The 57,671-nt window shown below is 38.9% G+C and carries 54 protein-coding genes, 2 pseudogenes and 1 riboswitch (1 of these 57 only partly in view); of the genes and pseudogenes, 42 read left to right on the top strand and 14 right to left on the bottom strand.

Going from position 1 to position 57,671, the window contains the following annotated elements; all coding sequences use genetic code 11:
* Positions 1-1,875: the 3' portion of an ATP-binding cassette domain-containing protein gene (locus AC0VX1_RS20860; RefSeq protein ID WP_475468724.1), read on the top strand. It extends 1,296 nt beyond the left edge of the window; only the last 1,875 of its 3,171 coding nucleotides appear in the window; its start codon lies off the left edge, out of view; it ends in the stop codon at positions 1,873-1,875.
* 560 nt (positions 1,876-2,435) lie between these two features.
* Here the strand turns inward: AC0VX1_RS20860 and AC0VX1_RS20855 are convergent.
* A complete protein-coding gene (locus AC0VX1_RS20855; protein WP_475468722.1) occupies positions 2,436-3,704 on the bottom strand; it encodes an ATP-binding protein in 1,269 nt (422 codons plus the stop codon).
* A 214-nt stretch (positions 3,705-3,918) separates the two neighbouring features.
* Between AC0VX1_RS20855 and AC0VX1_RS20850 the strand changes: the two genes are divergently transcribed.
* Complete coding sequence (locus AC0VX1_RS20850; RefSeq protein WP_475468720.1) at positions 3,919-4,380, top strand: SRPBCC family protein; 462 nt, start codon at positions 3,919-3,921, stop codon at positions 4,378-4,380.
* 463 nt (positions 4,381-4,843) lie between these two features.
* On the opposite strand, the gene AC0VX1_RS20845 is transcribed toward AC0VX1_RS20850, so the two are convergent.
* Together AC0VX1_RS20845 and AC0VX1_RS20840 are read right to left on the bottom strand one after the other, a co-directional pair.
* Entirely contained in the window at positions 4,844-5,827 is a 984-nt protein-coding gene (locus AC0VX1_RS20845) for an ornithine cyclodeaminase family protein (RefSeq protein ID WP_475468718.1), read from the bottom strand.
* Positions 5,828-5,861: 34 nt separating this feature from the next.
* A complete protein-coding gene (locus tag AC0VX1_RS20840) occupies positions 5,862-7,160 on the bottom strand; it encodes an MFS transporter (RefSeq protein ID WP_475468716.1) in 1,299 nt (432 codons plus the stop codon).
* Between the two features lie 164 nt (positions 7,161-7,324).
* Between AC0VX1_RS20840 and AC0VX1_RS20835 the strand changes: the two genes are divergently transcribed.
* The 17 genes and pseudogenes from AC0VX1_RS20835 (at position 7,325) to AC0VX1_RS20755 (ending at position 28,399) form a co-directional block, all read left to right on the top strand.
* Entirely contained in the window at positions 7,325-7,837 is a 513-nt protein-coding gene (locus tag AC0VX1_RS20835; RefSeq protein ID WP_475468714.1) for a helix-turn-helix domain-containing protein, read from the top strand.
* Between the two features lie 231 nt (positions 7,838-8,068).
* Positions 8,069-8,818: a methionine ABC transporter ATP-binding protein gene (locus AC0VX1_RS20830; RefSeq protein WP_475468712.1), complete on the top strand. Its 750-nt coding sequence runs from the start codon at positions 8,069-8,071 to the stop codon at positions 8,816-8,818.
* The gene (locus AC0VX1_RS20825) at positions 8,811-9,473 is read left to right on the top strand and encodes a methionine ABC transporter permease (RefSeq protein ID WP_475468710.1); all 663 of its coding nucleotides are present in this window, start codon (positions 8,811-8,813) and stop codon (positions 9,471-9,473) included. Before AC0VX1_RS20830 ends, AC0VX1_RS20825 begins: the two co-directional genes overlap by 8 nt.
* 18 nt (positions 9,474-9,491) lie before the next feature.
* A complete protein-coding gene (locus tag AC0VX1_RS20820; RefSeq protein ID WP_430036852.1) occupies positions 9,492-10,319 on the top strand; it encodes a MetQ/NlpA family ABC transporter substrate-binding protein in 828 nt (275 codons plus the stop codon).
* A 279-nt stretch (positions 10,320-10,598) separates the two neighbouring features.
* Entirely contained in the window at positions 10,599-12,338 is a 1,740-nt protein-coding gene (locus tag AC0VX1_RS20815; protein WP_475468708.1) for a T7SS effector LXG polymorphic toxin, read from the top strand.
* Positions 12,335-12,679: a tRNA-Val4 gene (locus AC0VX1_RS20810; RefSeq protein WP_475468706.1), complete on the top strand. Its 345-nt coding sequence runs from the start codon at positions 12,335-12,337 to the stop codon at positions 12,677-12,679. The genes AC0VX1_RS20815 and AC0VX1_RS20810 overlap by 4 nt, the downstream gene beginning before the upstream one ends.
* A gap of 84 nt (positions 12,680-12,763) precedes the next feature.
* Positions 12,764-13,219, top strand: a complete 456-nt coding sequence (locus tag AC0VX1_RS20805; protein WP_475468705.1) for an SMI1/KNR4 family protein — start codon at positions 12,764-12,766, stop codon at positions 13,217-13,219.
* Positions 13,220-14,010: 791 nt separating this feature from the next.
* Positions 14,011-15,627 carry a restriction endonuclease subunit S gene (locus AC0VX1_RS20800; RefSeq protein WP_475468703.1) on the top strand — a complete coding sequence of 539 codons (1,617 nt, stop codon included), beginning with the start codon at positions 14,011-14,013 and terminating at the stop codon, positions 15,625-15,627.
* A gap of 14 nt (positions 15,628-15,641) precedes the next feature.
* On the top strand, positions 15,642-18,062 hold the full coding sequence (locus AC0VX1_RS20795; RefSeq protein WP_475468701.1) for an N-6 DNA methylase: 2,421 nt from the start codon (positions 15,642-15,644) through the stop codon (positions 18,060-18,062).
* Positions 18,052-19,551, top strand: coding sequence for a type I restriction-modification system subunit M (locus AC0VX1_RS20790; protein WP_475468699.1), 1,500 nt, complete (start codon positions 18,052-18,054; stop codon positions 19,549-19,551). The genes AC0VX1_RS20795 and AC0VX1_RS20790 overlap by 11 nt, the downstream gene beginning before the upstream one ends.
* Complete coding sequence (locus tag AC0VX1_RS20785) at positions 19,538-20,653, top strand: restriction endonuclease subunit S (RefSeq protein WP_475468697.1); 1,116 nt, start codon at positions 19,538-19,540, stop codon at positions 20,651-20,653. Before AC0VX1_RS20790 ends, AC0VX1_RS20785 begins: the two co-directional genes overlap by 14 nt.
* A gap of 18 nt (positions 20,654-20,671) precedes the next feature.
* Complete coding sequence (locus AC0VX1_RS20780) at positions 20,672-23,587, top strand: type I restriction endonuclease subunit R (RefSeq protein ID WP_475468695.1); 2,916 nt, start codon at positions 20,672-20,674, stop codon at positions 23,585-23,587.
* A 209-nt stretch (positions 23,588-23,796) separates the two neighbouring features.
* A pseudogene (locus AC0VX1_RS20775) lies at positions 23,797-23,982 on the top strand (DNA repair protein RadC); the annotation flags it as partial.
* A 133-nt stretch (positions 23,983-24,115) separates the two neighbouring features.
* Complete coding sequence (locus AC0VX1_RS20770) at positions 24,116-24,682, top strand: hypothetical protein (RefSeq protein ID WP_475468693.1); 567 nt, start codon at positions 24,116-24,118, stop codon at positions 24,680-24,682.
* Positions 24,683-25,559: 877 nt separating this feature from the next.
* On the top strand, positions 25,560-25,844 hold the full coding sequence (locus AC0VX1_RS20765; protein ID WP_475468691.1) for a hypothetical protein: 285 nt from the start codon (positions 25,560-25,562) through the stop codon (positions 25,842-25,844).
* A 233-nt stretch (positions 25,845-26,077) separates the two neighbouring features.
* Positions 26,078-27,055, top strand: a complete 978-nt coding sequence (locus AC0VX1_RS20760) for a hypothetical protein (protein ID WP_475468689.1) — start codon at positions 26,078-26,080, stop codon at positions 27,053-27,055.
* A 15-nt stretch (positions 27,056-27,070) separates the two neighbouring features.
* The gene (locus tag AC0VX1_RS20755; RefSeq protein WP_475468687.1) at positions 27,071-28,399 is read left to right on the top strand and encodes a hypothetical protein; all 1,329 of its coding nucleotides are present in this window, start codon (positions 27,071-27,073) and stop codon (positions 28,397-28,399) included.
* Positions 28,400-28,790: 391 nt separating this feature from the next.
* Here AC0VX1_RS20755 and mcrC read toward each other — a convergent pair whose 3' ends face one another.
* Together mcrC and AC0VX1_RS20745 are read right to left on the bottom strand one after the other, a co-directional pair.
* Positions 28,791-29,834 (bottom strand): 5-methylcytosine-specific restriction endonuclease system specificity protein McrC, encoded by a 1,044-nt coding sequence (gene mcrC / locus AC0VX1_RS20750; RefSeq protein ID WP_475468685.1) that lies wholly within the window; start codon positions 29,832-29,834, stop codon positions 28,791-28,793.
* Entirely contained in the window at positions 29,812-32,265 is a 2,454-nt protein-coding gene (locus AC0VX1_RS20745; RefSeq protein WP_475468684.1) for an AAA family ATPase, read from the bottom strand. The genes mcrC and AC0VX1_RS20745 overlap by 23 nt, the downstream gene beginning before the upstream one ends.
* Before the next feature lie 198 nt (positions 32,266-32,463).
* On the opposite strand from AC0VX1_RS20745, the gene AC0VX1_RS20740 reads away from it, so the two are divergent.
* Positions 32,464-33,219: a sodium:solute symporter family transporter gene (locus AC0VX1_RS20740; RefSeq protein WP_475468682.1), complete on the top strand. Its 756-nt coding sequence runs from the start codon at positions 32,464-32,466 to the stop codon at positions 33,217-33,219.
* A gap of 81 nt (positions 33,220-33,300) precedes the next feature.
* On the opposite strand, the gene AC0VX1_RS20735 is transcribed toward AC0VX1_RS20740, so the two are convergent.
* On the bottom strand, positions 33,301-33,795 hold the full coding sequence (locus AC0VX1_RS20735) for a L,D-transpeptidase family protein (protein WP_475471846.1): 495 nt from the start codon (positions 33,793-33,795) through the stop codon (positions 33,301-33,303).
* 198 nt (positions 33,796-33,993) lie between these two features.
* On the opposite strand from AC0VX1_RS20735, the gene AC0VX1_RS20730 reads away from it, so the two are divergent.
* From AC0VX1_RS20730 to AC0VX1_RS20720, 3 genes are all read left to right on the top strand, one after another.
* The gene (locus AC0VX1_RS20730; RefSeq protein ID WP_057276953.1) at positions 33,994-34,332 is read left to right on the top strand and encodes a hypothetical protein; all 339 of its coding nucleotides are present in this window, start codon (positions 33,994-33,996) and stop codon (positions 34,330-34,332) included.
* A 164-nt stretch (positions 34,333-34,496) separates the two neighbouring features.
* Positions 34,497-35,222 (top strand): ZIP family metal transporter, encoded by a 726-nt coding sequence (locus AC0VX1_RS20725; protein ID WP_034309799.1) that lies wholly within the window; start codon positions 34,497-34,499, stop codon positions 35,220-35,222.
* Between the two features lie 161 nt (positions 35,223-35,383).
* Positions 35,384-35,755 carry a hypothetical protein gene (locus AC0VX1_RS20720; protein WP_063575287.1) on the top strand — a complete coding sequence of 124 codons (372 nt, stop codon included), beginning with the start codon at positions 35,384-35,386 and terminating at the stop codon, positions 35,753-35,755.
* A gap of 109 nt (positions 35,756-35,864) precedes the next feature.
* Here the strand turns inward: AC0VX1_RS20720 and AC0VX1_RS20715 are convergent, their stop codons facing one another.
* Positions 35,865-36,734, bottom strand: a complete 870-nt coding sequence (locus AC0VX1_RS20715; RefSeq protein ID WP_475468679.1) for a 5'-methylthioadenosine/S-adenosylhomocysteine nucleosidase — start codon at positions 36,732-36,734, stop codon at positions 35,865-35,867.
* Positions 36,735-36,911: 177 nt separating this feature from the next.
* Positions 36,912-37,015, bottom strand: a riboswitch (purine riboswitch).
* 930 nt (positions 37,016-37,945) lie between these two features.
* Positions 37,946-38,872 (bottom strand): NAD(P)-dependent alcohol dehydrogenase, encoded by a 927-nt coding sequence (locus tag AC0VX1_RS20710; RefSeq protein ID WP_475468677.1) that lies wholly within the window; start codon positions 38,870-38,872, stop codon positions 37,946-37,948.
* Between the two features lie 207 nt (positions 38,873-39,079).
* Here AC0VX1_RS20710 and AC0VX1_RS20705 point away from each other — a divergent pair, with 207 nt between their 5' ends.
* The 4 genes from AC0VX1_RS20705 to AC0VX1_RS20690 all read left to right on the top strand — a co-directional run bounded on the left by AC0VX1_RS20705 (position 39,080) and on the right by AC0VX1_RS20690 (position 41,016).
* Positions 39,080-39,649 (top strand): dihydrofolate reductase family protein, encoded by a 570-nt coding sequence (locus tag AC0VX1_RS20705; RefSeq protein ID WP_475468676.1) that lies wholly within the window; start codon positions 39,080-39,082, stop codon positions 39,647-39,649.
* A 286-nt stretch (positions 39,650-39,935) separates the two neighbouring features.
* A complete protein-coding gene (locus AC0VX1_RS20700) occupies positions 39,936-40,427 on the top strand; it encodes a DUF6773 family protein (protein WP_413009229.1) in 492 nt (163 codons plus the stop codon).
* 28 nt (positions 40,428-40,455) lie between these two features.
* Positions 40,456-40,653 (top strand): helix-turn-helix transcriptional regulator, encoded by a 198-nt coding sequence (locus tag AC0VX1_RS20695; protein WP_034309784.1) that lies wholly within the window; start codon positions 40,456-40,458, stop codon positions 40,651-40,653.
* A gap of 108 nt (positions 40,654-40,761) precedes the next feature.
* Positions 40,762-41,016, top strand: a complete 255-nt coding sequence (locus tag AC0VX1_RS20690) for a sigma-G-dependent sporulation-specific acid-soluble spore protein CsgA (RefSeq protein ID WP_034309781.1) — start codon at positions 40,762-40,764, stop codon at positions 41,014-41,016.
* Between the two features lie 43 nt (positions 41,017-41,059).
* Here the strand turns inward: AC0VX1_RS20690 and AC0VX1_RS20685 are convergent, their stop codons facing one another.
* Together AC0VX1_RS20685 and AC0VX1_RS20680 are read right to left on the bottom strand one after the other, a co-directional pair.
* Complete coding sequence (locus tag AC0VX1_RS20685; RefSeq protein ID WP_475468672.1) at positions 41,060-41,713, bottom strand: hypothetical protein; 654 nt, start codon at positions 41,711-41,713, stop codon at positions 41,060-41,062.
* Between the two features lie 146 nt (positions 41,714-41,859).
* Entirely contained in the window at positions 41,860-42,723 is an 864-nt protein-coding gene (locus AC0VX1_RS20680; RefSeq protein ID WP_475468670.1) for a LysR family transcriptional regulator, read from the bottom strand.
* Between the two features lie 129 nt (positions 42,724-42,852).
* Here AC0VX1_RS20680 and AC0VX1_RS20675 point away from each other — a divergent pair, with 129 nt between their 5' ends.
* The 7 genes and pseudogenes from AC0VX1_RS20675 (at position 42,853) to AC0VX1_RS20645 (ending at position 46,415) form a co-directional block, all read left to right on the top strand.
* A complete protein-coding gene (locus AC0VX1_RS20675; RefSeq protein WP_347343043.1) occupies positions 42,853-43,143 on the top strand; it encodes a DUF2798 domain-containing protein in 291 nt (96 codons plus the stop codon).
* Positions 43,144-43,278: 135 nt separating this feature from the next.
* Positions 43,279-43,497 (top strand): DUF1659 domain-containing protein, encoded by a 219-nt coding sequence (locus tag AC0VX1_RS20670; RefSeq protein WP_413022701.1) that lies wholly within the window; start codon positions 43,279-43,281, stop codon positions 43,495-43,497.
* 43 nt (positions 43,498-43,540) lie between these two features.
* On the top strand, positions 43,541-43,759 hold the full coding sequence (locus tag AC0VX1_RS20665; protein WP_053536155.1) for a DUF2922 domain-containing protein: 219 nt from the start codon (positions 43,541-43,543) through the stop codon (positions 43,757-43,759).
* A 41-nt stretch (positions 43,760-43,800) separates the two neighbouring features.
* Entirely contained in the window at positions 43,801-43,956 is a 156-nt protein-coding gene (locus AC0VX1_RS20660; protein WP_034309764.1) for a YvrJ family protein, read from the top strand.
* A gap of 156 nt (positions 43,957-44,112) precedes the next feature.
* Positions 44,113-44,316: pseudogene (locus tag AC0VX1_RS20655) on the top strand (KGG domain-containing protein); the annotation flags it as partial.
* A gap of 170 nt (positions 44,317-44,486) precedes the next feature.
* Complete coding sequence (gsiB, locus tag AC0VX1_RS20650) at positions 44,487-44,933, top strand: glucose starvation-inducible protein GsiB (RefSeq protein WP_063575296.1); 447 nt, start codon at positions 44,487-44,489, stop codon at positions 44,931-44,933.
* Positions 44,934-45,068: 135 nt separating this feature from the next.
* A complete protein-coding gene (locus AC0VX1_RS20645) occupies positions 45,069-46,415 on the top strand; it encodes a DUF3238 domain-containing protein (RefSeq protein ID WP_475468665.1) in 1,347 nt (448 codons plus the stop codon).
* Between the two features lie 76 nt (positions 46,416-46,491).
* On the opposite strand, the gene AC0VX1_RS20640 is transcribed toward AC0VX1_RS20645, so the two are convergent.
* Positions 46,492-46,884, bottom strand: a complete 393-nt coding sequence (locus AC0VX1_RS20640; RefSeq protein ID WP_106026156.1) for a thiol-disulfide oxidoreductase DCC family protein — start codon at positions 46,882-46,884, stop codon at positions 46,492-46,494.
* Between the two features lie 366 nt (positions 46,885-47,250).
* On the opposite strand from AC0VX1_RS20640, the gene AC0VX1_RS20635 reads away from it, so the two are divergent.
* From AC0VX1_RS20635 to AC0VX1_RS20625, 3 genes are all read left to right on the top strand, one after another.
* A complete protein-coding gene (locus AC0VX1_RS20635; RefSeq protein WP_098187352.1) occupies positions 47,251-48,222 on the top strand; it encodes an acyltransferase family protein in 972 nt (323 codons plus the stop codon).
* A 979-nt stretch (positions 48,223-49,201) separates the two neighbouring features.
* A complete protein-coding gene (locus AC0VX1_RS20630) occupies positions 49,202-50,311 on the top strand; it encodes a D-alanyl-D-alanine carboxypeptidase family protein (RefSeq protein ID WP_475468662.1) in 1,110 nt (369 codons plus the stop codon).
* Positions 50,312-50,506: 195 nt separating this feature from the next.
* Complete coding sequence (locus tag AC0VX1_RS20625) at positions 50,507-51,019, top strand: DUF3189 family protein (protein WP_475468660.1); 513 nt, start codon at positions 50,507-50,509, stop codon at positions 51,017-51,019.
* 205 nt (positions 51,020-51,224) lie between these two features.
* Here the strand turns inward: AC0VX1_RS20625 and AC0VX1_RS20620 are convergent, their stop codons facing one another.
* The gene (locus tag AC0VX1_RS20620; RefSeq protein WP_054399815.1) at positions 51,225-51,404 is read right to left on the bottom strand and encodes a small acid-soluble spore protein H; all 180 of its coding nucleotides are present in this window, start codon (positions 51,402-51,404) and stop codon (positions 51,225-51,227) included.
* 221 nt (positions 51,405-51,625) lie between these two features.
* On the opposite strand from AC0VX1_RS20620, the gene AC0VX1_RS20615 reads away from it, so the two are divergent.
* From AC0VX1_RS20615 to AC0VX1_RS20605, 3 genes are all read left to right on the top strand, one after another.
* Positions 51,626-52,078: a GNAT family N-acetyltransferase gene (locus AC0VX1_RS20615; RefSeq protein ID WP_057276934.1), complete on the top strand. Its 453-nt coding sequence runs from the start codon at positions 51,626-51,628 to the stop codon at positions 52,076-52,078.
* A 103-nt stretch (positions 52,079-52,181) separates the two neighbouring features.
* Complete coding sequence (locus tag AC0VX1_RS20610) at positions 52,182-53,054, top strand: AraC family transcriptional regulator (protein ID WP_063575304.1); 873 nt, start codon at positions 52,182-52,184, stop codon at positions 53,052-53,054.
* 154 nt (positions 53,055-53,208) lie between these two features.
* Complete coding sequence (locus tag AC0VX1_RS20605) at positions 53,209-53,664, top strand: SRPBCC family protein (RefSeq protein ID WP_413022711.1); 456 nt, start codon at positions 53,209-53,211, stop codon at positions 53,662-53,664.
* Between the two features lie 591 nt (positions 53,665-54,255).
* Here AC0VX1_RS20605 and AC0VX1_RS20600 read toward each other — a convergent pair.
* Together AC0VX1_RS20600 and AC0VX1_RS20595 are read right to left on the bottom strand one after the other, a co-directional pair.
* Complete coding sequence (locus AC0VX1_RS20600; RefSeq protein ID WP_475468657.1) at positions 54,256-55,017, bottom strand: hypothetical protein; 762 nt, start codon at positions 55,015-55,017, stop codon at positions 54,256-54,258.
* A gap of 149 nt (positions 55,018-55,166) precedes the next feature.
* A complete protein-coding gene (locus AC0VX1_RS20595; protein ID WP_475468655.1) occupies positions 55,167-55,949 on the bottom strand; it encodes a hypothetical protein in 783 nt (260 codons plus the stop codon).
* A gap of 763 nt (positions 55,950-56,712) precedes the next feature.
* Between AC0VX1_RS20595 and AC0VX1_RS20590 the strand changes: the two genes are divergently transcribed.
* Together AC0VX1_RS20590 and AC0VX1_RS20585 are read left to right on the top strand one after the other, a co-directional pair.
* Complete coding sequence (locus AC0VX1_RS20590) at positions 56,713-56,892, top strand: DUF4083 domain-containing protein (RefSeq protein WP_268564361.1); 180 nt, start codon at positions 56,713-56,715, stop codon at positions 56,890-56,892.
* Positions 56,893-57,463: 571 nt separating this feature from the next.
* Positions 57,464-57,640, top strand: a complete 177-nt coding sequence (locus AC0VX1_RS20585) for a YjcZ family sporulation protein (protein WP_244645179.1) — start codon at positions 57,464-57,466, stop codon at positions 57,638-57,640.
* The last annotated feature ends 31 nt before the right edge of the window (positions 57,641-57,671 follow it).

Genomic DNA, 57,671 nt, shown 5'->3' with positions numbered 1-57,671 from the left:
GCTCATAAACGTTTGAGCTTATTGATCAAACTTGGGCTTGGTTATTTAACGTTAGAAAGAAAAACACAAACACTATCGACTGGTGAATTTCAATGTGTCCACTTAGTTTCCGAGCTGTTTGCGAAGACAAGGAACCCGCACACGCTGTTCATTTTTGACGAGCCTTCAAAAGGGTTATCGCAAAATATTTTAAACCAATTCATTGACAGTGTCAGGGTCATTCTGGAGGATGATTCCGTCTCCATCATCATGATTGAACATAATGCCTATATGCTGGAAAGCTCGGATTATATCGTGGATTTTGGCAAAAGACAGCTAACACCTGTCAATCATCTTGACGTTGTCAGTCATGATGATTATTACAGTCACAAAGACAGTGACGATCGAGTGGAGCCTTTGCATATCTCTTCGACGCTCCGGTCAAAAACTGGTATCGATTATTTACAGGAAAATCATCTGGACTATTTCAAAAACGCAGAGAACGTCTATAAGGGCGGCATTTTAAAAAGCTTATCACCAATCGCTCGCGTGATTTATGGGGAGTACGAGTCCGATACGATTGCACCTGTGATCGCCATTGATCTTGAACGGCACTTGTACAGTCAATATACGTTTCTTTATGAATTGGGCGGAATGATCAACCATATAGTGGCTGCACATCCGACCAATAAGGATACAAGAAGCTTCGATTTCTATTCTGCAGAAAATCATTGTCCAAGCTGTTCGGGACGCCGGTTCATTGAAAAATTCGATTTCGATGTAGTCATACAAGACAAAAACGTGCCATTCTGGGATGGTTTATTACATCCGGACGTGATGGAAGTATTAAAATATTATCAGCATTCAAAACTGCAATTCCTGTTTGATGAGATCAAGAATGAACTAGGTCACGACATTAGTAAAAGCTATAATGAGATGACAGATGCCGAAAAGCATACCTTCTTATATGGGTATTGGGAAAAGTCCTTTTACGATAAAGCAGGCAAGGCATCGCGAATTTGGGAAGGGTTCAATTTCATCATTGGGCGTTATATCTTCGTATCGAAATCAATCATTAAAGAGCAGATGAAAGAAACAAAAGAGATGATCGACTGTCCAGTCTGTCAAGGAACGGTTCTCAAACATCATAAAAAGCTGATGTTTGGTGATACGGACATTCGCGAGATCATCCAACAGCCAATTGATCAAGTCATCAAAATTGTAGGGAAGCTGCCGGAACTGGAAAAACTAAAAGCGATTGTGGGCGGCGATATCGCACTTACTGATGATGTCTCATTCCTTCCACGTGAAACAAAAGCGGCGTTGAAAATGCTCGAACTCGAACTAGCAAGCTTTGTCGGCTATGAAGTGGTTTTACAAAATACCCAACCATTCTGGGACAGCATCAAAGGCAATATTGAAGCAATCAGCAGCAAAAATCAGATTACCATCTGTGACTTTGCCAATATTAATGAAACAAGAGAAACCATTATTGATAAATATTTCACCAATGGCAAATACAAAAAACTAACCTATGTCTATGAAGCATTCGGCTACAAAAAAATCGTTACCCAAATCAATAAAATTAAAGCAAGTCATAAATGCCCATTCTGTAATGGCAAGAAAGTCATTTCAGAAGACAACATCCATGACGGTGTGTATAAATTAACGATCCCCTGTGTGAGCTGTCATGCCAGTGGCATCGATGATGAAGGGCGTAAAGAAATCGTCGAAAGCATCGACGTCCAGACCTGGCTGACAGGGAAAGTGAAGGATGTCGTGGCTGAAAGCGGACATACCGAGGCCGTTGCCGATATCCCCATTTTCGCCCGGATACGTGAATTGAACAAACGAGACATGATGGCGGTTTATCAATGCCTAGACGAGAAAAAATAAAGTAAAAAGTCCGCCGAAAATGGCGGACTTTTATTTTGGGGACATAAGGGGTTAAGAGTCCGAATAGTGAGGTGAAGGTCGAAAAAAATTCGTGAGCGGTCGAATACTATGTAGTTCAGGACGATAAACTGCGTCAATGACCAAGACAGTGCAGACAGTCGGCGAAAAGTGATTTAAAACAAAGTTGATAGGAGTGGGTGTGCGAGACTCCTGCGGGAAAAGCGTGTCCAAGGGAGACCCCGCAGGCGAAAGCCGAGGAGGCTCCCCGACCGCCCGCGGAAAGCGAGTGCCTGGAGGGAGATCGGCGTTCCATGTTTTATAAACCCTCATAAAAACTGTAGACAGAAGGGGTTTTATCTAAATTTCAAAACGGAGTTGATTGGAACGGAAGGAACGAGACTCCTGCGGGAAAAGCGCGTCTAGGGGAGACCCCGCAGGCGAAAGCCGAGGAGGCTCCCCGACCGCCCGCGGAAAGCGAGTGCCCTACGTTCCAATCAACGGTCAAATTTTAAAAACCTTCTACAAACTAAAAGTCCGCCGTAAATGGCGGACTTTGTTTATTATTTTGCAGAATGATCTTCTTGATAAACGGGAAGTGTTATTGAAATCGTTGTTCCCTTATTCAAAGCGCTAGTTAAATGAAGTGTACCATTCATCGTTTGGATGGTCTTGACAGCCACCATAGATCCCAACCCAGTCCCTTTTTCTTTGGAACTGTAATAAGGCTCACCAAAACGATTTATTTGTTCCTTGTTCATTCCCACTCCATTGTCACTTATTTCGATAATGATATCGAAATTATTTACATAAGAAACAATATTAAGTTCCCCGCCGTTTGGCATTGCCTCTATACCATTCTTGATGAGGTTTAGGAAGCATTGCTTGAAATGTTGAATATTCCCCCGGGTGATGCCTGGAGCCAACTGATTAGATATAGTAACTAAATTCATGTTAGCCAATGGTTTGATCATTTCAATTACATATCCTATTTCACGGTTAATTAAAATATTTTCCACTTTCTCAAGTGCAGGTTTTGCAAATGCTAAGTATTCACTGATAATGGATTCTGCACTATTAAGCTCTCTAACTACATGTTGTATATATTGTTCTCTTACTTCCTGAGTCAGATCAGGAGCCTTTAGCAGTTGAACAAATCCTTTCACAACCGTTAGAGGATTTCTAACCTCATGTGAAATGCTGGCTGCAAGCTGACTGACTACCTCCATTTTTTCAAGCCTTACCATTTGTGTCCGGATTATAATGGCATCTTTTAAAATTTCTATGATATATAAAGCCAAAACGATAATGAAAGGAGGGAGGATGATAAAGTAAAATACATACGCCTCCGTTATTCGAAAATAATCAGACATAACGATTGAAATTAAGCTCGTTAGGATTCCAAGAAACAAAATTAATAGTATCGAGCTATTAAGCTTATTTTTTCGATTGAAATTTTTGAATTTGGAAGAAAATAGAGCCGTTATAATAAAGATTACGATATATACAATTAACGTAAGTAAATTGAAACCATAAAAAGCAAACCTAAAAGTTAATATGATGACTAACAGTGCAGCCCCTACAGGCCAACCACCATAAAGGGTCCCTATTATAAAAGGGATTTGCCTAAGATCATGGACACAATATTCATCGATATAAATAGGAAACTTCATACATAAAATAATAGGAATGCTCATGCATGCAGTAATAAGGGTCTTGCCATACTGACTTAACCTTTTGCCATGATCTAATAAAATGTAATAAATCAAAATGCTTACTAAGATATAAAAAAGATTATCTAATATGTTTTGATTAATATAAATAAAATTCATAGGATTCTCCTGAAAAAGTAACCGTTTGGTTTATTATACAAGAATAACACCAAAAAAGAGAATCTTAATAAGTAATTTATTTACAGAACGACTTTAAATTTAAAAATAGAGTTGGTTAATGTATCTATTTAATTAGAATTATTTAACGATTCATCCGTTCGAATTTGGTTATTACATAATAAAGGAAATATAATAGAGGCAGAGGTGATTTTCATTGAAAAAATGGACAAAAGAAATAGAAATAAATGCTCCAATTGAACAGGTATGGAAGTTTCTTGATGGTTCAGTAGAAAATATGCAAAAAATCATGCCTCAAGTAGTTGAACAAAAGCCGGTTAAAATAACGGAAGAAGTGGTTGGAAGCGTATATCGCCAAAAATATCGAGAAGGAAAACGAACAGAAGAGTATGATATAGAAACATTGGAATATTTGAATGAGACAAATGAGAAAAAGCTTAAAGTAGGCTTCATACTTGCTAAAATGTTTGAAATTACAGCTTTTTATGAACTAAATAAAATCAATGACAATAGAACTTCCTTTACATATACAGTCACCAGTCGCCCATTGAAGTGGTTTTTGAAAATACTTTTAGTATTTGCCACCGATAAAGTGGTCGTGGAATTTTTAGACCGCGTCAAAAAGGTAGCTGAAGCGGAAACAAGTGTATTAGAATGAATTAGGTCAATCTTCTATAGGGGGAATACAACTTGTCCATATTGGAGGGTGTGCTTTATCGTTTCATTCCACTGCAGGCACTCGCTTTCCGCGGGCGGTCCGCCCTCGGCGCTTTGCGCCTGTGGGGTCTCCCTTGGACGCGTATTTCCCGCAGGGGTCTCGCACACCTGCTCCAATCAACTCTGCGTGAAATCTAAGTCGACACAGCAACACAAATAAAAAAGAATCCATCTTTTTTCAAGGTGGATTCAAACTGAAATACAAGCCACATGGCACTATATGATGCCAATAAAAAAAGCGACCGTGATAAAGGCTTGATCGCTTGTGAAAGATATGGATTATTCAAAAGGCCCTTCCGAAAGAAGGGTCTCTTTATTTAAAGATGAAATGTTACTGCAAGCTTGAACGTCGCTTGTTTCGGGTTGTTATTACATTCAGCGTTAGCAAAATGTATGGACTTCTGCTAAACCTCAATCTCCATCCCGATGTTCCGTTCTTTCGATTGGCGATAAACGCCTTTTGCCACAGCGAGGTCAAAGTAAGCGGCACCGACTGATTTAAAGAAGGTAATTTCCTCTTCATTTTCCCTGCCTGTTTCGGTCCGCATGACAAGTTCATAAAGCTCCCCGTGTATATCATTAAACGACCAATTTCCCTGATTGGCTGCAGAAATGAGCTCTCCTGCTTCGGCCTTCACGCCCGTCAAATCGTCGACGATAATTTTAGCAGCCCGTGAAACCGTGGTATTATCCACTTCTTTCATATCCGGCAAATAAGACCCGACCCCGTTAATGTGTGTGCCCGGCTTTAAATCCAGCCCATTAAATACAGGCTCGTTCGAGCGGGTTGCACAGCAAATGATATCTGCTTGACGAACAGCTGCTGAAACATCTTCGCAAACTTCAAAAGGAACGGTTACTCCGAATGCCCGCAGCTTTTCACCGAATTCCTGCGCTTTCTCTGGTGTGCGATTTACTAATAAAATACGCTCAATGTCCCTTACGGCTAACACACCAATTGCTTGTTCAAATCCCATAGCTCCTGTTCCGATGATCGTGAGAACCCTTGCGTCTTTACGAGCAAGAAAGTCTGTGGCAATGCCGCTCAATGCCCCTGTTCTGAGACGTGTTAAATAGGAGGCATTCAACAGTGCTAAATGTTCGCCATTTTCTGCATCTGACAGCAAGATGACTCCTTGTGTGGTTGCCATCCCCCTTGAAGGATTCTTTGGAAAAATGGTAACGACTTTGACCGCCGAAACTTCTTCAGATAAATCAGCGCTTGGCATGTAAAGGGCCGAAGCCTCGTGTTGAGGATAAGCAAGAACTGTGCGATGAGGGTTATCTATTTGTTGAGCACTATGTGCACGCAATACGGCCTTTATATCTGCTATTGCGTCTTTCATTCCATATGATTGTTGAATTTCCTTCTCACTTATTACCAACATTCAATTGTCCTCCTTGAAGTAAAAGATCCATAGATTACATGGCACTAGTATTATGTGTTTCGTCTAATTTCTGATTACTGCGATCCTTAACTGCCCAAATCGCTGCTAGTGACAGGACAGATGCAAAAATAATATAAATGGCGACAGGAACATAGGAGTTATTAAACCTATCAAGTAATGCCGTTGCAACTAGCGGCGCTGTTCCCCCTGCCAGAGCTGCTCCGATTTGATAGCCAAGCGTGATGCCGGTATAACGGATCTTTGCATCGAAAATTTCCGAGAACATCGTTCCAAGAACAGCTGTGATGGGAGCCCAGATAACCCCTAAACCTATCACTGTTGCAACGATCAATAGGAGTACCGATTTTTGCTGCAGCAACCAGAAGTATGGGAATGCAAACAGTGCCATCCCGATCGTTCCCCCTATAAACAGCTTTTTGCGGCCAATCTTATCAGATAAATTCCCTATGATTGGTATTAAAATCGTCGTTATAATTGTCGCAATCATGACTGCAGTTAATGTAGCTGTCCGGGAGAAACCGAGATTTGCAGTAGCATATGATACGACAAACGTGCTGAAAATATAAAATGGAGCTGTTTCTACCACTTTGGCTCCGACGGCGATAAGCACTTCACGCCAATAATTCTTAAGTGTTTCCACAATCGGCAGCTTTGGAACTTCTCCCGATTCCTTCACTTTTTTGAAAGACGGTGTTTCATCAATTCCTTTACGAATCCATAAACCAAAAAATACTAGCAGAGCACTAAAAATGAATGGTATACGCCATCCCCAAGTCATAAATGCGTTTTCAGGCAGCAGTGTCATAATGGATAGGGCAACGGTTCCAAGCAGCATTCCTATCGTAACACCCATTTGAGGAATGGCTCCGAACAAGCCCCGTTTCTCAGCGGGAGCATATTCAACGGCCAATAAAAGCGCGCCTCCCCATTCACCGCCAATTCCCAGACCTTGTACTAAGCGCAGCGTGATTAATAAAATAGGCGCCCAAATCCCAACGGCTTGATACGTAGGAAGAAGCCCCATCCCAAAGGTTGCGACACCCATTAAACTAAGTGTTAAAACAAGGGTTTTCTTTCTCCCGATACGATCGCCAATATGGCTGAAAATCACTCCGCCAAAGGGGCGGATGAAGAATGCTAACGCAAAGGATGCATAGGAAAGCAACAGCCCTATTGTCGGATCCTCATTCACGAAGAATAGCTGGTTAAACACGAGAGCTGAAACGGTCCCATATAAAAAATAGTCAAACCACTCAATAGAACTTCCGACTAAACTCGCAATTAAAATTCGCCGCATTTGTTTCTTCTCCATCTTGAGTCACCTCATTAAAATTGAAGTGTCACTTCAATTTATTATTTCCTTTATTGTAAATAATTTATAATTTTCTGTCAATTATATTATTAATGACGGAACATTCATCAAAATTTGTACTGTATAATGTAGCTAGATACTATGTAAAAAAAGGGGGCATCTCTATGCCTTTTGATTCAATCGGGGAAAAAATGAAATCATTGAGGAAAGAGCGAAAACTAACATTAAAGAGCCTTGCTGAACAAACAGGCGTTTCGATCAGCTTTTTATCACAAGTAGAACGGGGTAAATCAAGCGTCACATTAGAGTCATTAAAAAAAATCGCTGATACATTGGATGTCAGCCCAAGTTTCTTTTTTTCAGAGGACCGTTCCCAAGAAAATGCAGATTATAATCATGAACAATTTCACTATCAGAATTTATCCAGCGGCATTCGTGATGCTGTTTTTTCGCCTATTCTTGTCACCTTAAAGCCAGGTGAAAATAAAGGAAGCGCCTTTTCTCATAGCGGACATGAATTCCTATTCATTATCGAAGGGAAGTTAACAGTGGAAATAGAGGGAGAAAGAATGGAACTCCATGAACAGCAGTCGTTCATGTTCGATGCTAGAAAAGCCCATTACTGGTTTAACTTCTCGGATCAAAATGTTCGGTTTTTGGTGGTGGCGTCAAAATAACGTCACGGTGCTGTGTAATGAAAGTATATCCAGTTAACGAAACATGTCGTACAAAAGGATAGATGTAAACAGGTATTCCTCACTGTTCATCTATCCTTTCTAACTGTTAATTTGTGTCTTTGCATTAGGTCCTCATTAGTTGATAAAATGATTTATCAGCTGTGTTTCTTTGATGAAACTATTAATGTGGAGCGCTATACTTACCTTTCAACAAATAGAAAGTGGGATTTTATGATTAACCTGGATCAAGTGAGTAAAAAATTTTCACAATTTCAGGCTATTAAGTCTGTTACTTTAACAATACCTAAAGGTGAAATTCATGGAATAATCGGAGCAAGCGGAGCAGGGAAATCAACGCTGCTGCGGCTAATGAATTTGTTGGAGACCCCAGATGCGGGCGAAGTGGAGGTAAACGGCCAAAGCTTGACAACATTGAACAATAAAGCACTTCGAGGGGCACGGAAGTCGATTGGCATGATCTTTCAGCATTTTAATCTTGTGGCAAATAAAACGGTTTATGACAATGTGGCAGCCTCTTTAGAGCTGGCAAATTATCCAAAGAAGGAACGTCGGAGCCGTGTTGTAGAGTGTCTCCAATTTGTGGGATTGGAGGGTGAGATGGAGAGATATCCTGCACAATTAAGCGGGGGACAAAAGCAGCGAGTTGCCATTGCAAGGGCGTTGGCAAATAACCCGCAAGTGTTGTTATGTGATGAACCGACCTCTTCCCTTGATCCAAATACAACCGCTGAAATATTAGGCGTGCTAGAGAATATCAACAAACGCTTCGGTGTGACGATAGTCATCGTTAGTCATGAGCTGGATGTCATTAAAAGTATATGCAATCGTGTATCGATCATGGCAGAGGGGGAGATTTATGACACGGTCATAATCGAACCAACCGGGATTCAAAAAAAGGATAATCGTCCAGAATACTTTATCGAACAATTAGCAGAGAATGGTGGGCTGGGCCATGCCTGAGATTTTAGTTCAATATGAGGCAGAAATTTGGCAGTCAATTGGAGAAACCATTACTATGGTTGGTGTGTCCATTTTAGCTGCGATTTTGATTGGATTGCCTGTCGGGACCTTGCTATTTCTTTCTAGGAAGGGTCATTTGCTTGAAAATCCGTGGGCTTTCTCGATTTTAAATTTACTTGTGAATATTATCCGTTCATTCCCATTTTTATTATTGGTTGTTTTTTTAATCCCGTTTACAAGACTCATAATCGGTACAGCCATTGGTACAGCAGCTGCTTGCGTTCCATTAGCCATCATCGCTATTGCCCATTATTCGCGATTGGTCGAGCAATCTTTATTGGATGTGCCAAAGGGTGTGATCGAGGCAGCCATTTCTATGGGGGCTTCCGTTAAGGATGTCATCTTTAAATTTCTTTACGTGGAGGCTCGTTCAGGACTTGTCCTCGGACTCACAACATCGATCATCAGCTTTATTTCCTATTCAACGATCATGGGAGTGGTCGGGGGCGGCGGTATCGGCGACTTTGCCATCAGGTATGGCTATCAGCAGTTTAAAACAGAGCTAATGATTTATATGATTATCATTATGATTATTCTAGTACAGCTTATCCAATTCATTGGAACGGCAGCAGCCAGAATGATTGATAAAAGATAAATAATGGAGGGAAACATCATGAAAAAAATACTCTTTCTCATGGCAGCAATTATGTTGTTTTTAGTAGGATGTGGAAAGACGAATGAAGTAAAAGAGAAAGAAAACGCGCAGAATCAGGAGAAGGAAGAGGTAACATTGAAAGTGGCCTCACTCATTCCCCCAATGACGGAGATCCTTGAGCTTGTTAAACCAAAGCTGGCAGAGGAGGGCATTAACCTGGAAATGGTTGTATTAAGTGATAATGTGCAGCCTAACACCGCATTAGCGGCAAAAGAAGTGGATGTGAACTTCTTCCAACACGTTCCATATATGGAGGAATTCAATCGAAACAAAAATGCCGAGCTAGTACCGGTGAAACCCATTTATTTTGCCAATTATGGTGTGTACTCCAAAGAATACGATTCAATGGATAAATTGCCAGAGGGTGCCGTTATTGCCATTGCAAATGATGTGTCGAATATCGATCGCTCATTGGCCTTGCTGGCACAGCATAAAGTGATCACTTTAAAGGAAAAAAAGGGTCCATACTATACAATGTCTGATATCATTGAGAACCCTAAAAACTATAAGTTTAAAGAAGTCGATTTATTAATGCTAGCGAGAACGTATGATGAAGCAGATGCGATCGTGATAACACCTGCTTACGCTGCACCGCTTGGTTTGACACCAAAAAATGACGCCCTTCTCACAGAAGGTGTTGAAAATGACTTTGCGATTACATTAGTGGCACGCAAGGATAACGTCGATTCCGAGCCAGTCCAAAAGTTGGCCAAGGCCATGACAAGCCCGGAGGTACGCAAATTTTTAGAAGAGAAATATAGTGAAACGGCCATTCCGGCATTTTGATTTTGATACAAAGAAAGGGCTATTCCTTCAACAGGGATAGCCCTTATTTACGTTTCAGTTTAACTTTGCAAATTTTGTGGCTCCTGGAAAATTACAAAGCATAAAGAAATATTCTATTATCCTACCTTCTTTATACTATAAATCCGTTTAATAAAAAGTCCCTTCATTTCTTGAATAAATATAGAAACTCTTCTAAAATATATTTAGTCCATAATTTTACAGTGAATAAAAATATTACATAGAAATGAATAAGAAAAGAAGTTGAAAGGACTTTCCATTATGTCGATGATTTACGAATCTCAAACACTAGTTTCTGCCATGCAAACGCGTGTCGGACAATATAATGATCTAAAGGAACAGCTCACGGAATTGACAAAAGGATTTGAGAGTATCGTTCATTTGGATGATGAGCTGCAGGGTCAAGGTGCAGAGGCCATTAAAGGGTTTTACAAAGCACAGATCGATGTCGTGGATTCTTGGCTCCGCCTTATCAATCGGCATGTAGCCTTTTTAAGTGGAATTCAAGGAGATACAATCGAAGCGAACCTTAGTGAAACCGTGGTTACGGTCCCTTTTTTAGAGGAAGAGCTGACAAATGCCACTCGAAACTCCAAGGAAATGGTCACAGCCCAGAAAAATGATTTGAAAAAAATCTTTTCCGGAATTGATGATATCATTCAGTTAGAACCTTTTTCCGATGATGCGTTCTTTGAAAATATCGAGAAAGCTGAAACAAAACGGACCGAAACGATAGACAAAGTAAACGAAATTGATCATAAGTGGACGACTGAATATGCAAAATCCGAAGCGGACCAAGCGGCAGTGGCAGCACTCATGGAGCAACTGAAAATATCCAGTACAAGGGGAGGAGTAGTATCCCCGCTCTATTTTAATGCAGCAGCTTATAAAAATAGCGAAGCTTATAAAAACCTGGAAGTAAGGAAAAAAGAAACTGCGGAATATCTCAAGGTTAAGCAAGAGGAAGCAGAGAATCGCCGGATCAAAGACTTGAAGGCGCAACTCGATCATGTAACAGATCCAGACGAGTTCCTCAAAATCGCCAAGCAGATCGGGTACGAAAACTTAGCGCCCACCCAGCAGCAATATGTCATGCAGCTAGAAGCATCCAAGCAAACCGCAGACATCGCAAAAGGAATCGGCGTAGGCCTTTATGATGTAGGGAAAGACTTTGTGACAGGAGTTTGGGACTTTGTCACAGACCCTGTGGAAACGGTTGAAGGTGTGGCAAACTCGATCATGCACCCGATAAAAACCTATAAATATATTTCCAAATCCATCTCCGACTCATATGAACGGGATATGGTAAATGGCGATGCCTACTCGCGGGCTCACTGGGTATCCTATGCGCTTGGAACAGTCGTCACATCAGTAGTCGGAACAAAAGGCGCGGGTGCTGTAGCGAAGACTGGGGTAGCCACTACAAAAGCCGCTGCAGTAAAAGGTGCAACGAAGGCAAAAGAACTTATCTCACTCCCTAACCTATTGCCATACAATCCTAAAAACCAACTGTCGTTGGCAGGTGGAGTACCTTATAATGTGGTTAATGGTGTTGGGTTGAAGGATCAGTTAATTTCGATGGTGAAAGTGGAGTCTGAGGTTAGTGGAGATGGTGGGAAGAAGTTTACTATAGATACTATGAGGCATGTTTATCACGGAGAGATTAATCGACGTGGGAAAGCTGTTGGTTATCATCACGAGAGTATGATGGGTGGTAAGATAGTTCCAGGTACAGAAACAAGGCCTGATAGAAATGGAGTATATAGAGCAACGATCGAAATTAATGGAGTTAGAAAAAATGTAGATTCAAGTTTTTTTCCAAAAGAATGGGATCGTGTTCAGGTATTAAAATCTATTGAAGAGGCTTTTAATAATAAAAGGCAAATAGGTAGAAATAAATATTCAACTTTAACTTCTTCAGGAATTACAATAGAAATGTATCTAAAACCAGACGGTTCAATTGCAACTGCCTATCCAATTTATGAAGGAGGTCGATTATGAAATATTCATACGAGTTTTATAGAGATCATTTAGAAATGCTTAGAATAAAATTACCAGGTGAGATAGAATTATTCGCTGATTTTATTGAAGACATTTCTACTGAGCAAAAAGCAGATGAGTATATTACAAAGGTTGAAAATGTTTTAAATGGTTTATACCAGGATTTTGAGATTCAACTCAACGCCACAAGTGTGTTAATAAAAAAAGATATGACAGTATTGGAACATCTTTTTACATATGAAGAGCCTTATGAAAATGAAATGGAGACAGAAGAATTTAAAGAACTCATGTTAATTTGGAAAGATAAAATTCCAGAAAGATTCAAGAAGAATGAGAATTGAATTTATGCTTCTAATTTGATTATTCCCTTAGTGTATCTTCATACTTGTCCGTGCTCCATGCGTTACGAAACTAAGGATTAGAAGGTGATTTCGTTGAATTATTCAGGTCTACAGGAATTCATTAAGAAATATGGAAAAGATGATGATTTTACGGGTGGGGTAAGTGAAGACAAAGTTAAAGAAACAGAAAATAAATTACAAGTCCCACTTCCGGAGAGCTACAAATGGTTTTTAAAAAACTATGGCTCAGGGGGAAGTTTTGGTATTGATATAATTGGTTATGACTTTGTAGGTCCATCAGTAGTAACTGCTACCAAAGGTCATCAAAAGTATTATGGTTTAATCGATGGAATTGTGGTTTTAGAAGATATTGATGAATTTGCCTATTGCCTCGATACTAATAAAATGATAAATGGAGAATGCCCAGTTATAATGTGGGATAATCAAGAAGGCTATGGTCGAAAGCTTGCTGATAATTTTGTAGATTATTTTATTGACCGCCTTGAATTGGCAAAAGAAGAATGGGATGAAGAGGAATAAGTTTGGTAAAAGTTGAGGGTAATTATTTTGAATGATTTGTTCTAAAAAATATTATTATATAAAAAGAAGTGGATAGAGCCTTTCGAAGATTAAAGGAACTATCCATTTTTTTGTTTTTGGGCACCCAATGCAGTAATAGGACAACATTGAGATATCAGGGGTTTATAATAGATTTAAAGTTGCCGATATTTTTTATCGAGCAGAGAAGGTAATTCTTTCGGATGTGATAAGGTGAACCTTAACATAAGTAAATGAGGTTTTTATATGAGTTAATAGTCCTAATAAGGAACTCCAGTCAGTTACAAGTAAGGTTCATTTTCGGATGTATGCGCAAATTGGAAGTAATATACTCATTGGATGATATTATTTTGTGTTTTAATGAAGATACAGTAACAGCATAGAGTAGCAAAGATAAATAAATCGGCCTAGAAATGGCTTGAAATCAAAGGTTTTCAGACTTTCGGAAACAATCACCGATTGCTGGAAACCTTATTTTTTTATCTTTCAAAAGTAGCTCAGGATTTAAAGATATTGTTGGGGTGAGGTTAGAGAACTGCTTTTTGAGTTGCGAGTTAAGGGAACTACTGTTTTGGTGTAGGGTTGAAACTAGAGAACTGTTGTCGCATGAGTGGCGGAACCTTCTATAGAGACTATACATCATCAATCAAATATATTTGTAAAATATTTTGGTATTTCAATACCAAAATTTTAAACGGATATTTACAATGTAATTCTGGTGTGATATTCTTAATGTAGTTAAAGATGTTATTGAGCGTTGGGAGGTATAAATCATGGTTAAAGAAAACGAAAAAGCTACCTTTGAATATATGAATCTTTTCAGAGGGTATATGGGGATCGACTCCTACGTCCCTGCTGCACTTCTTGTGGATGAAACTAAGGAAGAGTGCCTTAGCAGAGAAATATCAGATGAATCAGAAGGTCGAATCTATGAGACGATGCTCTCTGTGGCTGATAGGCTCCACATTGTTAATCCGTTTAAGGACAAGGCACAATTTGTCAGAGTATATAATGCCTACGGTGATTTGACGGGAGATTTCGAGTGGGAGATCATGATGGCGGAGAGCTCCAGAGGATTTAGATACATAGCATTATCTAACGCACTGTTTAATGAGTACAATAGTCGCTTCAAGCTTGATTCAGATACAGTTCTTATTGCTGAAGGTGAAAAATTCATCCCTAACTTAAAGAGGCTTGTTGATGAACATCCCGGTTGCAACTTCACCATCACAACTGAAAGTACAATCAGCCTTCATGTAATTAACAGGATTTTTGCTGGATACAAGAATGTAGAGATATTAAATGCCGGCATATATCAGTATGGCTTTACAAACAACCGCTACGACCTAATATTCTCTGTTCCTAACTTTGGAACAAGAAACCTTGCAGAAGATGAGAATTTCATGTGCAGAGATCAAGATGCTGTAGCACTTGAAAACCTGCTTCTTCATACAACTGGTGGTGGCGAACTTGTAATCACGATGCCAGCAAGAATCACATATGCTCAGGGAAAGAACGGTGAGCTTAGGAGGTTTGTGCAGCAGACTTACCGTGTTAAGGAAATTGCTGAGCTTCCGGAGGGAACCTTTGAAGGAACGGGAATTAAAACTTACCTCATTGATGTTGTTAATACTAAGCCGGGTGATGATGATGTAATAGTTCGTCGCTACAAATCTGAGAATCGTAAAAACAGACGTGATACAGCTGACGAACTTGTTATAGAAGAAGAAACTTTTGTAATGTCAGATGAGCTTGAGGAACTTGGTGACTGGAATATAAACAAAATCTTCTCACAGCAAGATGAAGAGTGGCTTAAATTCCAAGAGTCTTCTGTTCGTAAAATGGCAATGGGAGATGTCGCAGAAATTTTCCGTGGAAAATCAGTATCAAAGAAAGATCCAAACGGAAGCATTGGTGTTGTAAACATCTCAAATATAAGAGAATACGACATCGATTATGATAGCCTTGATCACTTTGATGAAGAAGAACGTAAGATTACAAATTACTTGCTTAAAGAAGGCGATGTGCTCATACCTGCAAGAGGTACAGCAATCAGAACTGCCATCTTCCATGAGCAGAGTTATCCTTGCATCGCTTCATCAAATATCATTGTGATTCGTCCGGAAACTAAGATGCTTAACAGTACTTATTTAAAACTGTTCCTAGATAGCCCGCTGGGCGAAAAGATGATAAGTGGTGTGCAACAAGGAAGTACAATAATTAACATCAGCTACAAAGACTTGAATGCCTTAGAAATACCTCTTCCCTCTATCGAAGAACAGCAAAAGAAGGCTGATGAATACACAAAAGAGTTGACAATCTATAAGGAAACCATCGCAGCTGCTGAAAAGCACTGGAATGAGGTCGTAGATAAACTACGAGAATTTTAATTGGAGGTGTCACTATGTTAGGAGCTATTATCGGGGACATCGTCGGTTCCCGTTTCGAATGGAATAATAACAGGAGCAAGCAGTTTGACTTCTTAACTTATAAATGCAGTGTTACAGATGATTCCATCATGTCTTTGGCAATAGCTAAAGCCCTGTTAGAAAGCAATGTAGATTATAGTGACCTGTCTGAAAATGCTGTGAAGTATATGCAAGGTATCGGAAGGCGCTATCCGAATTGCGGATATGGTGGTCGATTTAAAGATTGGATACATTCTAATAATCCAACACCGTATGGAAGCTATGGAAATGGGGCTGCAATGCGTGTCAGCGCGTGTGGTTTCGTTGCAAACAGCTTGGAAGAAGCTAAAAAGCTATCTAAAGCAGTAACAGAAGTAACTCACAATCATCCGGAGGGTTTAAAAGGGGCTGAAGCAACAGCAGTTGCTATCTTCCTTGCTCGCTCCGGAAAGAACCTACTTGAGATTCGTGACTACATAACGAAGAACTACTACCCGCTGAACTTTACGCTTGATGGGATTCGCGATAGTTATGAGTTTAACGAGAGCTGTCAAGATACAGTACCTCAAGCATTGGAGGCATTTTTTGAATCTGAGGATTTTGAGGATGCAATCCGTAATGCAGTATCAATCGGTGGTGACAGCGACACTCTTACTGCCATTACAGGAGGCATAGCAGAAGCCTACTACGGAATACCTACAGAAATCAGAAAGCACGCTCTGACCTTCCTTGATGAGCGTTTACTTAAGATATTGGTAGAGTTTGAAAACAAGTATCCATCAAAGATGGAAAAAGTAAATGCCGATGGTAGTGTTGGCATTGAAAGAAGCAAAGAAACTAAGGTTGCGACAGGAGATCGAAACGCTATGATACAGTCCTCTTTAGAAACAGCAGATAAAGACTTAAAAGATTCAATTCCTACAGTTGAAGAGACAACGAGCCAACAGCTATTTGCCCATCTTTTTGAAGCCTGTAATATTCTGCGAGGCCCTATAAATCAGGATGAGTACAAAAGCTATGTAACGCCAATACTCTTTTTCAAAAGAATTAGTGACGTGTATGACGAAGAAACACAAGATGCTTTAGAAGCTTCTGGTGGGGATGAAGAGTATGCATCCTTCCCTGAAAATCATAGTTTCATAATTCCTGAAGGTTGTCATTGGAGCGATGTTCGCGTAGTGAGTGAAAATGTCGGAAAAGCTATTGTGATAGCAATGAATGGAATCGAACGTGCTAATCCAGAGTCTCTGAGCGGAGTGTTCTCTAGTTTCGATGATGCAACCTGGACAGATAAAACGAAACTCACAGACGAAAGACTTAAGGACCTTGTTGAGCACATGTCAAAGCTCAAGGTTGGAAACAAGAATTATTCAGCAGATGTAATGGGCGATGCTTATGAGTTCCTTATCAAGAAGTTCGCAGACCTTTCAAAGAAGAATGCTGGTGAGTTCTATACACCTCGTTCTATTGTAAAGCTAATGGTTTCGCTTCTTGACCCAAAAGCTGGCGATACCGTTTACGATCCGGCCTGTGGAACAGGAGGTATGCTTATTGAAGCAATTCGTCACATTGGTGATAAGCAAATGACCTACGGTAAAATGTATGGCCAAGAGAAAAATCTTTCTACATCGGCTATTTCTAGGATGAATTTGTTCCTTCATGGCGCACATGATTTCAAGATTGTTCAAGGTGATACTTTGAGACAGCCTGCCTTCATAGAACAAGGTAAGCTTCAAACCTTTAACAATGTGATTGCTAATCCTCCCTTCTCTCTTGATAAGTGGGGCGCCGAACAATTTGAGTCAGACAAATATGGTCGTAATATGTGGGGCTGCCCATCTGATTCTAGTGCTGATTTGGCTTGGCTTCAACATATGGTAAAGTCAATGGATTCGAAAAATGGAAAATGTGCTGTTGTTTTACCACAGGGAGTTTTGTTCCATGAAGGCAAAGCAGGAAGAATTAGAGAACAGCTTATTAAGTCTGATAAACTTGAATGCGTTATTACGCTTGTAGGAGGCGTATTTTACAGCACAACGGTTTCAGCGTGTATCCTACTATTAAATAATAATAAGCCGGTAGAACATAGAGGACGTATTTGTCTTATTGATGCTTCAAAAATGTATACGCCTCTACGCGCTCAAAAGATTATGAAAGATGAAGATATTGCCAAAGTGTACAATTTATTTTCTGCATATCAAGATGAAGTTGACTATGCAAAGATTGTTACACTTAAAGATTTAGAAGACGGTGATTACTCTTTAGCCGTCGCTAAATATATTGAGAAAACAAGGCAAGTTGTAGTATCACCAGAGGTGGTCAAAACTGCATACTTTGACGCGATTGATGAAGTTAAAAACGCAGAGGAACATCTCAAAAGCCTTTTAATTGAAGGAGGTTTCATCAATGAGCAGTAAAATCACTTTAGATGAGCTTAAATCTTACCTGTGGGGTTCGGCAGTATTACTAAGGACCAGTATAGACGCAGGTTCATATAAACAGTATATTTTTCCGTTATTATTTTTTAAGCGTATCTGTGATGTATTTGATGAAGAATGTGAGCAAATTCTTGAAGAATACAACGGAGATAAAGAAGCACTGAGCTTCCCTGAAAACCATAATTTTATTGTTCCTGAAGGAGCGCATTGGAATGATGTGAGGAACACATCATCAGATGTAGGGAAAGCAATTGTCAAGGCCTTTAGAAGTATCGAAAAAGCAAATTCTGAGAAATTACAAGGCATATTTGGAGACGCCTCATGGACAAATAAAAATAGATTGCCGGATAGATTGTTAAAAGATTTGATAGAGCATTTTAGCAGTAAAATATTGTCGCTTGCTAATTGTCCAGAAGATGAACTTGGGCAAGGATATGAATATTTAATAAGAAAGTTTGCAGATGACAGTGGTCATACAGCGCAAGAATTTTATACAAACCGTACAGTGGTTCATTTAATGACAGAAATGTTAAATCCTGAACCAGGAGAGTCGATTTATGATCCAACCAGCGGTAGTGCGGGAATGCTTATATCATCGATTGCTTATCTTAAGAAAAATAATAAAGAGTGGCGAAATGTATCAGTTTTTGGGCAGGAAATCAATTCTTTGACGGCAGCAATTGGTCGAATGAATTTATTCCTTCATGGAATAAAGGATTTTAATATCGCTAATGCTGATACTTTAAGTACACCAGCACTTACTGATAATGGAAAGTTGAAGCAATTTGATTTAGTCCTGGCGAATCCGCCATACTCTATTAAACAGTGGGACCGTACTGCATTTGAAAGTGATAAATATGGACGCAATTTTCTTGGAACACCACCACAAAGTCGCGCGGATTATGCTTTTTTTCAGCACATTCTTAAAAGCCTAAAGAAAGATACCGGGCGTTGCGCAATTCTCTTCCCTCATGGGGTATTGTTTCGTGATGAGGAAATGAGTATGCGAGAAAAACTTGTTAAATTAGATTTAGTAGAGTGTGTAATAGGCATAGGTAAAAACCTGTTTTTTAACTCCCCTATGGAAGCGTGTATTGTTATCTGTAGAACCAAGAAGCCTGCGGAAAGAATGGGTAGAGTCCTTTTTATTAATGCTCGTGAAGAAGTGACAAGGAAGAATGCACAGAGCTACTTAGAAGAAGGCCATATCCAAAAAATCGCAAAGATATACAATGATTTTACTGAAATTCCAGGTCATTCTTCAATAGCGTCAATTCCAGAGATCCAGAATAATAAGAACAGATTAAGCATTTCGCTATACGTACGTGGTGCCGTGGAAGAATCATTAAGTGAAGAAAAACTTGATGAAGTGATTTATCAATGGCAGGAAAGCAGTATCGCATTAAAAGCAGGAATTGAATCTATTGTACACAGGTTAAAGGATGGTGAGAGCGGTGATTCGTTATAAATTAGGAGATGTTGTAAAAGAAATATCTGAAAGAGTGAGTAATCCATCTACATCTGGTTATGAGCGTTTTGTGGGGTTGGAGCATTATGTAACTGGGGAAGTAGAAATTAAAAAGTATGGTAGCACTACTAATTTAAATTCAGCCATGAAAGTGTTTCAATCCGGGGATATCTTGGTAGCTCGTAGAAACGTTTATCTTAGGAGAGCTTCAGTTGTATTTTTTAATGGACTGACCTCCGGTGATTCTATAGTGTTGCGAGCTAAAGATAAACTTATAGGCAGACTTCTTCCCTTTGTGCTAAATACAGAAGAATTTTGGGATTATGCTGATAGGTATTCTGATGGCACTATGTCTAAACGGTTATCACCTAAGATACTTTTACAGTATGAGTTTGATTTGCCAGATGAGAATGAGCAAAACTCGCTATCTAATATTTTGTGGGCAGCAACAGATACAAAATCAGCGTATGCAAAGCTTCTTAATCAAACTCATGAACTTGAAAAATCTCAGTTCATTGAAATGTTTGGTGATCCTATAGAGAATGACCGAGGTTGGAAAACTGAGCCGCTGTCTAAGGTTGCCCCTGTAACCGCTGCGGAAATTCCGGAAGCTGATATGTACTGGTGGCTTAATCTAGATATGATAGAGTCGAACAGTGGCAAATTGATAAACAAAGTATGGGCACCAGCTGATGAGATTGGATCATCTACATCGACTTTTGATGATACGATGGTGCTTTACTCTAAGCTAAGACCTTATTTAAACAAGGTGATTGTACCAGATGGTAGTGGATACGCCACGACAGAGTTAGTTACATTGAAACCTAACGAAACGAAACTTAACAAGTTTTTCTTATCAAGTCTCTTAAGGGGTGATGAATTTGTTAAGTATTCAAATGATATTTCTGGAGGAGCACAAATGCCAAGAATGCCTATGAAAACACTTAGACAGTTTCCTTGTATATTACCACCTATTGAACTTCAGGAGGAATTTGTAAGTTTCGTAGAATCCTGCGAAAAATCAAAAATTGAGATTAACCATTCAATAGAAAGCATCAATGCACTGGTGACGGCGATGATGAAACAATCAATAGCTGAATAAGTTTAGGGAGGAAATGTGATGCCACAGTTTAATGAAGATAATACAATTGAGCAGATGCTAATCACTACTCTGAAGAATAACGGATGGAAGTACATCCCTGCAGAGGATCTCCCCCGTGACTATTCCGATGTAATGGTTGAGTCCATGGTAAAGGATGCTTTAATTCGTCTGAATCCGGAAATAGCAGAAGAACCGTCACGTGCAGATGAGGTCATATATAAGATGCGTGCATTGATGATGCCGTTTCCAGCAGACAATCTTGTTTCACAAAATGAGTCTTTTAAGAAGAAGGTTTTCGAAGAAAATTCGTACCCATTTGGTAGGGATGGACGAATGGTTCCGATTCGTTTCTTTGGAGCTATGACTAAGGAAGATATGACCCTGAATGAATATGTCGTTACTAATCAGTGGGTGTATCCACAGGCAGAAGGTGGTAAACGTCTTGACATTGTTCTTCTAATCAATGGCTTCCCAATTGCTATAGGTGAGCTCAAGACTCCTGTGCGCAATGCGATAACCTGGTTAGACGCTGCTAGCGATATAGCTTCCTACGAAAAGAGCATCCCTGAGATGTTCGTATCTAATGTATTTAACTTCGCAACTGAAGGTAAGTGCTATCGCTATGGTTCTGTAGGAATGCCTATCAATATGTGGGGACCTTGGCATACTCCTGACCATAGGTCAGAAGGCAGTCTTGCCGATGTTAAAGTTAGTTTAGGAGATATGATTACTCCTGAGAAGATTATGGATATTTTCCAATTCTTTACCCTTTTTGCAACAGATAAGAAGCATGTAAAGTACAAGATCATCTGCCGTTATCAGCAGTATGAGGGAGCAAACCTAATCGTGCAGCGTGTTGTTGCTGGATATCCTAAGCAAGGCCTTATCTGGCATTTCCAGGGCTCTGGTAAGTCATTGTTGATGGTATTTGCGGCACAGAAGCTTCGTATGATTCCTGAGCTTAAGAATCCAACTGTGGTAATCGTTGATGATCGTCTTGATCTGGAAACACAGATTACAGCAACCTTTAATGCTTCAGATGTTCCTAACCTAGTGTCACTTACTTCGAAAGAAGAGGTTGAGAACTTCTTCAAGCAAGACATTCGTAAAATTGCTATTACGACTATTTACCGCTTTGGCGATGTTGAGGGCGTTCTTAATCCTAGAGATAACATAATTATCATGGTCGACGAGGCTCATCGAACTCAAGAAGGTGATCTCGGTGAAAAGATGCGTGCAGCTCTACCAAATGCATTCTTCTTCGGACTTACTGGTACGCCTATTAACCGTATTGATAAGAATACATTCCGTACCTTTGGCGCAACCGAAGATAGGAGTGGATATTTGAGCAAATATACCTTCTCTGATTCCATCAGAGATAATGCGACTCTACCGCTTAACTTCGAGCCGGTTCCAGTTGATCTCCATGTTGACAAGGATAAAGTAAATGCTGAGTTTGGTGCTCTTACAGAAACGCTTTCAGATGCTGACCGTGCAGAGCTTTCTAAACGCGTAAATATGAAGGCCATTATGTATGACCCTAAGCGTATCCGAAAGGTTTGTGAGCATATCGTAAAGCATTACAAAGAGAAGATTGAGCCTAACGGGTATAAAGGCCAAATTGTTGTATACGATCGTGAGAGCTGCCTTATGTACAAGGAAGAGCTAGATAAGCTGCTTCCTCCTGAAGCAACCACAATCGTTATGGATACCAACAATGATAAGGAAGACCGTTATAAGAAGTATCGCCGCAGTCGTGATGAGGAAGCAAAGGTTTTGGATCAGTTCCGTGACAAGAGCAATCCTCTGAAGTTGGTTATAGTAACTGCAAAGCTTTTAACAGGGTTTGATGCCCCTATTCTTCAAGCGATGTATTTGGATAAGCCGATGAAGGATCATAACCTTCTACAGGCCATCTGCCGTACAAACCGTACTTATGATGAAGGCAAGACACATGGACTGATTGTAGACTACATCGGTATTTTTGATAATGTCGCTAAGGCTTTGGACTTCGATGAAGCCAGCATGAAGAAAGTTATTACTAATATCGAAGAAGTCAAGAAGCAGGTTCCTGCGCTTCTTAGAAAGTGCCTAAGTTACTTTATGGGTGTTGACCGTACTGTTGAAGGCTGGGAAGGCTTACTTGCAGCACAGGAGTGTATTCCTACAAATAAAGATAAGGATGCGTTCGCAGCAGATTACCGTGTTCTGAATAGAGCCTGGGATGCGCTGTCCCCTGATCCATTCCTTAATAAATACAAATTCGACTATGTATGGCTTAGTAAAGTTTATGAGTCTGTAAAGCCGACGGACAATCGTGGTGCGCTTGTATGGGCTGCTCTAGGTGCTAAGACATTGGAGCTCGTTCACGCAAACATCGAAGTTGGCCAGGTTCATGATGACCTTGATATCCTTACGCTTGATGCAAACCTGATAGACGAGTTTATCCGTAAGCAGAAAGATGTTAGAAAGACAGCCATGAAGGTAGAAATCGACCTGGTTGCTAAGATTCGTGAACATACTAATGACCCTAAATTTGTTAAACTTGGCGAGAAGCTTGAAGTACTACGTAATCGCCATGAACAGGGCTTGATTACTAGCATTGAGTTCCTGAAACTCCTGCTTGAACTTGCAAGAGAGGCAGCGCAGGCAGAGAAGGAAGTTGTGCCTGAAGAGGAAATCGACCGTGGTAAAGCTGCTCTTACAGAGCTCTTTAAAGGCGTTAAGAATGAAAATACTCCTGCCATTGTTGAGCGTATCGTAGCCGATATCGACGACATCGTAAAGATTGTACGTTTCGATGGCTGGCAAAGAACTACTGCAGGTAAGAATGAAGTTAAGAAGGCGCTTCGCAGTGTCATCTGGATCAAGTACAAGATTAAGGATAAAGAAGTATTCGATAAGGCTTATAGCTATATCGAGCAATATTATTAATGCAGCGGCTGCCAACAAAACAGAATGTATAAAATTGTATTATATTTAAAAATAATTATATATTATTAATTTGATATGAAATTATCAAATCAAAATTTAGAACCTCTATCCCATTTAGGATAGAGGTTCTATTTTGTCAAAAAAATATGACCAAGGAGAATGTAAGTATGCCCAAAAAGCTTTACAAGCCAAAAGATGTCCAAGGAACAATGGACAGAACGAACCCTCCGGCAAAACGAATTAATATTATATCTCTAAAACTGGTAAAGGAATCAAGTCTGCTCTACAGGGAACGATCAGTACGTACTCCAGAGGATGGCTACAAATTGCTAAAAATGTTCCTTGAGGACAAGGATCGTGAGCATTTTATTGTTGTTTCCCTTGATACAAAGAACTCAAAGGGGTGGCTGGGATTCCAGAAAGGCACTCCAAAAACAGAATCCTACAATCACTCCCTTTTTTGAAGAACATGTAAACTGTTTTGACCTATTAAAAGTATACTCATCAGGATGGCTAGGTGAAGCGGGGTTGGCATTCGGGAAAAATCCCCCATTTTCCCCGGGTGGAACCATATTTAAGCAAATTGTTAATGATAAGCAATTTGGCTTAAATGATTTATATGCTGCTAACATAGTCAGTAAAGAAGCAGAAAGGTTCAAATTTGGAAAAGGTGCTGAGAAATCAACAAGAGGTCAGACAAGATATTTATACTTCATGGTATTTATAGAGTTATTAAAAGATGTAATTTTAAAAGCTGACCTTGGTGAATACTATACTGATAAACACTACTATACAAAATGTATCATTAACTTCTATAGGCCTGAAAATATTATTGTATTTAGAGAATTACAAGAAAATGCAATTCAAGTTATAGATGAATACATGATATCGGGTGGAGAAAACTCCTATACAAAAGAACCTAAGTTCATAAGTAGTGGAGATATTAATTCTTTTTTACAATGGGAGCAATTAGGTAAGGTAGATTCTACACCTATCCTAAAAAGTCTAGTTGGGGATTATAAGAGATTGCTATTAAGAACACCAGGTTATAAAGATATAGCTAAGTGTGTTAAGGAAGCAAAGAATATAGAGTAATTCATAAAAGCATGTCTAATTGGAATAAGGCATGCTTTTATTCTTGAGGTTTTTAAATGCCTTTTACTTTTGATGCATACTAAAAGTCCAAAATAATAGGATTGCATATTTTTAAATAGAAGGGAAAGCATGTCTCTTAAATATCCAGGAAAAGTTTTTGATCGTATGATGAAATATTTTAGTCCGAAAAGACACTGCAATTCAATTTGGTAACGCATCCCGGACAGAGTCTAATAGTTTTGTTAGAATATATCTAATATTGTGGAATCAAAAAAGGAAAATGTAGAAGAAAAACATTAAAAAGCCCCTCAAATTATACAAAAAGACGGCCTTTTTCAAAACTAATCGCCTAGTAGATCCAGTAGCAAATGATGAGTATATGTTTGTAAATGCCAGTTCTCAGGTGGGTTTTATAATTATGGGATGTATTTAGAGAAGTGCTTGGTTTGCTGTGAACCACTATACCTTTGTATGGTGGTTTTTTCAACCTCTTCTCATGCACAATGCTCTGTTTCACAACATTATGCTTTGTTCTATCCCATAAAAAGGATATGAAGAAAAAAACATGTGGAATGCAGTCTTTTGGGTCCTACTGTCTTATAGGTGCTCTTGCCGCCATTTTCAACGATGATGCAGCGAGCATATGAAGAAGGAGGAACAATCAACCGCATATTCACGTCAGCAGGCTTTCTTATATCTTTAGTTTGGGTTTGGTTTAAATCGATTAGTAGCAAAAAATGAGATTGTTCTCTTTAAAAGGATAAGAGGCAATCTTTTGTTATTGAGAGGTTCATTATGAGGTTGGATTATATCTAGAAATATAGAAGATCTGATATAATAAGGTTGGTAAATGGTGGATATAAATAGGAGGAATTACATGTGTACAGAATGTAATATCAAGTCATCAACAGTCGTAGGTTCTGTTGTAATTAATGTTAGAAGGTGTAAGAAAAGGCCTGCAAATGATCATGGCTCCGGAATAGTTGGAAGGTTATTCTATGTAACTAAAATAGCACCTCGAGGAGAAGGGGTGTATGGACATGTAATAAACGAAACTACCGGAAGACTACAAAAAACTCAGGCTCATATTAGAGATTGCGAGTTTGAATTAACTAATTATAAATGGGAAAATGGGATTAGTTCAAAAATACAAAATATATAGGAGGGGAGGTTCAAGAGAAGAAAATATTATTTCGACAATTACTTTAAGTGATAAAGACTTATCATATATTACGTTAGAAAGTTGAAGAGTTTAAAATGATTTGTAGAAATGTTGCAAATGTACACTTAAATTTCTTTGATTATATAAGACTAAATATTAAAAAACAGCTTTAAATGGTGTGACACGTTTTTGAACTTTCAAAATTCAAATCTCAAAGTTTTAAGGTGATAAGAATGTCTATTTATAAAAATATTTTTCATTATTATCGTGGACCATCGATAAAAGGCGCCGAAGACACTAAACATTTACAAATAGAAAATAATACCACGAAGGCATTTGTTAATGTTTTACAAAATTCTTCACCAACTCTTACCATGAAACTGACAAAATGGTTAGGGTTAAACGGAAATGAAAATGATACTTTTGAGTACATGTATCAAGTCTCTAATGAGCTTCATCGCAAGACTCCACAAGCTGTTGTAATAGGAATTGCAGAAACTAAAAACATGATAAATAACTTACAAATGAAGAAATATTATATTCCCGATGGAGCAATTTTATCAGAAAATATTTCTATTTTAATAGAAACGAAGATAGGAATAAATTCTTACTTAGAAATTAACCAGCTGGAAGGTCATAAAAAAAGATTTGCTATAAATCAAAAGGTTGAAAAAAATATTATTTTGACCTGGAGTGATATGAGGAACTTTTTACAGGAACAATATCAATTGTTTAAACAGTCAAATGATGTATTAACATGCTTCTTATTGGAACAGTTTGAAGAATTCTGTGTTATTAATTGTATAGGTGGAACAAAGACAAATGAATATTTCTTTCTTCAGTTTGAAAAGGTTAAGGCTCAAAAGTTAGCAAGAAAAATTCATGACTATATCTGGAATGAATCAGGATACCCAGATATACAAGATGCAGGAACGAAAGATGGGATAGGATATAAAAGAGTAAGGAAGCCCAAATTTGCTACTTTATCTATACAAAGGCAAAGACATTTTATTCTTCATTTCGGCAAGAAAGAGGAGAGATTAGGTCTAAGTATTCAAGAAGAGATAGATAAAATGCTGAGTAGGAACTTTCATAGGCCAGACTATGAGATTGAAAAGTATCCTCATGAAGCTTATATAAGATTAGAATGGGTAGATAATTTTGAACAAATTAAACCTTACATCGATTTAGCATATAATTTACGATCGTAAAAAAGGAGATTAAGCATGATGGAGCCAAAGGCTTTTGGATCATTTGTTAAAAGGGGAGAAAATATTTATCGAACATCAGCTTACATTCAGTGGGGGGATTCGGAAAAATCTATAGGAGCGTGTCTTTTACAAAATCCAGGATCAGCTACACTAAATAAAGAATTAACTCAGTTACTTAATGCAGTGGGGTCTGCCAGTGGTTGGATAAAGGCAGAAGATCCTACTATGAAACAGTTAGTCTCTGTTATCGAAGGAATTTACGGTAAAAATAAGCCTATTTCAGGTCGATTACATATCTATAATATTTTTAATCTTCAAAATACTAAGTCGGAAGATGCAATAGAGCATTTTGAAAATCTTGTCCATTCTGGTGAATATGATATTACAAAACCGCTAGTTAATATCAACGAATTTAAATTGCACCCTTGGATTCTTCTTGGATGGGGGGTTAAACAAGAAAAGAAGTGGAAGAACTTTCAATTAATTAAGGAGAAATGGCTTAAATTAATAAAAGAAACAAATGTTCCTTCTTTCGGAAAAAAACATGAAAAAAAGAATGAATATTATCACCCATGCCCACTCATTTCATCACACAGACCAATGATGGCTCAAGAGCTGATTAATATATATAAGCAGCAGTTTTGTATTCAACGTTTTCCAAGCTATGCAACAAAACCTAATTTGATCGTAGAAATGAAACAAGTAGAAAAATATGACGATGACGACTATGGATGGTATAGAACGCCTGCAAATCCTGAATCCGTTGTAAAGGGATTCTCTCACCTAAGCATCCAAAGTGGCTATAAACTAAGGGCGTATCAATTTAGTGATGGCGGCGGTAATGGTAATGGAATCGTATGGGCAATTCCTGAAAAAAAGGAGTTACAGGATGTAGTAGATTGTAAGCAATTAGATGGTTTCTTATCGGCTCCAAAACCAGCTCATGCATTGTCAGATTTTATGCAAGTCATTGAAGGAGATAAAACACCTTTATCTTATTTACAGGCGGCAATCGTATATCATGAATTACATGAGTTTGGAGCTAATTGGCATGGGACATCTTGGGGAAGAGATGTTATCTTGCCAGTTCAAGAGGAACCAGGAGATGAATCATATGATTATAACATTAATGATGAATGGGAAATGATTGAGAAAGAGCCTGATATAATAGAACCTCATTTTTATTACAATAGGGAAGGCTATCCCGTCATTGTATTTCATACCATAAATGATATCGGAACAGTCACATGGAATCAATATGTACATGTATTCAGTAAAGATGACTATACATTAAAAGTTGAACAAACATGTATTGCGACAGGTGGGGCTGGAATTATCTTTTAGAATCGATTGAACGGTAATTGGTTCAGGCCGATCACTTCTAATTTAACGGCACCGATCTTTCCTAACTACTTAACTGAAACAGAGTATCGAAAACAAATCTACTTTGCAGACAAATCCTCTAAAAAGCTTTGGGAGTAAGATGAAGTAGGAGTTAGTAAGTTGATTTCGACTAGTGTTATTTTCTTTTGAAGAAATATTTTTAAGCTGAACTTTAACGTTACCTCTGATGATCAAAAGATTTTTTAGAATATTACGGATATTTGTATGGATAGGCTGTATTATCACTTTGAGCGGAAGGCTAGATAGTCATTACTATAAGTCCGATTACAAATTTGTAATCGGACTTTGCAGTTATTGGTTCAGAAATATAAATATGAGTGACTTCTTTTTACTACCTTAATACAACTATTTCAAGTAACCTTTCATGGATAGATTCCCAGTTGCTATTTAAATCCACTGTGAAAATTTTCATAGGAAAGCCCTTCACTACATAGGAGAGATTCAGTGCCTTACCGGTTTTTGGATACAGTAGGATGCCTACTGTTTCCTTCCCTATAGCTTTTTTATGATTACTTAAATAAGCAAAAAGCTGATAGAGATTTCCGCTAATTAGTTTTTGAGATCCCCAGTTTTGTATAAGCGAGTTTTGATAGTATTTTGTATCCATGATAATTTTCCACTCAATATTTTCAAGTGATATATCTGTTTGCATGAGGGGGAGATAGGCGGTGTTTTCTCCCTCTGCTTCCCAATAAATGTTTTCTCGGTAAACTTTGAATTCTGGTAACTCTATTTTATAAAAGGAGCGAACGAACTCCTCGAAAAGACGTGCCATCGCTTTTGGTTCTCTTTCAAAATCTGCGAATGTAGTTTCTAGACCTTCCTCATGCATTAACAACGATTCAAATAGAAAACGACAAATATCCAATACAAAACGATAATGTTGGTTACTTCTGTGGAGCTTGATCTTATAAAAAATTTGGGGATCAAGCTTAATAGTACTGTTACCTTCAAAATACGGGTATAGTTGACGAACCTCCCCTTTAAGCGTTGGATCTAAGTTTGAACTTTGGATCAATTTAACCAGGGTAGACTTGATAATCTGGTTGTGGAGAATGTCATGGCTCATATCTTCAAATTCACAATGCATTTTTCCTCGTTTAAAGGAAATAGTATTAATAGATTCCTGAAAATGGATTCTTCCTCTTAAGTTTGATAGTTCCTCTTGATAGCTCTTGTATTCTCTATAAAACCCTTTTTTGATTAGGGATCGGAGTTTAACTAGTAGAATCCTTGTCAAAAGGTGCTTCATATCCTTTTCATTTTCACGAGAAATGTTGGCAAAGTCTTTCTCTGCTAAATGTCCCCATGCATAGCAAAGCATATAATAGAGATTTTTAATTGGAATTTTGTTAGAGTCTGGAGAGGAGACCATTTACTTTATCCTCCTGATCAAACCAATACTCTCTAAGCAATGGGGCAATTTCTAAGCGAATAATCCGTTCATACCATTTTTGCTCATCCTCCACCTGCTCGAAGGTAGGGCAGAAATAACTATGTCCAATCTCATATCCTTTGCCCAGGTTGACAGTATCTTTTATGATTTCCTGATTGATTTCACTAATGGTTGTGGTTAATTTATCGATAAATCCTTGACTAATTCCTTTATTGATTAGATATTCTTCAAATTGTTCTGTATGGAAAGCCGGTTCCAAAGTAATAAACGAGAATCTTCTACGAAGGGCATAATCTACCATGGCTAATGAACGGTCAGCAGTGTTCATTGTTCCAATAAGATATAAGTTTTTAGGAATATAAAAAGTATCCTCACCTTCACTATAAGCAAGCTTTACGGAATATTTCTTTCCTCGTTTATCAGCTTCAATCAGCATCATTAGTTCTCCGAAAATCTTCGAAAGGTTTCCTCGATTAATTTCATCAATAATCATATAATAATTGCTTTCCGGATCATTAATCGCTTTTTTACAGAAGGAGTAAAAAATGCCATCCTTTAAAGAAAAGTGCCCTTGTGCACTCGGTTTATAACCTCTAATAAAGTCTTCATAAGAATAAGATTGATGAAACTGAATCATTTCTATTTTCGTATCATCCCTAGTGCCCAAATGTAGATAAGCAAGTCGCTTAGCAATAAAGGTTTTTCCTACTCCTGGCGGCCCTTGGAGGATGAGATTTTTCTTATAATCAAGAGTTTCAAGGATTTCCTCTATCGTTTCTTCATCCATAAAAACTTCTGTGAGAATTTGCTCACTATTATAGAGAGCAGCTTTTTCAATAACAATAGGCATAGTTGTATCATTTTCTAGATAAACAGACTTTTCTCTTCCGACCATATCTAACAATTCTTTTACAAAATCCTCATAGGGACTGATATCTGTTAGGGTTTTGGTGATCAACTGATTATTTTCAATTTCCCATTCCCCAGTTGCTAGCCATTCTACCTTACGCAATGATTGGTAACGTTCACGTGTTGGATCGTATTTGTAATCCGAAACAATTTTTCCATAAGCAATAATCTGTTTGATTCCTTTTTTGATAAAAACATAATCGCCAATTTTCATTTCATGAGCGAACTGATAGTTGGCAAGTGCATCATTATTAGGATTGTGATCAAGCTGGAATGCTTCTTTTAAAGCTTCTGCTATTTCTCTCTTGCTTTTATATTGTTTAAGGTCACTAATTTCTTCCCAGCCAATTGCTATTAGCTCATTTTGGTGGAAATCCTTCCACATCGAGTTGCCTTCCCCAGCTGCTAATAGCCAAAATTGTGGAAGATCATCCTCTTCAGTTTGATATTCTATTTTCCCGTATTTCTCAAATAGAAAACTAAAGAATTGATCAATTTCATAAAAAATGGGCAGGTTAGTTCTCTTTCCGACTATTTCAAGATATGTGTCCACTATTTTATTTTCTTGCATGCAGATCTGGAATTTTAGTAATTTGGTCGCAAAGGAATCTCCGCGTGAATAATTAGGAGTCAGTTCTAGGATATTTTCTGCTGCCACTTTGTCTCTTTGATTGTAAAAACAATATTCTTCTGGAAAAAGATTTCCTATTAATTCACTGATAACACTTGTTCCGAATCCAAAAAGCTTGTATTCCCCATCAGAGAGAAAACGATCAATTCGGTCTTTGATGGAATCATTTCCGTAAATGAGGTATTCAAAGCTTTTTCGGTAATGGTCAATAGGAGCATTCATATTTCCGAGGGCTCGCTTCTTAGCAAGCGGCATTCGAAAAGCATTGATATGATTGCCCAACTCCTGAATGTCTTTCCATTCCATCGCTTGTATGTTTTCCTGTTTTTTAAATTGATTGAAAAATTGATAGCTTTCTTGTAAATACTCAATATTCGTCAAAAACCAGTTTTGTGCTTCGTCCTTAAAAAAATGAAGGAATTTTTCTGTTGTAGAAAGGTTTAGTCTATCTTGGATTTCTGAAGGTGAATTCCATAAGTTTTTGAGACGATTGAATTCGTCATCAGTTAATCGGTAGTTTGTCATTTGACTGATTTTGAATATTTGTAAGTTCATTGTATCTGGGATTTCTTTTAATTCATGACGAAATAGCATTTGTTCTTCTGCTGTTAAACGACATTCGAGTACTTTTAAGTCTACCTTGAAATCCTCCTCATTTTCATAAGGTTCTGACACAATTTCGCATAATGCGATTACACCGCCAGAATTTTTGATTCTGCCATCAGATCTCCAAATAAAGACTTGATCTTTTTGTTGTATCTCATCCAAATACTGCTTTTGTCTGATTGACCAGTTTATGACTTCATTTTCTAAGAAGTATGTATCTAAATCAAAATGTTTTGGGTTTCCTTGAAAAATCCACTTGCCCATTTAAGAATTCCTCCTATTAAATTAATATATTATTTTATCATAAACCATTTTTGTAATTTTTAAATCAATTTAGGTAACTCAATTCACTATATACAGCCTATATAAATTTATTGATACCATCATGCTCCTTTTCCCTAACCTCTGTTTAGCCTAATTATCAACGCCATCCGGGCCGGCGTTTGGGCAACGATATCCATTTTGACCGTCTATTTGTTTCTCCATATCAGCATATCGACAATCACCACCATTAAAGCGGATATCGCCCCGACGGAAAAGGTATTCATTTGGGCAGCGATGAATATTGTCCCGACATGGCTTGGAGTCATCAGCGTCAGCGGCATCATGGCTGCGGCCTTATCATCCTGTTCGAGCTTCCTGCAGATTATAGGAAGCAGCATAACACGGGATATCATGGAACAATCACGGAAAAAGGAATACACAGATCATCATCTATTACGGGCCAGCCGCATTTCCATGGTCGTGATCAGCTTGATCATCTTATTGATTGGCTTGTTCCAGCCGCCTGCCGTCATGTGGATCGGCTACTTTGCGGCTACACTATTTGCGGCATCATGGGGACCGATTGCCATATCAAGCGTATTCTCAAAGAAGGTAACGAAAGAAGGCGCATTTTGGAGCATCGTATTCGGCTTCTTTGGTGTAATACTCGGAGAAAGTCTCGGCATGTTTGGTATCAGCCTTCCCGTTTACCTCAATCCTGTCATCATTGGTTTAATCTTAAGCATAGGCGCACTTATCATTGGCTCCAAGTATGGAACAATCACCATCGAAGAAAGGGAATTTCATGCAAATATCCTTCAAACCCCGATTGAAATAGACGAGCAAAAAGAAATGAACATCACCCGCAGATACCCAGCTTATTTAATGATCAGCGGCGTCATGATCATCATGGTTACACTGGTGTTTTATTATTGGCCGATTAATATGAATTGAATGACATATACTCATGTACTGGCAGGGGAGATCCCTGCCTTTTTTTGAATGAAAAAAGTGTCCAGGTTTCCCCTAGACACATTAAGGATGAATCGAAACCAATGTCCCGATTGGAACAATCCTTGATAATTCCTCCACGTCCCGATTATGCATGCGAATACAGCCTTTTGAGACGGCTTTACCAATTGAGCTGGGATCGTTCGTTCCATGAATGCCGTAGTGCTCCTTAGATAGACTCATCCATATTGTACCGAATGGGCCTCCGGGGTTGGGGGCTTTATTAATGATGATGAATTTTCCTACCGGTGTACCGAACAGCATTCTTCCAACGGCGATCGGGTATTGCTTTTGCAATACTCCATTTTTTAGCAGCCTTAGCTTACGATTGTTAACGGACACATCGATTCTAAATGGAATGGTATCAGCAGGAGGAAAACCAGGGATCATGATGGGTTGACCAGGATAAATGACATTAGGGTTTATGGTCGGGTTAGCAGCGATGATTTCAGATAGTGGTGTACGATAGTCCCTGGATATCTGTGTCAGTGTTTCACCTGGTTTAACTGTATGAATCAGTCTGAACACCTCCATAGGTTATAGTGGTCATGTTCCATTCTATGTGAATTTTTAAAAGTGTTTCGTAACTCGCTGTTATCTGTTTTTAATAAAACTTATATGTTAAGTAACCAAGCCGAAAAGAAACCGAAATGTTCTTTTGATAAAATAAGTTTTTAGCGAGATGGATTTTTTGTTAGTTAAAGAGGGGGATTAAGGGTGGAGGAACATGTGAAAAAGGCTTTAGTAGAATGGAATGAAGAAATCAGTGATGTGTTAAATGGGATAGAAAAAGAGTATGAAGAAGTTAAGCGTGACCTTCAGGTTTATTCCTATAAATTCAATATTACTAAACAAGTTGTGCAATCCACTATAAATGATGAAATTATTCGAAACATCCGCGAGCTCTATCATAAACCTTTTGAACAAAAATTGAACGAATTGAAAGAGTCGATAAAAGAGCTGGAAGAAAAGAGAAAGGTTTTTCAAATGTTTGTCGATAAAATCGAAAAGGTTAGTGAAAGGGAAGAAGGAAAACCGCAAATATCAGTCATATAAGGCAGCGAAGGGCAGGATACTCATAAGTACTCTACTATTCTATACCCAAAAACTAGGCAGCGAATATACCTGCTTTTTTTTGCTGGAATAGCAAAAAGCGTCCCTTGTTTACCCCAACATCAACCCGGGTACACTATCCTATAAAAAGGAAATGGGGGAATTCTATGTGGAATGCGGTCTTTTGGGGAGGGGTATCGGGTTCTGCCGTCCTGCTTGGCGCACTTGCCGCCATCCTCATTCCGATAAAGAAAAACATCATTGGCTATATTATGGCCTTTGGTACGGGTGTATTGATTGGTGCCGCGGCATATGAGCTGCTTGCTGATTCGGTGAGTGATGGAGGAATCTGGGCGACGGGGATCGGATTCATAGCAGGGGCCGCCGTGTTTACTGCCTTGGATTTTCTTATTTCCAAAAAAGGTGCGGATAAAAGGAAACGGTCCAATAATAGCTCTTCGAAGGAAGCGGGCCTAGCCATTTTCATCGGGACGGTGATGGATGCCATACCGGAGTCGATCATGATTGGCGCAAGCTTAATAAGCGGCGGCTCGGTAAGCTGGCTATTGGTCATTGCCATCTTCATCAGTAATATTCCGGAGGGGCTCTCAAGTACGACAGGTCTGCTCAAAAGTGATTACTCCAAGAAGAAAATCATGCTGCTGTGGTTTTCCGTCCTGATCATTTCGGCACTTTCCTCGATGTCGGGCTATCTATTCCTCGATCATGCCCCGGACTATGTCCTGGCAGCGATGGCAGCCTTTGCGGGAGGGGGAATCATCGCCATGATCGCCTCAACGATGATGCCTGAAGCATATGAAGACGGAGGGCCGATCACGGGCATATTCACGGCTGCGGGCCTGCTTATCTCTTTAGTTCTGGATTCGATGTAAGATTGTCCCCTTGGAAGGAAGGGGGGCAATTTTTTTTGTGAATTCTATCATAGAAGGAAATGTACAAGGAATCTATCTCGAAAAAGAATTGTTGGTGTTAAAATATCATTTCAAATCATACACTCTTCATATAGATTTTAGACATTGAGGAGCTGTTGGAAATGAACTTCGAGATGCAAATAGCGAATATGTTAGCTGATAATTTAAATGGTTTCATTACATTCGTCCGGGAAAATCATGAAAATGAAAATAATTGCTTTTGTTTAAATAAAGATAAATTGTATCAATTGAAGCTTCTTGTTGAGGAGTTTAAGTTTCAAGTATTGGCCGATGAACTTAAACGGATCAACCGGTTTACCTGGGATGAAAACTATACGCACTTATTAGTTGATAGATTCAGAAAAGGGATGGCAATCATTGAAGAGTACGTTGAAAATAACTACAGCGATTTATTCATTTTCACCGCTAGACTTTACACGTTGAATAGCCTCAGCTTAACCTTTTGCAAGGAGGAAGAATCAATAGTCAGCTAATTAGGGCACCCGCGAAAAAAAGAAGAGCACATATTATGTGCTCTTCTTTTTTTCATTATAGGGATAGTTGACCAAAAAGATTCTAATTCTATATGCTCCGAGCCCGATCTTATTTGCTTGGCATCGAAGAGATATATTTTTTGACCACTTCATACACATATTCTTGATTGGCTGCTGCTGTATTAGGGTTATATTTACCGCCATTCACTTTATTATTGGATAGCACTCGTATACCTAGGAAGGGCACATCGTAAGCTTTGGCGATTTGTGCTGCCGAAGCTCCTTCCATTTCTTCAACAGATGTACCATATTTCGTATGGAACCATTTAATCCGATCCACTTCATTATTCCAAACGTCTGCAGAACCGATAGTACCATCGACAACCTTACCTTTTGTGTAAGTATCTTTAACTGCATGAGCAGCTGCGAGTAAATCCTTATCTCCCTCGTAGAAGCGTGGTTTTTCAGCATTAGGATCTTCTCCTGCACTTCCTTCAGAAGCCATTAGGTCCATTGGTTTCCAAACGGTTGGATCGATTCCTTCGTTTTCAGCTTTATCGGCCGTTTTTAATGAACCTAGGTTTACCGTTCTTTTTCCTAAAACAATATCAAAAACGTTTAAGCTTGGATCATGTCCGCCTGATGTCCCTTGATTGATGATGGCAATAGGGTTATATCTTTCAATGGCCAATGCTGTAGCGGCAGCCGTATTTTCCATCCCTTTACCTGTTTTTGCCACGATTACAGGATAATTGTCTAAAGTTCCAATGTAAAATACAAAATCCCCTGATTTTTCTTCTTTAACATTTTCTAGCTTTTTAGCGAAATTTTCAGCTTCGATTGGCATTGGACCTTGAATCATGATCGGCCTTTGAGTCTTTTTTTTGACCGTTTCATTTTTGGAAGTGGAACTGCAAGCTGCAATCACCGACACGAAAAGTAAAGTAATGATTCCTAATAGAGTGTACTTTTTTAACATGTTTTTTCTCTCCTTAAAAACAAATTATCCAATTGTTTGAAACACTCGCAATTGTGGTCAAAGAAAAAGGTCCAGAACGGCAGAATGAATGCTGCCTTCTAGACCTACGATAGTCAAAGTATAGATAATCAAGCAAAAGTGAAGCGATTGCTAAATCATTAGCTGCCAAAAAGCGGGCGGCCGAATACTTTAACTCGTAGTCTAGTTCTTTAACTGGGAACCAGGTAGAAACGCTCAGACCATATTTCCGAGCATATACGAGTAATTACGATTATTACTTTGCTAATATAACAAACAAATACTAGATAATCAATAAAAAAGTGAACATTAAAATATAAATATAATATAATGTTCGTGTTTAAGGGGGGCTAATTCGATAATAACGTTGATTTCCACTCCAGGCACTCGCTTTCCGCGGGCGGTCGTGGAGCCTCCTCGGCTTGCGCCTGCGGGGTCTCCCCTAGACGCGCTTTTCCCGCAGGAGTCTCGTACGTTCCGTTCCAATCACTTGAACTTCTTTTTTAAGAAATATTGTAGGGTCTGGCGGTCCATCAACTTTCCGGTAAAAGGAGTTCCGAATTGCTCTCGCCCAGAACCAAAATTTTAAAGGTAAACTAGATTACTCTTCATAGTTTTTTTCAGTATTCCTTAAAGGGTTGAAGAGATTTGCGACACACCTGCCGAATAACGGTTAGCCAAGACCCCACAGACGCATGCTTTGATGAGCTTGGCAGACAGTCGGTGGAAAGGGAACGGGTTTCTGTAATAATCTGAAATGTTTTCTTGGAAAAACTGTAGGCTAGTCTCATCCCGAATTATGTTTATGACTAGATTATCCTTTAAGTTTTTTTCTGTAATCCCTTAAAGGATGGAAGAGATTTACGACACTCCTGCCGAAAAACTGGCTAGCCAAGACCCACAGGCGCATGCGCCGAGGAGGCTTGGCAGACAGTCGGCGGAAAGGGAGCGGATCTCTGAAATCAACTGGAATGTTTTCTTGAAAAAACTGTAGGCTAGTCTCAATTATGTTTAGACTAGTTTATCCTTTAAGTTTTTTTCAGTAATCCTCAATGGATGGAAGAAATTTGCAACACACCTGCCGAATAACTGGCTGGCCGAGATCAGACAGACGCTTGGCAGACAGTCGGCGGAAAGGGACGGATCTCTGAAATCAACTGAACGCTTTATTTATAAAAAGACTATGGGTTTTGTCAGGGTCGATCATGATCCACCAAAGTTATCACGACATTTCCTTTTTTATGTCCTAGCTCTACGTATTTATGAGCTTCGGGAATCTGTTCTAGCGGGTAGCGTTTATCAATGACCGATTTTAATTCTCCAGTTTCGATGAGCTCTTTGAGAAATAGTAAATCTTCCGTACGTTCCTTTGCTATTCCCTGTCCTTCAACGGACACGTATCGCCCGTTCAGGGTTAGTGCTTTTTTGCATGTGGCTTTCGAACTTTTCCCGACTGCATCAAAGATGATATCATATTGCTCTTGTCTTTCCGAAAAATCCTCTTCCATATAATCAATTACTTTATCGGCTCCCAATGATTTCACCAATTCAAAATTAGCGGCACTGCATACTCCGGTAACCTCTGTTCCAAAGTATTTGGCAAGCTGTACCGCTGAAGTGCCAACCGAACCGGATGCGCCATAGATAAGGACTTTTTGTCCGTCCTGGATATTGGCTTTTCTGAAAAAATGCAGAGCTGTCGTTCCGCCAAAAGAAACGGCGGCGGCTTCTTCATAGGTCATATTGACAGGCTTCATTGCGATTGGGCCATCTTCTGGTAAGCATGTGTATTCGGCATGGGCCCCGAAATTCATTCCAGTCATGGCAAAAATCTGGTCGCCTTTTTTGAATTTTGTCACATTCCTCCCCGTGTCTTCTATCTCCCCGGACAACTCCACTCCGAGTATCGGTTTTCGCGGCTTTCTAAGGCCCAGGAACATTCGCATCGGCAGCCATAATAAGAACGGGCTATTGAAACTCCGGACTCTTACGTCCCCAGAAGCCACTGTTGCCGCGTGAACCTTTACCAGTATTTCGTTGTCCTTTGGGGTTGGCTTTACTACCTCTTTGAGTTCCAGTACATCGGGTGAACCGTATTTCGTGCATACCATTGCTTTCATCGCAAGTCTCCTTAGTTTTTGATTCAATCTTTTAATACTATGATGGAAGCTGTAAGATAAAACTAACGTAACTGAAGTAACTTCTGATGAAATGTTGAAAAGCAGTGATTATTCATGGGGATTCCCTGAGGTAATAAGAGTACGTTCATTCGGATAAAGCCGCGAAACCTTTGGCTTTGCTGATAAACGGCAAAAGGAGATTAAAGAATGACCATTAACGAAAGACCAAGAAGAATAATTTTAGATTTAGCAGTTACATTAGATGGATTTATTGAAGGGCCAAAAGGAGAAATCGACTGGTGCATTATGGACTCTGAAATGGGGTTCATTGATTTCTTGAATCAAATTGATACTATTTTTTATGGAAGAAAAAGCTATGACTTATGGGGGCAATATACGCCAGAAAATGAGGTATCCGATACTGAAAAAGAAATGTGGAATATCGTTCATGGCAAACAAAAATTCATGTTTTCTAAAACGAAAAAAAGCACGGATAATAACGTAACGATCATAAATGATGATATTGTTGAAGAAGTAAATAAAATAAAGAATAAACCTGGTAAAGACATCTGGCTTTATGGAGGGTCAAGTCTTATTACATCTTTTATAAGATTGGGGCTGGTTGATGAATTCAGGTTATCTGTTCACCCTGTTATTTTAGGGGAAGGAAAACCTTTGTTTATTGACATAAAGGAGAGATTGAACCTAACACTGGTTAATACAAAGAGCTTTTCCTCTGGCGTTGTTCAACTTTGCTATCATCTTAATGAAGTGTAATTGATAAACATGATGATATATACTTGTAAAATGATGAATTCACGAGTAAAACGTTGAAATTCACGAGTAAAACCCAAAAACTCACGAGTAAATGCTTAGAATTCACGAGTAAATCCCCAAAACTTACGAGTAAAGCCATAAATAGGTATCCATACTTGATGTGTGGGTCCCTTTTTTTATACATAATGCAATTTATAAATTATAAAATGTAATATATATGTTGCAAAGAGTAAAATGAATCATATAATAAGAGTAAGCGATGGAATTAAATGGAGGTCGATTAAAGATGAATCTATTTAAACGAACGAAAAAGATCACGGATGAGCGGATTGAGAATGTAAGAAATAAAATTTATAAAGAAATGTACTATGTCATCTTGGTCATTTGCCTGGCGAGTGCACTTTTCAAACTATATAAATATGGTGCAGGCAGCGGGGAGTTATATCTGGAATTCGCGATCCTTGTTGGAGGGGGGCTGTATTACTTAGCTCGTTCGATTTTCTTAGGTGTATTTTGGGATGAGGTGGAGATGCATGACCGCAACAGCAAAACACCGATGAGCAGGAAGACGGTTCTTGGGGCGGTTGCTTTAGCACTTATCATCGCTATATTCATGGGCGTGAATAGTGCTGTATCCTATGCCGATGGCAGTTCCCAGGGCGTATGGTATTTTATATTGGTATCGTTTGTATCCGTCATGATCTATTTGCCGATTTTACTTCTGTTTTTTGGCGGTATATACTTGCTGGCGAAGAAAATCGGAATGAAGAATAACTAAGATAATAAGAAATAGTAGGTGCTGTCCCTTGAAAAATATAAAACTGAAGCTTGCGAGAGTAGAAAAGGACTTGTCACAAGAAGAACTGGCCAAGATTGTCGGCGTATCCAGGCAAACGATAGGATTGATTGAATCGGGAAAGTATAATCCCTCATTAAGTTTATGTGTCGGGATTTGTAAAGCATTATCCCGTACATTGGATGATTTGTTTTGGGAGGAAGACTAATTGGGTATCCATTGACTTGGATATCTTTTTTTTCAGGAATTTATCATCAAAAAATGGGGGAAGGTATAGCATGTAAGCAAAAATCTAACATTCGAGAGGGATGGTTTGATGGATCGTACGATTGGTTACTTACGTGAGATATTGTCTAACTATACGGACCAATATCCTGAAGCGCAGGAAATATATAATAAAATCAAAAGCGGACACTTTCATTCGGAAGAAGAACTCGTCAATAAGCTATCCGGTAAAGAGGCCAGTCTCCTTAACCACATTCTTCCTCAGGAAATCAAACATGCAAAGGAAGCGAGTGATTCGGAACGGGTCACGCAATTATCAGAGGTATATGAACTGATCATTATATGATGAAACCTTGTCCATGATGATCATGGACAAGGTTTTGTTGGTTTTATTCCATTTCACTAAGTGAATCCATATGACTGGCTATCATGGCAATGATCGTGCTTGCTTCTTCCTTGCTGAAAATGAAATTCGTTTCATCCTTTATCAGGTCATCATCCGCTGTCCGAATCCGATTGATCCGTTTCAGCACACCATCACCCGTCTCCTGAACGATACCGAACTGGTAGGTGACCTCCACTTCATTATCCTGGATATAGGCAGTCACTTCAGGCGTTTCCCAATCTACATCGATTTCGTATATATCGGAATTTTCGCCGTCAGGATCATACAAATCATCATTATCATCATCCATATCCATTTCATATGCATAATCATCCTCATCCTCATCTTCTTCCAAATAGTTATGGAAGCTCTCATGGACAGCATCGATGATATCTTCAATATCCGAAAGAATGACCTTGCTGATCTGCCCTAAATCCGGATCGAACGATTCCATATAAAATTCTTCATTATACGGATCAAAAAACAGCGAGGAAAAATAATCCCGCTCATCGTCTTCCAGCTCTGTATAAAACTCGATGCGTGGATGCTTAGACCCGCGCTCCACGATCATACTGCCATTACGATCGTATTTCTCACAAATTGATTTAAGATGATCCTGCAATTCCCCGCTTACTCTGTCAAACCATTCTAATGACATCAACATCCACTTCCTTTCGAGATTATTATTTCCCAGAAAAGCCGAACATGACATGCCATTTAAAGGCAGCTGCAATTTAACTTCGTATCAGGAATGTCGGTTATAAAAAATGAATATAAAGGGAAAATAAGATAAAAGCAAAAACGTTAGATTTCCCTATACCTTTCAATGATGAAGTCAATAAAATACCTGCTGGCGATTGGCAATACCCTTTTATCCTTATACGCCAAAGTAATGGTTCGGATAATAGAAGGAGAGATGCTTTTCGTTACAATATTATAGGGACATTTATGTAAGAGCAGTTTCGGTAAAATCGAAATGCCAAGCCCGTGTTCAATCATGGACATTATCGCATAAGGATCATATACCCGGTATTGTGTATCAGGTTCAAAATCGTACTGTTTAAAAATCATTAATGGTTCATGTATCACTCCCTCATCCAACAGAATATAAGGATCTTTTAGCAATTCCTCCAAGGAGACTTCTATAGATGATGTTAAAGGGTGATCTACTGGCATCACAGCCACCATCTCATCTTTTTGCAAGGGAATCGTAGTTAAATCCGAAACATTTGAATTCACAAAGCCAAAGTCTACGCTGCCTTCTTTAATCCAGTTCGAGATTTCCGTATAATTTCCTTGATGTAATTCGAAATGTACAGTTGGATAAAGTTCCTTAAAATCCTTGATCAATCCTGGTAGCCAATGACATGTAACACTGGAAAAGGTGCCAATACGAATAAGGCCGCTTTGCAGTCCTTCCATCTCTTTATGCTTTTCAGTCAGTTCCCTATGTGAGTTGCAAATCTTCCTGATATATGGCAAAAATTCCTCGCCATCTGGTGTCAGTGTAATACCCTTTCGAGAACGTAAGATAAGAGTGGTGGAAAGCTCTTCCTCTAATGAATGGACCATCTGGCTAATGGCGGACTGCGTATAGCCAAGTTCTTCAGCCGCTTTTGTAAAACTGCCTGTTTCTATGGTTTTGATAAAAGCATAATACGAATTCAACCGACCTGACCCCTTTGCATTAGTAATTCTAATAGAACTATTATAAAAATTGGTTTTACTAATGTAAATGGAAGAAATAAAATATAGTTGGAATCTAAAATTAAATCATGGAGTTGAAGCAGAAAAATAATGAAGATTAACGTTAAATACAGAAATATTATTTATGCATGTTTAATGGCTTTTTGTATGTCCTTTTTTATTTCATTCATATTAGTCTCAATAAATAGGGGGTATGATCATCAATTCTTATCTGCATGGTTAAAAACTTGGTCACAGGCTTTTATTTGTGCTTTCTTTGGAGCTTACTTCTTTCCGAGAGTCATACAACAAATAATGAGAAGAATTAATTTTGTAGAAAAACCGCTCATGATTGAGAAGGATTTATTAGAGAAGAAGACAATGGATGATGCGAGTAGATAATTAAAAGGATTTCCCGATTTTAGTGCTGCCCAAATGATGGGGAGCCTTTTTTGCGTTTCCCTGCAAAATTTCAAGATCATGCTGCTACTTTCATCCTGTAAAAGTTTATATAGAGTGTGAAAGGGGGTGAGTGGCATGGCAAAACAAATTCCAGTTTCAAGTACGTTGCGGATCGATTTTGAGACGGGGTTAAATGATAAAGGGGCTCTCGTTTTCAAGCGGAGGACCTTTTCGAACATCAAGGTCGAGGCGACGGCGGATCAGTTGTTTTCGACGGCTGAAGCAATCACAAGTGTGCAGGGCTATCCAATGGGTGAAGTGACCCGTGTGGATATGTATTCATTGATTGGCTGATCGTTATTTGGAAAGATGCCGGAAGCGGGGGAGGTGATTGGAAATGGCTAAAGTACTGGAATTGATTTTCGTTACAGAGGAAGGCAAGTCAGCGACGATTTCCGTTGATAATCCGAAGGAGCCGGTCGAAGTGAATACGGTTAAATTGGCAATGGAAAAAATCATTGCGGGGAACGTGTTCGTTACATCTTCAGGGGATTTCGTCGATTTGAAAGCGGCACGCCTTGTCGAGCGGAATGTCGAGGAAGTGGAACTCATCTAAGAACGGGTCTTGTTGGTCACCCAGGAAGAGAGGTGGAAAAAGTGGATCAAATCCTGCCGTTTGTCAGTGATATTGGGTTCCCGATCATTGTTACCCTTTATTTGCTTCATAGGATTGAAACGAAATTGGATACTTTGAATGAAACCCTTGTAGAGCTGCCAGAACGCCTGCGAGAAGGGATTCCGAAGTCAGGTTAAGGATAAGCGGGGAGCCTCATGGGTGATAGCATCCATGAGGCTTTTCCTTTTAAAATGGAAAAGTTTTAATAGATTCTAGTTTTATATCAAAACTATCGGGTATACATAAAACTGTAGCTAGTTCATCAAAAATCCAAATAATAAGGAGGAATTTTAATGGCTAACAACAATGAAAAAATGAGCAGGGAAGAAGCTGGCCGCAAAGGCGGGGAAGCTACAGCAAAAAATCATGATAAGGAATTTTTCCAAGAGATTGGTCAAAAAGGCGGAGAGGCCACTTCCGAAAATCATGATAAGGAATTCTATCAGGAAATCGGCAAAAAAGGCGGAGAGGCTAGAGCCGATCAACGTGATTCCGATGATTGAAAAATGAGCAGGAAAAAGCAGGACTTAATGGCGGGAAAAAAAAGCCGCCGCTAAAAAAAACGATCTGAAGTTTATAGCTAAATCTAGTTTTATGGCTGTTCAAGCGGGTACATGACATATGTAGCTAGTACATGGAAAATCCAAATAATAAGGAGGAATTTTTAATGGCTAACAACAATGAGAAAATGAGTCGTGAAGAAGCAGGACGTAAAGGTGGAGAAACAACAGCGAAAAATCATGATAAGGAATTCTATCAAGAGATTGGCCAAAAAGGCGGAGAGGCCACTTCCGAAAATCATGATAAGGAATTCTATCAAGAGATTGGCCAAAAAGGCGGAGAAGCAACCTCCGAAAATCATGATAAGGAATTCTATCAAGAAATTGGCCAAAAAGGCGGAGAAGCCACTTCCGAAAATCATGATAAGGAATTCTATCAAGAGATTGGTAAAAAAGGCGGAGAAGCCACTTCCGAAAGTCATGGCAAGGAATTCTATCAGGAAATCGGCGAAAAAGGCGGAGAGGCACGGGGCAATCAACGTGATGATTCCGATGATGGAAAAATGAGCCGTGAAGAAGCAGGACGCAAAGGCGGGGAAAAAAGCCGCCGTTAAAATATAATCCAGTGAAACTTATAAATGACCGAGGGAGTAAACATTCCCTCGGTTTTTTTATGCCAGCACAGCACATCGCAAAGTGTGCTCAGGGATTAAAGTGGGTAAAGAATAACACCTAGAAAAGAAGAGGTGATGAAGAAGTTGATTGCCCATTATTCATTTCCCCGTTTAAAAGTAGGCGGTGTTACATTCACTGCACGGCATTCATTGCTTGCTCTTGGTCTTGCGGGAATTGCTTATCTGGTTTCCAATAAGAGGAAGCATCAAGCGGTATTCAAAACGGCTTCATTGATGTGCAAAATTGAACGGAAAGAGGATTCCATCAAGCTTATTTGGCCTGATGAAGGTGGTTACTATCGGGTATTCAGGGGGCGAGAGCTGATTTACAGCGGCCCGGAGCCGAAGATGGCAGATCAGGGTCTTGCTCCAGGAACCATCTATACGTACACGATAGATAGCTTGAATGAAAAAGAACAGGCAGTGAACAGGATGAAAATACAGACATCAACGACCGCGGAAAATAAAAAAGAGGATAATATCCTTTTGGATTTGGTATTCACCACAATTGTCGCAAAAGGCCAAGCCAGCCTGGAATGGGAGCCCATCAAGGGAATAAAAGAATATACGATTTATCGAAACGGCGTGGATATTGGGAAAGTGAGCGGATGTTCCTTCAATGATCGGAGTATTAGTGAAGATCAGGAATACACATATACCATTAAAGCGAAGCGACCCCTTCCGCGCTCGGAGCAGGAGTCCTTTGCCGTGAAATCCCTTGTAGCTAGTATTGTCGGAACTGTAAAAAAAGGTTCATCCCAAGCAAAGGCGGCGATCGAGGAAATAACGAATACTAAAAAAATAGGGCCTGTAAAACAGCTTTTGCAGTCAGTTGAAAACGATGTGGATGGTAAAAGGAAAAGAAATTGGCAGCTGCGCTATTCCACTTTTTTACCGGAAGAGTGGCTGAAAAATCCCAATCTGGCCTCAAAGGTTCCCTATTTTAAAGGAGACAACCGCGGGTTTGATCCTGAATCATCCCGTTTCCGGACCAGGGTCGATGTGTTCATTCACGAAAAGGAAAGGGAAGCCGAGATTGAATTTTCCAAAGCGGTCGGGAAAAGTGAGGCCTACAACCATGATGGGGATTTCCTTGAGGAGGGAGTGGCCTCGGATGAAGGTGTTATAGTGAAGCGCGTAGTATCCAATCATGAGAAAACGACAATTCAGCTGACACACTCTGTAGGCAATCCGATCATCATTTCACCTGCCGTGGATTATAAAGTGATCGGGACCTTTTACCGAAATGGTGAAATCAATATCGCCGGCTATCATGATCAGGCCCCGCATCACGAAGTCTACCTAAAGGAGGCAGACGACCAAAACTGGGAACCGCTGCACCTAGCGGAAAACAAAGGACTCGAAATGATGGCGCACCCTACGGCCAATCATTTATGGAGATACTCCACATTCACACAATGAAAAGGACGAAAAGCCAAGAGCGCTTATCGTCCTTTTTTATGTTGAGGACCAATGCCAATCCAACCACTACATTTTTTTATAAAAACCGCTTTCGAACACTTGGCGACGGCAGCATACAGCTTTCTTCTTTCTTTCCGAACCATTTGTAACGGTTCCTGGCAATGAAATCATAAACGAAGTTCCGGATGAAGCTTGGGACGATGATGAAACCGTAAAGCAATTTCCATGCCCCTTGTAAGCCGCGGCAAATCCTCAAGGCTGCAGACGATTTATAGTAGGCCTTATCCTTTTCGATCAGCACCATGCTATCTATATCTGCAGGAACATCATACTTCTTCAGCAACTCTTGTCCTGCCTCACTTTGAAGCGAAGCGTAATGAAAAAGCCCCTGCGGATCCCGCTTGATAATGAACTGGACACTCGAATCGCAAAAGTTGCATTCACCATCAAACAAAATGACCGGATTCATGAACATTCCTCCTATAGAGAGACGTTATCATACTCATGCTTATATAATACACTACCCGTTTTGAAAAGACGAAAACGTCTGGAACTGCCTGGAGTTTTGATGATGGAAGAGATTGTTCGTTCCGGCAAGTCACTAACGGGTACGTAAGCCAATAAGCGGGTGTACCCATATATAGGCAGTTTTTTGACTGTTATCAAACTGTTATTTTCCATTAACTAAACTGTAAACAAGCTGTGATATGGTAGATACTCCAATGAAGTTCCAAGCCGGCAATCCTATAGTAGAGGAACGCCGGCTTTTTCATTCAAACCATAAATGAGGATTAGAAAATATAACTGGCAGTTTCTTTATAGGAGGTAAGATTTCATGAAACGTGATCCGTATTTTGATAATGCGAAAGCTGTCTTAATCGTACTAGTTGTTTTGGGGCACACATTAGCTAGAATGGTGGAAGAAAACCAATGGATTTTAACTATTTATCTGTTTGTTTTTTCATTCCATATGCCAGCTTTTATTTTAGTATCCGGTTATTTTTCCAGGAAGATAAAAAGTAAAAAGGACCTCTGGGGGCTCATTAAGAAAATATTAATTCCCTATGTAATATTCCAGGTGATATATACCTTCTATTATCGGAAGGTATTTGATGAACCAATAGACTTCACAATATTGACTCCAAGATGGGCTTTATGGTTCTTAATAAGCTTATTCTGCTGGAATATATTATTGTTTATATTTTCCTCCAGGAAATATGGAATCGCCCTTTCAATCATTGTCTCGCTAATAATCGGTTACTTTGGTGAAGTGAATGAATGGTTAAGTTTGTCGAGAACCTTCTTTTTCTTTCCTTTCTTTTTAATTGGTCATTTTTTAGAAAAAAATCATTTTGAATGGGTTAAAAAGAAAAGTAATGCCCTGATCGGCTGGGCTGTACTAGGGTTGATCTTTACCGGTATTTATTTCTATGGGGAAATGACTTGGAGGGAATGGTTTTATGGCCGCTTAGGTTATCAGGAATTAATGGAAGGCTCCATTGCCCTCGGTTTTATATATAAGTTACTCGTATATTTAATTATGGGAGCAGCAACTTACTGTTTTTTATGTATAGTTCCTAAAAAACAAACGTTTTTTACTGAAATAGGATCCATTACATTAGGTATTTATCTTTTTCATATGTTTTTCCTGGAATATGTTTACAACTCATTTATTTATGATTGGATCAAAGAAAGTGGCCAATACTATGTTTTATTAGTCATACCTGTAACCATAATATTTATATTATCAAGAAAACCGATAGTGAAAGTGGAATGTGCGTTAATAGGAATGAAAATGAAAACATAACAGAATTTTAACACTGTAGACAAACTCAATGAAAACAAGTTTGCTCAATTTTCATTTAGGTTTGTAAAGCATGGAACGTCGATTTCCACTCCAGGCACTCGCTTTCCGCGGGCGGTCCGGGAGCCTCCTCGTCGCTTTGCGCCTGTGGGGTCTCCCCTCGACGCGCTTTTCCCGCAGGAGTCTCGAACATCCGTCCAATCAACTTTGTGTTTTAAAAGAAAAAACGGCTGGCTCGTCTTATTCCAAACCCTATATAAGACAAGGTTATCCTTTATGTTTTTTTCCTGTAATCCTTAATGGATGGAAGAAATATGCGACACTCCTGCCGAAAAACTGGCTAGCCGAGACCCCGGAGACGCTTGCGTCGAGGAGGCTTGGCAGGCAGTCGGCGGAAAGGGAGCGGATTTCTGAAATCAACTGGAACGTTTCTTTTAGAAGAAACTGTAGGCCGGGCTCATCTAAACCATGTTTAAGACTAGTTTATCCTTCATGTTTTTTCCTGTACTCCTTAATGGATGGAAGAAATATGCGACACTCCTGCCGAATAACTGGCTAGCCGAGACCCCACAGACGCTTGCGTCGAGGAGGCTTGGCAGACAGTCGGCGGAAAGGGAGCAGATTTCTGAAATCAACTGGAATTTTTAAAAGAAAAAACTGCAGTCAAACTCGCTTTTCTTAGAGTTTCTCTACAGGCAGAGCCCTTCCGTTTGAAGGGTTTTTTCATGAAAAGAAATTTCCAGGTATTTAGTGAGCTGCTAAAAAATCCGTTTAATGGGGATTAAATGGAGGCTCCACTAAAAGGGTTACAACCCTTTTAAAGTTATTTCAGGAAAGAAAATGAAGGTGATTACCCGAAATGTTTCCAAAATTATTAAGGGGTAATTACTTTTGTATTTCACTTTCAATAAAACAACTTAAAACATTTAGATTTATTTTATTATAACTATATAAGATTTAACTATCATCAAAGGAGCGGCATATGAAAAAGTTTTTCATCATCTTCATTTTGGTTTTAATCCCTTTCGCCTCTACGAAGGTAAGTGCAGAATCTGACTTACCTCTCAATAGTGAAGCCGGGATCATTATTGACGCGAAAAGTGGAAAAGTATTATACGGAAAAAACATGGATAAACGTATGTATCCAGCCAGTCTAACGAAAGTTGCAACAGCGATATATGCTATAGAACACGGGGATAAGAACGAACTGGTGACTGTTAGCAAAAAAGCGGCGAAGGCAGACGGGTCTTCGGTATTTATTGAACCTGGGGAGGAAATAGAGCTTTCCAAATTAATTGCAGGCATGCTAATCAACTCCGGAAATGATGCAGCCATCGCAATTGCCGAGCATATGTCTGGCAGTGAAAAATTGTTCATGGAAGATTTGAATGAGTTTTTAAGAAAAGAAGTAAACGTCACCGATACTCATTTTACGAACCCCCATGGATTGTTTGACAAAGACCATGTAACTACGGCCAGTGACCTTGCGAAAATTACCCAATATGCAATGAAAAATGAAACATTCCGTGAGTATTTTGGGAAGAAAGAGTTACCATGGGAAGTGGAAACATGGGACACAACTCTGATTACCCATCATAAAATGTTAAAAGGCGAACTCCCCTATAAGGGAATAACCGGCGGGAAAACCGGTTTCGTAAGTCAATCCGGCTACACCCTGATTTCTACTGCCACTAGAGGAGAACAGGAATTGATTGCTGTCACTCTAAAAGCTCCTTCAGACAAAGTTGCCTACTCTGATACCAAGCTTTTATTCAACTATGGCTTTGAAAACTTTAAATCAGGAAAAATTGATAAAAAAAGCAAACTTTATTCAGCGGATTACTCTAATTCCTACACGCTGAACGAAGACATATACTATACTCATTTAATCAGTGATCAACCTAGTCTAAAAACGAGTAATGATGGAATGCTTTCAATCATGAACCAAGAAGGGGAAGCAATCGACTCCTTTGACCTTAAAACGGTCGCTGATGTTAGGAACACAGTATTGCCTGCCCCGATTAAACAAGAAACAATCGATGATAAGCTAATTAAATTTTCTGTCCCATCTTTAGGGTTGGGAGGATTTTAAAACTTATTCCTATACATACCCCAGTTTATAAAAAATAAAAGTGTGCCCTTATCATCCATGAATGATAGGTGCACTCTTTTATTTTTATTGATGATCCGAGGACAGGACTATACGAATCGGACAGCACAAAGTTCCTGAATTGGAAATGGAGTATATGACCATAATAGTATTAAAAAAACTATTAGGGATGATTTCATGATGTATATCTATAATGATTATGGGGGTACACATACCACGTCTTTGGCTGCCGCCTATCATTTAAAACAATTACCTCAATCGGAAAGAAAACTAACTTCTGAAGAAATATTAAATGTGAAATATTTTAATAAATTAACGAAAAAGGAATTTGGAAAGCTGATTTTTCGCGGGATCGATGAAGATGGTAATTCCGTTTATACAATGGGACATAAAAGAGAGAAACTCGTTGTTCCGGCATTAAAAGAATTAACTTTACTACTGGAAAAGAAATTTCACTTTAACGAAAAAATAGTATTCTCCAATACATCCCCTACTGTCCCTATTGCCATGTCTATAGGGGGATTTTTATCAAGAGCATTAAAAATTGATTTCATAGGTGTGCCATTATTAATTATAGGCACCAAACAATGCTGTGATAATATTTTTCGCTTGGTTGAAAACACGAAACAAATAGGAAAAGCAGCGAATGGGGAAAAAGTGATTATAATAGAAAATGAAAAATATAAGTAATCCTATTACAAATTTACTTAGCCCATCAAAAATCGTTTTTGAAAGTGCAGGCTGTCAACTGTATAGGGATACAAGTCAACAATTGATGTTGGCTTTTTTTGTTACGCTTCTGGATGGATACATGCTATACAAGAGGGGATGCTTGCACTTAATCGAACAATAAACCACCACCCGGAAGTGGAGGTTTATTAATGAATCGAGGAAATTACTGTTCTTGCAGGCTGGTTACAGAAACACTTTGTTTTTTATTTGGATCATCAAGGGGATGGATTGTAGCTGTTCCATTTTGTTCATCCACATGCTCAATGTAGATACTTTCCTCATTATAGGTTACAGTAACCATATTTGGTGAAGAAGCAATTTCTTCTGCTCGTTGTGCGTTCATTTTAGCCACCTCCTTTGAGTTTGCAACATGTTTAATATTTGTTCCGATTTACTTAGATATACTAGTTGTAATTAAAATTCTTCCAAGAATCCCTTACTTAACGAATTGGTGGGTGAGTTATTTGTATGGCAGTTTTTAAATATTTCGATAACGCAGGATAGTTCAAGATAAAATCAGTTGATATAATTACAGAAAATTAAAAAAGTATAGGGGAATGTAAAATGAATAATGAAGGATTTTCGATTTCTACTAATAAAAAGTATTTAGATGTAGATGTAATACATGATTTTTTGAATCATGAAGCTTACTGGTCAAAGGGGATAACTAAGGAAACAGTAATAAAGTCAATTGAAAATACGACCTTATGTTTTGGGGTTTATAAGGGTGAAATAGGAAATGAAGGTTGTGATCAAGTTGGATTTGCAAGGGTAATAACCGATTTAGCAACCCATGCGTATCTTTGCGATGTGTTTATATTACCTGACTATCGTAAATTAGGATTATCAAAATGGTTAATGGACGTTATCACCGACCATTCCGAACTAAAAAAGGTTCGCAGGTTTATGTTAGCAACGAATGATGCACATTCATTATATGAAAAATTTGGTTTTAATCAGATTGATAAACCAGAGCTATTTATGCAAAAAGTCGGTAAAACCCCATTTCAACAATAAGTACTTTTAATACAAAGGGATTAGACCCTGCATAATCGTGCACAGAATGTCGGATGTTTCATTTCAACTCCTGCTATTCTGTTGATATAAGGGAGGTCATTGAATGGATTCGCTCAAAAATATGAATGGTGCCATTAAATTCATTGAAGAAAATCTTACGAACGAAATTGATTTTAAAGAAGTTGCAAGGCTCGCTTATTGCTCGGAATATCATTTTAAAAGGATGTTTTCCTTCCTTGCCGGTATTTCACTATCCGAGTATATCCGCCGAAGACGACTTACACTTGCAGCGTTTGAGCTTAAAAATAGCAACATAAAGGTCATTGATATTGCGATAAAGTACGGGTACAGTTCACCAGACTCGTTTGCAAGGGCGTTTCAGCATTTGCATGGTATCACGCCATCCGAAGCGAGAAGTAATGGCCATTCACTTAAAGCCTATCCACCGATGTCCTTCCAATTATCCATTAAAGGAGGCAGTGAAATGAACTATCGAATTGAAGAAAAAGAGGCATTTCACATAATTGGAATTAAAAAAAGGGTTCCAATCATTTTTAACGGGGTCAATCCAGAGATTGCATCTATGTGGAAAAGTTTAGACGAGAAAACGATAAATGAACTTAAAAACCTATCGAATGTCGAGCCATTAGGGCTGCTTAGTGCATCCGCGAACTTTTCCGAAGGCAGGTTGGAGGAAAAAGGGGAGCTTGATCATTATATCGGCGCAGCTACAACGAGGGAATGTCCAGATAACTTAACACAGCTGAATGTTGATGCGTCTACATGGGCGGTATTCGAAGCAGTCGGCCCCTTTCCTGAAACACTGCAAAATGTTTGGGGACGCATTTATTCCGAATGGTTTCCATCCTCTAACTATGAACAAAGAGAAGGGCCGGAAATCCTTTGGAATGAAAATAAAGACATAACCTCACCAACATTTAGAAGTGAAATATGGATCCCCGTTATGAAAAAGTAAGTTTACCAGGCGAAGAATTTATCGGAAAAGCTGTCTTCTGGCAGCTTTTGCTTATGGAGCAAACAGGGAAGGATAAGGGAATAAGAGCTGGGTATAATTTGCTTTAACGAGCTATAATGGTGGATAGAAAGTGCTAATATAAGGAGATTGGAAAATGCCTGTTATTGAGTATCAACAATTTATTAAAGCCCCAGTTGAATTATGTTTTGACCTAGCGAGGAGTGTGGATATCCATACCAAAACGACAGCGAACACAAAGGAAATGGCTGTTGATGGTGTGACAGAAGGGCTATTAGAGGAGGGAGATGCTGTTACTTGGGAAGCCATACACTTTGGTATTAAACAAAGGCTGAAAGCCAAAGTGATACTAATGGAAAAACCAAATAAGTTTGTAGATATTATGGTGAAGGGTGCCTTCCATTCCTTCGTACACACACATCAGTTTAAAGAAGAACCAGGCGGAACTATAATGATGGATACATTTCAATATAAGTCACCGTTCGGTCCAATTGGAGTATTAGCTGATAAGTTGTTTTTAGAGAAGTATATGAGGGCATTTATCGTTTCTCGTGCAAAGGCACTGAAAAAGATTGCCGAGAATACGCAATAACCTTAATGCCTTACTCTAAATATCATGGGGTGCTGCGGCAGCCTTTTTTTTGTTCCCCTAGTACCAGGAGGAACTAATTCACTGATTAAGAATGAAGAAGTTGATGAATAATGAAATGATTCCCTGATGATGAAGATGGACAAGTGTTATAAATGCTTTATAGAACTAATGGGTGCTTAGCTGAAGTTCGGAGCTGTCTTTATAACCGGCACCCTAAAGATTAGCGAATGGCTCGGCTCAGCGGTACAACCGTGTTAGGCCCGCGGATACAACCGACCGTTAATTATAATTACGGATCAAATCGTTTGCTGCGATTAGATCTTTTCTTTTGTTTTTATAAGAATAACACAAACAGAACAAATGTTCCAGAGTTAATGTGTAAAATTATTACTTTTTTTCAAAAATAATCTTTTAAAGGATATAGTCGATTCTCTTGAAGATGAACGGACAGGATAGTTAAGCAGCAAGCGAATCATAAATCATATTTTCCAAGGTGGCGCAAAATGAGACTGACGATGGGGATGTATTTGTTTCGGAAATGTGATAAAGGGCAACAGAATGAGTACTCAAAACATGTGAGGTTGACATGCCTCATCTTTTGGGAACAAAAAAAAGTACTTTGATAATTAAGGTATCAAAGTACTTTTCATTTAACAAACTACCAATTCCATGACATATGACACCCAAAGTCAACATGGCATTTATTCTGCTTACAACAATGATCGTAATGCTCATTATCGCAGCGTTTTTTCTTCTTACAATCATGATGCTCATTATCGCAGCGTTTTTTCTTCTTACAATCGTAATGCTCATTACCGCAGCGTTTTTTCTTCTTACAATCGCAATGCTCATTATCGCAGCGTTTTTTCTTCTTACAATCGCAATGCTCATTATCGCAGCGTTTTTTCTTCTTACAATCGCAATGCTCATTATCGCAGCGTTTTTTCTTCTTACAATCGCAATGCTCATTGTCGCAGCGTTTTTTCTTCTTACAATCGCAATGCTCATCATCGCAGCGTTTTTTCTTTTTACAATCGCAATGCTCATCATCGCAGCGTTTTTTCTTCTTACAATCGCAATGCTCATCATCGCAGCGTTTTTTCTTCTTACAGTAATCGTGATGCTCATTGTCGCAGCATTTCTCCTGCTTCCAACAATGATCGTGATGCTCATTGTCGCAGCATTTCTCCTGCTTCCAACAATGATCGTGATGCTCATTGTCGCAGCATTTTTCCTGCTTCCAACAATGATCGTGATGCTCATTGTCGCAGCATTTTTCCTGCTTCCAACAATGATCGTGATGCTCATTATCACAGCATTTCTCCTGCTTCCAACAATGATCGTGATGCTCATTATCGTAGTGTTTCTTCTTACAACAATCCTCGTAATAAGACATGGAAATGTCACTCCTTTCTATCTTTTAAAATATGAATAAAGGCAAAGCCTTCTCTATTTAGAGAGGGCTTTGCTAGTCAAGATTAAAAACTAATCAACACCGTTATTTACGGAGCAGGAAGAGTATTAGTTGTTGGAGTAGTTGTAGTTTCACAACGACGTTCATTTACGTCGCAAATACCACCGTGTTTATCTACAATAACTTGTCGAGTCACTGTAATTGTAGTGCGTAGTACAATCTTGACTAAAATAGCATTGGCAGTAATAAGTCCTGTAGGGCCGATGACTGGAACGCCTGGTTGAGCAAAGATCCCTTCTATTGTTAATGGGGGTTCTACTATCATATCCTCAGGGCAGGCACCTGGAAAATCTGTATGCTCCTGGAATGGTAAACTAGTTGATAGTACGGCTGTTAAAACAGGAGTGGTTGTTCCTGGTGCCGTAAACGTTACCGTAACAGTTACAGGAATAAGCCCGATGTTAACAACTTTGTCCCTAATAATTGTCGTGTTACGGGTAATACCAGCTAGATTCGGTACAACAGATACCGAAACAATAGTGGATCCAGCTGGTATAGCAGGAGCAAACGCGGTAAAAGGAAGTGTTGCTTCTGCAACCTTTTGTACCGCTTTTGAGCCTACAACTGAATTGACTAGGACACAGTCGCTGTTTAATGGTGCAGCGAGCTCGCGTGCTGGAGCTCTAAAATTGCAATTGCAAGCAGAAGCGTCTTGAGACTTACAAACCTTACATGGTTTTTTAAATTTTGAATGACGATCAAATCTTGAATCATCACCGAATCTTGAATCACTCCCAAAACCCCAATCGCTGTCGGAACATGCAGAACCCCAGTTGCTGTGCATTGAATTATTTTTACCGAAATTTCCCATGAAATCTCAATCCTTTCTTGTAACTATTTTTATTTTCGAAAATGAAATGGAGTGTAGTATCAAACCGTACTAACCACTGCCAAAGTTATTTTCGAGTAGTTACAAAATATAGTATTAATAAAATAAGGTAATTGCTTGGACAGGTTGCTTATATTTGCGGACAAGACGTAAATATTTATCGGGCTTACACTTATATAATTTGGCATTAGAGGAAGTATGGAACGCGAGTAAAGAAATGGACCGAATATAAAGGGAAGCAAAAAGCTAAGTGATGCCAGCGAAAATATAGATAAACCCAAAAAGGACTTCTTTGCTCGCTTTTTACAAAAAGTGAACAAAGAAGTCCTAGGCTCTTTTTAAGGCGTCTGAAATTTCGTTTTTAAATTCATGAGGTTTATAGAGGGGGAATTATTACTTTTATATATTGTTATTTCTTTTGAATACTAAGTGCCAGGGGAGCAAGACAGCCGAGGTATTATGGACTGTGCGCGTATGCTATAATTATCCAAAAAAGGAGAAATATTTATGTCGGCGTTAATTATATCAATATATATAACTATTATGCTTGTATCGCTCTTTACCTTCGCTGGGCCTTATTCGCCATTGGTGGGACTTGCAGTCGGTATCCCTATACATATCCTAATAGTACTTACACAAATATATAAAGAAATAAAAGTGATATCTAAAAAACTATAGTAATAGTTTTTGTCAACTCTATGTCCTGTTTATTAGATATAAGAAAAAAGGAAAGGAGTGGGGTTCTTTGGGTATAAATATAGGTGATTTAGTATATCAACTTATTATGTTTATTTTGTTGCTTGGTATGATTTTTGCAGTTTACTTTTTTGTTCGTTCTCTTCTTGCAAGGTCAAACAAATCCAATAGTATAGAACAAAAACTTGATAGAGTAATTGAGCTGCTTGAAAAGGATAAAAGAGAGTAATTTCTTTTTATCCTTTTCATTTTTTTGTTTTCTGGTTAGGTCCATAAGAAGCCGAATATAACTTAGTTGCTGAATTTATCTCAATGAATTTTCCATAATCGTTTCTGGTTATCTGGAGTGGAATTTTAATTATTATTGTCGCAGATATATTCCGATTTTCGCACATATAACTGGAGTTTCGCAGATATATTCCTATTTTCGAAGATATAATTGGTTTTCCGGTGTAGTTGAAACAAGTATGATTGTCAACAGAACAGCCATGAAAAAAACAAGAATATATGAATTTCCTTTTATCATAAATACCTCGGACCTTTTTACCTTGATTGTACAATAAGCTTGAATTAGTGGAAATTGGATGTCGCAAACAATCATTAATTTCAATAAGGTGTCAGGCGGAGCTGTATGAAATCTCCAAACAGTGAAAATAGGGCTGATAAACTGTTAATTTTTAGGTCGTGCGGGTGGTTGAAAAAAGTTTTTGGTGATTTTTGTGTCATTATCCTATTTAGAACATAAGTTGAATTAACCCATTTAATTTCTTCCTCCTAAAACAAATAAGGAGATGTTTCTATTGTCAAATTGTGGTCATGAATCAAGTTGTGGTAACGATATCGGTGGATTTGGTGGCGGTTTCGCTTTTATAGTCGTATTGTTTATCCTCTTAATCATCGTTGGAGCTGCTTGTTTCGGCGGAGATAGAGGTAACGATTGCTGTTATCCCGTTCAAGGATATGGCGGTTTCTGCTAACAAATGTATAAAGAAAAGCCGACCTTTATTG

This window comes from Peribacillus sp. QJM3NY_7, from assembly GCF_056173225.1.
The sequence above is the reverse complement of the archived record's forward strand: the minus strand, read 5'-3'. Positions and strand labels throughout refer to the sequence as shown.

Coding starts and splice junctions, on each gene's coding strand:
- AC0VX1_RS20855 (WP_475468722.1), bottom strand. CDS start 3,704: ATGAATTTTATTTATATTAATCAAAACATATTAGATAATCTTTTTTAT.
- AC0VX1_RS20845 (WP_475468718.1), bottom strand. CDS start 5,827: ATGTTGGTAATAAGTGAGAAGGAAATTCAACAATCATATGGAATGAAA.
- AC0VX1_RS20840 (WP_475468716.1), bottom strand. CDS start 7,160: ATGGAGAAGAAACAAATGCGGCGAATTTTAATTGCGAGTTTAGTCGGA.
- AC0VX1_RS20835 (WP_475468714.1), top strand. CDS start 7,325: ATGCCTTTTGATTCAATCGGGGAAAAAATGAAATCATTGAGGAAAGAG.
- AC0VX1_RS20830 (WP_475468712.1), top strand. CDS start 8,069: ATGATTAACCTGGATCAAGTGAGTAAAAAATTTTCACAATTTCAGGCT.
- AC0VX1_RS20825 (WP_475468710.1), top strand. CDS start 8,811: ATGCCTGAGATTTTAGTTCAATATGAGGCAGAAATTTGGCAGTCAATT.
- AC0VX1_RS20820 (WP_430036852.1), top strand. CDS start 9,492: ATGAAAAAAATACTCTTTCTCATGGCAGCAATTATGTTGTTTTTAGTA.
- AC0VX1_RS20815 (WP_475468708.1), top strand. CDS start 10,599: ATGTCGATGATTTACGAATCTCAAACACTAGTTTCTGCCATGCAAACG.
- AC0VX1_RS20810 (WP_475468706.1), top strand. CDS start 12,335: ATGAAATATTCATACGAGTTTTATAGAGATCATTTAGAAATGCTTAGA.
- AC0VX1_RS20800 (WP_475468703.1), top strand. CDS start 14,011: ATGGTTAAAGAAAACGAAAAAGCTACCTTTGAATATATGAATCTTTTC.
- AC0VX1_RS20795 (WP_475468701.1), top strand. CDS start 15,642: ATGTTAGGAGCTATTATCGGGGACATCGTCGGTTCCCGTTTCGAATGG.
- AC0VX1_RS20790 (WP_475468699.1), top strand. CDS start 18,052: ATGAGCAGTAAAATCACTTTAGATGAGCTTAAATCTTACCTGTGGGGT.
- AC0VX1_RS20780 (WP_475468695.1), top strand. CDS start 20,672: ATGCCACAGTTTAATGAAGATAATACAATTGAGCAGATGCTAATCACT.
- AC0VX1_RS20765 (WP_475468691.1), top strand. CDS start 25,560: ATGTGTACAGAATGTAATATCAAGTCATCAACAGTCGTAGGTTCTGTT.
- AC0VX1_RS20760 (WP_475468689.1), top strand. CDS start 26,078: ATGTCTATTTATAAAAATATTTTTCATTATTATCGTGGACCATCGATA.
- AC0VX1_RS20755 (WP_475468687.1), top strand. CDS start 27,071: ATGATGGAGCCAAAGGCTTTTGGATCATTTGTTAAAAGGGGAGAAAAT.
- mcrC (WP_475468685.1), bottom strand. CDS start 29,834: ATGGTCTCCTCTCCAGACTCTAACAAAATTCCAATTAAAAATCTCTAT.
- AC0VX1_RS20745 (WP_475468684.1), bottom strand. CDS start 32,265: ATGGGCAAGTGGATTTTTCAAGGAAACCCAAAACATTTTGATTTAGAT.
- AC0VX1_RS20725 (WP_034309799.1), top strand. CDS start 34,497: ATGTGGAATGCGGTCTTTTGGGGAGGGGTATCGGGTTCTGCCGTCCTG.
- AC0VX1_RS20720 (WP_063575287.1), top strand. CDS start 35,384: ATGAACTTCGAGATGCAAATAGCGAATATGTTAGCTGATAATTTAAAT.
- AC0VX1_RS20715 (WP_475468679.1), bottom strand. CDS start 36,734: ATGTTAAAAAAGTACACTCTATTAGGAATCATTACTTTACTTTTCGTG.
- AC0VX1_RS20710 (WP_475468677.1), bottom strand. CDS start 38,872: ATGAAAGCAATGGTATGCACGAAATACGGTTCACCCGATGTACTGGAA.
- AC0VX1_RS20705 (WP_475468676.1), top strand. CDS start 39,080: ATGACCATTAACGAAAGACCAAGAAGAATAATTTTAGATTTAGCAGTT.
- AC0VX1_RS20700 (WP_413009229.1), top strand. CDS start 39,936: ATGAATCTATTTAAACGAACGAAAAAGATCACGGATGAGCGGATTGAG.
- AC0VX1_RS20690 (WP_034309781.1), top strand. CDS start 40,762: ATGGATCGTACGATTGGTTACTTACGTGAGATATTGTCTAACTATACG.
- AC0VX1_RS20685 (WP_475468672.1), bottom strand. CDS start 41,713: ATGTCATTAGAATGGTTTGACAGAGTAAGCGGGGAATTGCAGGATCAT.
- AC0VX1_RS20675 (WP_347343043.1), top strand. CDS start 42,853: ATGAAGATTAACGTTAAATACAGAAATATTATTTATGCATGTTTAATG.
- AC0VX1_RS20670 (WP_413022701.1), top strand. CDS start 43,279: ATGGCAAAACAAATTCCAGTTTCAAGTACGTTGCGGATCGATTTTGAG.
- AC0VX1_RS20665 (WP_053536155.1), top strand. CDS start 43,541: ATGGCTAAAGTACTGGAATTGATTTTCGTTACAGAGGAAGGCAAGTCA.
- gsiB (WP_063575296.1), top strand. CDS start 44,487: ATGGCTAACAACAATGAGAAAATGAGTCGTGAAGAAGCAGGACGTAAA.
- AC0VX1_RS20645 (WP_475468665.1), top strand. CDS start 45,069: ATGAAGAAGTTGATTGCCCATTATTCATTTCCCCGTTTAAAAGTAGGC.
- AC0VX1_RS20640 (WP_106026156.1), bottom strand. CDS start 46,884: ATGAATCCGGTCATTTTGTTTGATGGTGAATGCAACTTTTGCGATTCG.
- AC0VX1_RS20635 (WP_098187352.1), top strand. CDS start 47,251: ATGAAACGTGATCCGTATTTTGATAATGCGAAAGCTGTCTTAATCGTA.
- AC0VX1_RS20630 (WP_475468662.1), top strand. CDS start 49,202: ATGAAAAAGTTTTTCATCATCTTCATTTTGGTTTTAATCCCTTTCGCC.
- AC0VX1_RS20625 (WP_475468660.1), top strand. CDS start 50,507: ATGATGTATATCTATAATGATTATGGGGGTACACATACCACGTCTTTG.
- AC0VX1_RS20620 (WP_054399815.1), bottom strand. CDS start 51,404: ATGAACGCACAACGAGCAGAAGAAATTGCTTCTTCACCAAATATGGTT.
- AC0VX1_RS20615 (WP_057276934.1), top strand. CDS start 51,626: ATGAATAATGAAGGATTTTCGATTTCTACTAATAAAAAGTATTTAGAT.
- AC0VX1_RS20610 (WP_063575304.1), top strand. CDS start 52,182: ATGGATTCGCTCAAAAATATGAATGGTGCCATTAAATTCATTGAAGAA.
- AC0VX1_RS20605 (WP_413022711.1), top strand. CDS start 53,209: ATGCCTGTTATTGAGTATCAACAATTTATTAAAGCCCCAGTTGAATTA.
- AC0VX1_RS20600 (WP_475468657.1), bottom strand. CDS start 55,017: ATGAGCATCACGATCATTGTTGGAAGCAGGAGAAATGCTGTGATAATG.
- AC0VX1_RS20595 (WP_475468655.1), bottom strand. CDS start 55,949: ATGGGAAATTTCGGTAAAAATAATTCAATGCACAGCAACTGGGGTTCT.